Genomic DNA, 57,671 nt, shown 5'->3' on the forward strand with positions numbered 1-57,671 from the left:
GACGACATCAATGGATGGCTCTATCACAGAATCCGTATGTGTATATGGAAACAATGGAAGAAGCCCAAGACAAAGGTGCGAAATCTGATTAAGATGGGTGTGCCCGAGGACTTGGCGCATATTGCTGGCAACAGTCGGCGTGGATATTGGTTTACCACACATACAGTCGCAGTCAACATGGCGATGACAAAAGATAGACTGATAAACAGTGGCTTCTATGATTTAGCCACAGCCTATCAGTCTGTGCACGTCAACTATTGAAAGCGCCGTATACCGAACGGTACGTACGGTGCTGTGAGAGGACGGCGGTTAGTCACCGCCTCCTACTCGATTACAAATAACAGATTCAGATGACAGGAATGTGTGAAAAAATCCGTAAAACTCTATTGACTTGAAGTTAACTCCAAGGTGTATCATCACATCATAAAATCAAACGAAGAGAGGGTATATAGATGTACGATATTTTAAATTCAATCAATGCACCTGCTGACGTTAAGAGACTTTCCGCGGCGGAACTCAAACAGCTGGCGTCTGAGATGAGGGAGGCTCTTTTTAACAGACTTACGAAGATAGGAGGCCATTTCGGGCCGAATTTCGGCATGGTAGAAGCGACGATTGCGCTTCATTATGTGTTTGATTCTCCGGCAGACAAGTTTGTATTCGATGTCTCGCATCAGAGTTATCCCCACAAGCTTCTTACAGGCAGAAAAAACGGATACATTGTAGATGAATGTTTCGGTGAGGACTCCGGATATACGAATCCGGAGGAGAGCGGCCACGATTTCTTTAATGTTGGTCATACTTCAACTTCGATCGCGCTTGCCCTTGGACTTGCCAAGGCGAGAGATCTGAAAAACGACACAGAGAATGTTATTGCAGTGATCAGTGATGGTTCGCTCTCGGGCGGTGAAGCGATGGAAGCATTGAACGCTGCAGGAGAACTGAAAACCAACTTCATCATTATTGTAAATGACAATGAAATTGCCATTGCTGAGAATCATGGAGGCCTCTACAGAAATCTTTCGGAGCTCCGGGATACGAAGGGAGCCGCTTCCGCCAACATCTTTAAGTCATTTGGACTTGACTATATCTATGAGGAAAATGGAAATGATATTCAGTCCATGATTGCACTGTTCAAAAAAGTTAAGGACATTGATCATCCGGTGGTTCTTCATATCCATACAAAGAAGGGGCTCGGATATGAGTTGGCAGAGAAGAACAAGGAAGCATGGCACTGGACAATGCCTTTTGACAGGGAAACGGGCAAACCGAAATTCAGTTTTGGAGATGGTGAAAGCTACACGGGCCTTACAATCAACTATATTATGAAAAAGGCAAAAGAGGACGAGAGATTTGTGGTGGTTACTCCTGCTATGCCGGGAGCCATCGGTCTCATGCCCGAGCAGCGTGCCGAGCTCGGCGATCAGTATATGGATGTTGGTATTGCGGAAGAGGCTGCTGTTGCGATTGCCTCCGGCATTGCGAAGAATGGTGCAAAGCCGCTTGTTGTTACCAACATGACATTTATTCAGAGAGCCTACGATCAGATTTCACAGGATGTATGCATCAACAACAACCCTGTAACGATAGTGCTGAATTTTGCTTCCTGCTATGGACTTACGGATGTGACTCATCTCGGTATCTTTGGACTGGCAGCCTTCAGCAATATCCCCAATCTTGTTGTTCTCGCGCCGACTTCTAAAGAAGAGTATCTGAACATGCTGTCATGGTCGGTTGATCAGACAGAGCATCCTGTTATGATACTCATTCCGGGCAATGAGGTTACAAGCAGACCTGCGGATACAGATTTTTCCGAGATAAATAAGTACAAGGTTGAAAAAGCAGGAGAAAAGATTGCCATCCTGGCCCTCGGTGATTTTTATCCGAAGGGTGAGGCATTGGCTTGTGCTTTACAGGAAAAACTCAATATCACACCTACGCTCATCAATCCAAGATTTGCATCAGGTGTTGATGAGGAGCTTCTTACAAAGCTTAAAGCGGATCACAATATCGTGATCACTCTTGAGGACGGAATACTGGAGGGCGGCTTTGGTCAGAAGATCGCATCTTTCTATGGAAAAGACTGTATGAAGGTTCTGAATTATGGTCTCAATAAAGAATTTTACGATCGTTATGATCCGGAGGAGCTTCTCAGATCTTTGGGCATGACAGCGGAACAGATTGTGGAGGATGTAAAAAAACTGATCTGATTTATCTTGGATAATAGGAGAGAGACGGTGCTGCGCCGGATGTCAGGAGGACATCCGGCGGCATCCGAGAGTATCAGGAAGCTGTCACCTAACGGTGACCAGCGGCGGCTCGCAAAGTCCGCGGGGCTCCCCTCAGGACTGAGGGGATGGGGGAACCGAAGTCCGCTTGCGGACTTTGTTCACCGATGGAAAAGCAGAATAGAGGTCTCCATGCAGCAAAAAAACTGCCACCAGAAACGGATGGCAGTTTTTTTATTTGTGCGGGCAACGAGCCAAAGTCTGTGATAGCACGAGGCTTTGGGGACTGCCGCTAAATGTTCGAAACTCGTGAAGTGTGTTTCGTTTGTCTGCTTGACCGGGAGCGGTTCAAAGTGACGGCTCCATGATATTATTCTTCGTCTTCTTTGCCTTTTTTCTTTTTCTTCTTGCCGATCGAAAGCTTCGGCAATTTGATTTTGAGTTTGCCTTTTTTCTTTTTCTTCTTTTCGGATCCGTCGCTTTCTCCGGATTCGTCATCCTTCTTTTTGCCCTTTTTCTTATCCTTCTTGTCTTTCTTTCCGCCGGCGCCTTTACCGCCTCCGTCATCACCTTCCGAGGTCGGTTTTTTGCGGATCCGGACTTTCTTCGAGACGATGAGAAGGCCTGCAACGACAGCCTCCAGAAGAATGATGGTCAGAGAACCCAACGCGTAGGAGAGAATCGAGAATCCGCCGCCGCTCTTTTCCGACCCGGCCGCGGTGGCGCTGCTTCCGTCACTGTTGGTGATCTGTACGGTATCGTCGTTGGTTCCGTCATCGATCGGCTCTCCGTTTTCGTCGGTTTCTGCCTCAGCGCTTTCATCCTCCGCGCCGCTCTCACTGTCGGCCTGATCGGAAGTCTTGGAATTTGCAGCCCTGGTGTGGTTTGCGGCTTCAGCGGCATCCATCTCTTCCTGGGATACGTTGTTGAAGGTGATCGGTGTGCCGGCACCATCGACTTTTACAAACTGATTGCCCCAGTTTCCGTTCTGGCGGAGACGCTCGGCCTCCTCGCGTGCGGAACTGATGCTGACTTTCGCCGTTCCTGCCGAGAGATTGACATATCCGCCCTTCAGGTCTGCGTAGGAGGTATATCCCCAGACAGTGCCGTTGGGCTCTGTAATTTCACCGGTAATATGGAGCAGTGTTCCAGACGGAACCGCAATGCTGATGCTGAGAGGGCTGAGAGCAGATGCATTCTGATGAATCTGCAGGCCGTTCGGTGCGGCGACCTGAATATAGTAGTCGACCGGCGGTTCCTCAATCACTTCTTCTTCGGTTGCGGCTTCACTGCCTTCAGCTTCACCGCCTTCAGCTTCGTCCCCTTCGGACTCTTCTGCATTTTCCGCGGATTCAGCTTCCTGTTCTGTCGCGGCTTCTGTCTCATCTGCGCGAATCGCTGCGGGAGAGGAGAGACAGATCGCGGCGGCACTGAGCAGGATCAATGATCTTCTTGATCGCTTTTTCATAGTTCCGTAGCTGGCTCCTTCCAAATGATAAAATTCCTCTTTTCCTTATTCCTTTCGGCGCAAAACGGACAATCATAACCGTGAGAGGACACGTGAGAAATAATATTCATATGTTTTTTACATCCCGTCAAAAACATAGTACAATAGCTGTATTCACTTATCATTGAGTGCAGCGCGGTCGATATATTGTCGATGGGGTGGCAGAAGACTAAATTTTTTGCTGATTACCGGCCTCAAAATTGTACTTTTATGGTAGAATAGTTCGTTGTCGCAATTCATGGGTGAATGTAAGATGGCGGCAGGAAGATAAATGGTGAGAGTGCAGGGGTGCTTATGTATTATTGCGAAACGATGCCGATCGATCAGGTGACCCCCGGAATGATAATCGGAAAATCTGTGGAGGATCGCCTTGGAAGGCATCTTGTCGAGCGAGGAATGACGCTCAACGCTTATATTATCCAGCATTTAAAAGAATATGGTTTTGAGGAACTGACGATTCAGGTTCACGAGGAACCGGATAAAAAAGCGGAGACCATAGCACCTTCGATTCGGAATACGATCAAGCTCCTGAGAGAGCCGGATCAGGCGAAGGTCACGTTTCAGGAGAACTTTCGCGCCAGAGTATCGAAGGGGATTCAATATATTTATGCCGGACCAACCGAACATGAACTCGCGCATGCCGCAACCGTCATGTCGGAGGATCTTCTGCGTGCAATTGAGAAAAACAATGCGATCGCGATTAATATTTCCGAACTTCAGACCAGCGATGAATATACCTTTAAACACAGCGTTGATGTCGCGACCATTTCGATGGTTATTGCCAGAAGAAGAGGGTGGAAACGGCATCAGATCATAGAAGTCGGAGAAGCGGGGCTTCTTCACGACATCGGAAAAACCAAGATACCAAACGAGCTTCTGAACAAAGCGGAACGGCTTACGGATGATGAATTTAACATTTTGAAGGGACACAGCCTTCTGGGCTATGAGCTGGTGAAGGACAACCGGGAGATTTCTCCTGCGATTGCGCTCGGCATCCTTCAGCATCACGAAAAGATTGACGGATCCGGGTATCCGTTCGGCGCCACGGGAAGTCAGATCCATCCGTATGCGAAGGTAATTGCGGTGGCGGATATCTACGATGCTCTGGTGACCGAGCGACCGTACAAAAAGGGATACTCTAACAATGATGCGATTGCCATTCTGATGTCCATGACGGATAAGCTGGAAATGGATATTCTGCAGGCTTTCCTGTCCGCGATTATTCTTTATCCGGTGGATTCGCAGGTGATGCTTTCCAACGGAGAGGTCGCTCAGGTGGTGCGCAACAATCCGAATCTTTCACTCAGACCGGTGGTGGTCGGGCTTGCATCGGGAAATGTCTACGATCTCAGCAGCCGCGAGTGTTCGAACCTGGTAATCATGACGTAAAACAATATAGCATTTCATTCGAGGGGATTGGACGGAGATGAGAGACGTTAAATCATTGCGGAGAATGACCATGCGGAAGAAGTGGGCAGTGCTGGCTGCAGCATTGCCCCTTTCTTTCGTTTTTTTGACGCAGCAGCAGATAACGGTGTTCCCGTTCGGAGTGATTCGGTCCGAGGCGGCGCTTTACGGATCCGGCGCATATGATTATGACAGTTCGGGGCAGTATTACAGCGCATACAATTACTATAATTATACGTCGCCGAGCCTGCAGCCGAGGTACTACAAGCCTTATGCATATGAGTATGCCAATGAAGAAGAATACACGACGGAGGCCCGGCAGAAACTGGTGGAATATGCCCTCCAGTTTGTCGGAAAGCCCTATGTGTGGGGTGGAACGTCGCTGGACAATGGCGTCGACTGCTCCGGGTTTGTCCAGCAGATTTTCGGGCACTTCGGCATTGCAACGGGGCGGACGTCAAGGGATCAGTACCGGAACTGCATTTATCTGTACGCATCGGAGGTCATGCCGGGAGATCTGATTTTTTACGCAAAAGATGATTACATCAATCATGTGGCGATCTATATCGGAAACGGACTGATTTGCCACGCGGCAAGCGCAAAAAGCGGCGTGAAAGTGAGCCGGTATGATTACCGTCATCCGTATGCATACGGAAGATTTGTGATGAATTAGAACCGGACGCCGGGCAAAACATGGGGAAGTATCGGAAATGGCTTCGGAAAAAGACAAAATGATGCTAATAAAATCATGTGTTATGCCGATATTATGTCTGAATCATTGATGAAAAAACAACTTGGCCATGTTTTTTCTGGCCGGAAAAGGAAGTAGAGAGTATGAATTTCAGAGATCTAAAACTCAGAGCAAAGTTTAATACAACTCTCGCGGCGATGGCAGTTATGCTTATCATTGCGGTGGGAATTGCATTTTTCTCATTTATCCGTATGGGATCCATGATGGTCGAGTTCTCCGATCGCGACTATGTTGCGATGGAGACGCAGCTGACGGTGCGCAGGGACATTCAGACCATCAATAAGAGACTTCTGCTCACCATTCTGGATTCCAAGGCGAATCCGGCTGCGGATCAGAAAGCTGATTTTGATAAGCGTTTCCCGGAGATGGAGGCAAATGTCAAAAAACTCGGCGAACTTCTGAAAAATGAAAGTGATGCAAATGCAGCGCTCACAAGTCTGACTGCGATGAAGACAGACGCCATGAAGATTATTGAGATGGTATCGTCCGGTAACACTGACGAGGCGGCACGTTTCTATCAGGATGGATTTAACAATAAAACATCCGAGAATTTTGCCAATACCCTGGATGCGCTGGGAAAGCAGGCTGACGCGTCTGCACAGGCGACTCTTCGAAGTGCTGCGACGCTCCGCGTAGGTTCCCTGATTCTGATGGCGATATGCTTCATCCTTGCCATGGGATTCAGCATTACCGTGTTTATTCTTTTAGAGAAGAGCATCACGGAAAATATCCTTGAGGCAAATGATGCCATGAAGCAGATGTCCGAGGGTCATTACGACATTGTCATCGATGACTCTAAGGCTTCCAAGGATGAGCTCGGTCAGATGAAGCGCAGTGTGAAGCGCATGATTGATTTCAACCGCGGTATTGTCGCGGAGACAAGCCGTATGCTTACCGAGATGAGTGAAGGAAACTTTGCTGCGCAGCTTGAGAACCCGGACATTTTCGTCGGAGATTCCGCACCGATCCGTCAGGGCTTTGAACAGATTTCAGACAACCTTCGCGAAGTATTTGCCAGCATGAATGAAGTTGCGGCACAGGTTGAGAGCGGATCCGAGCAGATTGCGAACGGCTCCGTTGCCCTCTCTCAGGGCGCAACCGAGCAGGCTTCCACACTGGAGGAACTCACTGCAACGGTTACCAACCTGAATGACAAAGTGAAAGAGAGCGCGGTTGCTGCCCGCAACGTAGAGGAATTCTCCGCAAGTGTTGCCGAGAACATCAATGAAGAGAATGAGCAGATGGATCGCGTACAGGATGCGATGCACGAGATTGAGATCAAGTCCAATCAGATCGAGAATATCATCAAGGCGATTGATGACATCGCATTCCAGACCAATATTCTTGCTCTGAATGCAGCAGTTGAGGCTGCAAGAGCCGGTGAGGCCGGCAAGGGATTCGCGGTTGTTGCGGATGAAGTCCGCAACCTCGCAGGAAAGTCTGCGGATGCCGCTTCTGAGACATCAACCCTGATTGCGGCTGCGATCGAAGCAATTCGCAACGGATCTTCCATGGTTACTGCTGCGGCAGAGTCTCTCACACAGGTCAAGGATAATTCGATCAAGAGCAAGGAACTTGTGGCGAAGATTGCGGAAGATATGCAGAAAGAAGCTTCCACCATTGCCGAGATCACAACCGGACTGGAGCAGATTTCCCAGGTTGTTCAGCAGAACAGTGCTACAGCGGAAGAGAGTTCCGCTTCCAGCCAGGAACTGAATGATCACGCAGGAGTTCTGAAGAACATGGTGGCAAAGATCTCCTATTAATTTGTAATGACAATTCCGGTGGAGAGAACTCCGACGGATACCTGCAATTTACCCCCAGAGCGGCAGCATTGCTGTCGTCCGGGGTATTTTGCGTGAAGAGAACGTACTGACTTTTCCGGTTTAGGGAACGGAAAGCCGATAATCAGGGATAAATAACACATTTTATCATAAAACTAATGAATGAAGCGTGTCTTTCTGTTATTATAAGATTGTATAAGATGGGGACAGGTTTTTTATTCAGGAGGTGACGGGGATGAATGTAGAATCGACACAGTTTATTACATCAATGAAGAGCATCAGCAAGATGCTCGAGCAGCCTGAAGCAAAAAAAGAAACCGAGGGAGCACAGCTCTTTGGGGACATCCTGCGGAGTACCGCGGAAAATGTCAAACAGACGCAGGCTGATGTCGAGAATAAGCAGTATCTGCTTGCGACAGGTCAGCTGGATGATGCACATTCGCTGCCGATTGCGGAGGCAAAGGCGGCGGTAAGCCTGGATCTCATGATCACATTGCGTAATAAGGTTATAGAGGGATACAACGAACTCGTTAAGATCAATCTGTAACGAACTCATGATTAGGGGTATTTCTGGGGAGAAGCAACTTGATGAATAAGTTTAAAGAGGCATGGGAAGCCATGTCGAAAAAGAAAAAGATCACCCTTGCGTCGATCGTCGCAGCGACAGTTCTGATCGCGGCCGGGCTGATCATTTATCTGAACGTTTTGAATAAAAATGCCGGCTACAGCAAGCTGTTTACCGGTCTCAGCAGAGACGAGGCACAGCAGGTGGCGGCCCTTCTGCAGGAAGAAGGAACGGAGTATACCTATGAGGCGGGAACCGGAACCATCGAGGTTCCGGCCGAAGTGGCCGAGCAGACCAGAGTCAAGCTGCTCAGCAAGGGATATCCGAAGAGCGGATTTTCCTATGATATGTACATTGGCCACGCCGGTCTCATGACCACCGAGTCGGATAAGAAACAGTATACACTGTATGATCTTCAGGATCGACTGGGATCGACGATCCGCCTGTTTGACGGTGTTCAGGATGCAAAGGTTACCATTGCTCAGGGAAGCAACAGTGATTTTGCGCTGGATAAAGGTGATTCGATCGATGCGTCCGCATCGGTTGTGGTCACCATGCTTCCGGACAAAAAGATGGATCAGAACAACGCCGATGCGATTCGCAACCTGATCTCAAGATCGGTAAAAGGAATTAACTTCACGAACGTTTCCGTGTTTGACGCGGCAACCATGACGGAGGTCGGATCTTCCTCCGATGCGGAAGGAAAGGGAGGCGTGAGCATTTCCCAGCTGGAAGCCGAAGTGGAGAACAATATTGCGGCCAACGTCCGCAGAGTACTGAGCAAGCTTTACGGTCCGGAGAATCTTGCCGTTTCGGTTAAGGGAAAACTGGACATGACCAAGCTGGTTCAGGAAACCACGCAGTATACGGTTCCGGAAAAGATCGACCAGAATGACAAGACCGGTCTTCTTCATCATGAGGAGACGGCTGGCGAGAACTCCGGAACGAGTGATCAGGGCGCCGGCGGTGTGGCCGGGACGGATTCGAATGCGGATACGCCGCGGTATGTCAACCAGAACGGTACGAATACCACAACCGATATGTACAGCAATTCCAGTGCGACAAGAGATTGGCTCTTTAATGTTCTGAAGGAACAGAAAGAGATCTCGCCTGGCGTGCTGACCGATACATCGGTGGCGGTGGTTATCAATACCAATGATACGACTGTTCCGGAAGCAAACCTGATCAATCTTGTCGCAGATGCGGCCGGCATTACCCGTGACGTGGCGGCAGAAAAGATCACCATCGTCCGCGCGGCGAATGCCCTGGATGAAGACCAGCAGCAGGAAGAGGCCGAAAATGTGGCTGAAAGGGAGGTTCCGACCATTGCTATCATCATCATGATTGCAGCCGGCGTACTTCTTCTCCTTCTGATTATTCTGATGATTATCTTCCGCAGACGCGCGAAGAAGAGGAAAGCTCTTGAAGCGGCGGCAGCAGCGGAAGCGGAAGCACAGGCAGCAGCAGAAGCCGCTGCGGCAGCGGAAGCGGAGAAGAACAATCTTGAACTCGAAGGAGAACAGGATACCAACCAGACGATGCAGCACGGCATGAAGCTGAAAGAAAGCATCGGCGCATTTGTTGACGACAACCCGCAGGTAGTAGCGAAACTTATTCAGAGCTGGATTAGAGAAGAGGATGATTTAGGTGGCAGAGGCAAACGCGGCAGAAGATAAAAACACGCAGGGAAACGGAGTACCGCAGTCTTCCGTTCCGGATGATACAACTTCGTTCAGAAAACTGTCTCCGAAGCAGAAAGCGGCTCTTGTCGTGGTGGCGATGGGAGCGGACAGAGCTTCGCAGCTGTATAAGTATCTGAGCGAACCCGAGATCGAGGACCTCACTTACGAGGTCGCCCGGATCGGAAAAACAACCAACAGTCAGGTGGAAAGTACGCTTGACGAGTTCTATAAACTCTGTCTTGCGCATAAAATGATGACGGACGGCGGCATGGATTATGCGAAAGTCGTCCTGGAAAAAGCATTCGGTGAGTCCACGGCGAAGAACCTTTTGGATAAGGTATCGAAGACGCTTGCTTCGAAACCGTTCAATTTCTTCTCCAAGGGAGATCCGAAAGCGCTTCTGAGCCTTCTGGCTCCGGAGCGTCCGCAGGTCATTGCACTGATCATGTCCTATATGGAGGTGGCACAGTCCGCGTCGGTTCTGGAAAATCTTCCGGAAGAGAAGAGGATTCCGACCGTTATTGCGATGGCAAACATGGACCGCGTTTCCCCGGAGGCGATTGCGATTGTTGAGGCAGAGATGAAGCGCAAGTTCTCAACCATCATCACCAGCGAGGACAACATGAGCCTTGGCGGTATTGATTATGTGGCAGATGTCATGAACCACATCGACCGCAGTTCCGAGAAGAAGATCTTCGACGAACTCGATGTTTCGAATCCGGATCTGTCCAGCGAAATCAAGGACAAGATGTTCGTATTCGAAGATATCCTTACTCTCGACGATCGTTCGGTACAGAGATTCATCCGCGACTGCGACGAGAAGGATGTGGTATTTGCTCTGAAGACTGCTTCCGAGGAGATGAAGGAAATCTTCTTCAACAACATGTCGAAGCGTATGGCCGAGTCTGTGCGTGACGATATGGAAACGAAGACCAATGTCCGCCTGAAGGATGTTGAGGAGGCACAGCAGAGAATCGTGAACCTTATTCGTAAACTGGAGGCCCAGGGTGAGGTAATCATCAATAAGGGAGGTGACGAGGATACAATCATCGTTTAAAAACAGGAGAATCATCAAGGCGGGAACCGCGATTGATATTCAGCGGTTCGTTCCGCCGGATGAGTACAAAGAAACACATGAGGAGATTCCGAGTCCGGCGATTTCCGGCGCGCTGAGCGTCAAAAAGTTTTCGTCGGATGATGCTTCCGGTTTCACCGGAGGCGAAGAAAAAATGATTCCCCGTCCGATGATGACCGGCACCCAGGGACAGAATAGCAGCGATCTTGAAGTGATCCGTGCAAAGATGATCCGTGAAGCCATGGAGAAATGCGATAAGCTTCTCCAGCAGGCAGACCGGGAGGCGAAAGATATCCGCAAGGAGGCATTCAACCGAGGATACAACGAAGGATACCGGCAGGGAATGCAGGACGGAGAGGAGTCGGCGGTTCAGCTTGCAGAGAGTCAGTTTGCACAGAAACTGCAGTCTCTTCAGGAGGATGTGGCGAATGCGGTTGAAGAGATTCAGAAGAACCGCAGGAAGGCCTTTCACCGGTATCTGGACGAACTCCGTGATATCGCGCTCACGGTAGCAGAGAAAGTTGTCCACATCAGTCTGGAATCGAGTGGAGAAGTTATCAAGAAAATGATTCTGTCGGAGGCGGAAGAACTCAAACACTCTGAATGGATCAAGATCTATATCGACCGTCACGACTACAATCGCCTTTTGGAGGTGGATCATGACGTGGCGGATGATCTTCAGCGTATTTCGGACAACATTAAATTTGTCGTGCTGAACAAGGAAGACACCGGATACTGTGTCATCGAGACACCGAATGAGATGATCGATATCGGTGTAAAGACGCAGCTGGAGAATATCCGGGATGAGCTTGCCGGCGTTCCGTACGATGATGACAGCGATAACGATGAAAACGACTTTTCCAGTTCACATTTTGAATAATGATGACAAAAATCCCCATGATTCCTTCAGGAATTGTGGGAATTAAAATTTAATTAAAAATACAGTGACTTTAATTGAAATAAAACATAATTAGTTGACAAACAAAAAAATACATAATTAACAGAAAATAAGCGTAATGAACAAAAAGATAATAAACAAATTTAAATAAACCCGTTAAGAAAATATCAACCAAAAATGAACAAATAGCAAGATATTAGTAATTAATGTTTAAGACAGGGACATCAAAATAACAATTATCGAAATGAAAAGGCGAAAAATGGATGTTTAGTAAAGAAATCATAAAATATGCACGAATAAACTTATGATGATGATGATTTGCGCCGAAAGATATATTGAGGATGAGGCGGACTTGTTTTAAAAGAAAAAATAATTAAAAAAAGGCATTTTAACACAGTGTCTTAATTCAAAACAATCATAAAGTAATCAAAGTTCAGCAAAATAACGGTTGATAGGTTATGATTATTATGATAGTATATGATTGAAAAAAGTAAAAGACGTCGTTGATGAGACATCACGATTCGGTCACGACGGAAGAGGATCAGTTTTGCTGATCGGAACCGGTGAAATAGTAGGGAATTTCGCCGGCGTTCCGTTTATGGCAGGTAACTTTTACTTTGCTGACCTGAGTGGAATCGGAAAGCCGGATGGCATAGGGCGGTTCCGCCTGGGTTCTGGGAGCAGGGACATGGCCGATGATAGAGGAGGGGATGTACATGTTTCAAAATCTCAGAGATGTCGTTGAGAAAACAGAGACAGTCGGACATATCGGTAAGATCGAGAATATCGTCGGAATGGCGATGGAAGCGTCCGGATGCAAAGCGAGTATCGGCGATATCTGTCTGGTCCACAATGAAGAGATGGACCATGACGTTCCTCTGGAAGTTGTCGGATTCAAAGGTGACCGCATTCAGCTGATGACGTATGAGGCCACTTCAGGTATTACGTCCGGCAGCTTCGTCAGGAACACCAGACATCGCCTTCGGATTCCCGTAGGCAATTTTCTTAAGGGCCGCATCATCAACGCATTGGGAGAACCCATGGATGAAGGCCCGGCCTTTCCTGAATACGCGGAGAAGTATACCGTTAACAGCGGATATACAAACCCGCTCGACCGTCCGCCGATCCGCTCCAGACTGAATTTTGGAATTAAAGCCATCGATGGTTTGAATACCGTCGGTAAAGGCCAGAGAATCGGTATCTTTGCCGGTTCGGGTGTCGGAAAGAGTACTCTGATGGGCATGATCGCCAAGAACATCACTGCCGACATCAACGTGATCGCTCTTGTGGGAGAGCGAGGCCGAGAGGTATTGGAATTCGCCGAGAGGGATCTCGGACCGGAAGGAATGAAGCGGTCGGTACTGATTATTGCGACATCGGATCAGCCTGCCATGCTCAGACTGAAATGCCCGCTGGTTGCCACAACGATAGCAGAGTATTTCCGGGATCAGGGTCTTGATGTGCTTCTGATGATGGATTCCCTGACCCGATATGCCATGGCTCAGCGAGAAATCGGTCTTGCAACCGGAGAACCGCCGATCGCAAGGGGATATACCCCGTCGATTTATGCGGAGTTCCCGAGACTTCTGGAGAGAGCGGGACAATTTAACAAAGGTTCGATTACGGGGGTTTATACCGTACTCGTCGAAGGTGATGATACAAACGAACCGATCGCCGATACCGTTCGAGGAATTTTGGACGGACATATCGTGCTATCGAGAGCGTTGGCAGCAGAAAATCATTATCCGGCGATCAATATCGGCGCCAGTGTATCGCGTCTTATGGTGGAAATCGTTGAAACGGAACACCGGAAACTCGCGTCAAGGATGCGAAACATCATTGGTCTCTATCAGAAAAATGCCGATCTGATTGCAATCGGAGCATATAAAAAAGGCACAAATGCCGCTTTGGATGAAGCGGTGGAAAAGTATCCTGCCATCAATGAATTCCTGATGCAGGGAACAAAGGAGTCATTCACATATGATGAAACTGTAAAACGTATGAAGGCGGTTTTAGGATGAAAAGAGGAAAAGTCTGAAAGAGATTTTCAGACTTTGATTGACGGTTCAAACAGACATGGAACGGTGTCTGCCTGAGCCTGGAGGAAAAAAGTATGAAACAATTTCATTATAGTCTTCAGTCAGTTCTGGAATATGAAAATGGCGTGCTGGATAAGCTGAAAGGAGAGTATGCAGAGCGTATGAAGCTTGTCAATGACAAGAAGAACTTCATTGCACAGCTGCAGAAAAAATCCTCCGATCTTCTGAATGAATTTGACGCGGTGAAACATGAGGGCGCTTCCATCGAACGGTTCCTTCTTTACAGCAGCATGATCGGCAGAATTGAAGAACAGATACGGAAGGAACAGGAGAGACTGGCCAGACTGGAAGATTTTGCGGCAAAAAAGAAAGAAGAAGTTGTTGCAGCTAACATTGACGTCTCCAAGTTCGAGAAACTCAAAGAGAAAAGAAGAGAAGAGTACCACATTCAGGTACAAAAAGACCAGGAAAATTTCATTGATGAATTTGTCAGTTACCAGTCAAAAACCCGTGACAATGCATCCTGATTGCGGAATGCGGAAAAAGGAAGGAAATGGAAAATGGCAATGGTGACCAGAGGGATTGAAAGGTCAGATACAACAGTAAGAACAGCGGCAAAAGCAGACGGCGGCCCGGGCCCGGCATCTGCTTCTGCTGCGTTCAGTGAGATCCTTCAGAGTGAGACGAAAACTGCCGAAAACGGCACGAAGACGTCCATGGATAACCGCAGTGCAAAAGCCGACAGAAAAGACAGCGGTACAGACCGTGATGCTTCGGGCATCGGGAAGAATTCTGCGAAGGCCGCGGCTGCGGATACGAAGGAGGATGAGAAGGAATTCCGCACAAAGGCAGAGACGGAACTCAGCATTTTGTCCTCGATGATGAATGCACAGGTGGTTCCGGAGAAACCGGCGGAATTGACCGGAACCGGTAAGCCAGAAGCGGAGCTTGCCATCGCTTCCGCAATTCCGGAGGAAGGCCCCGGGGACGGAAGTCTTTCGGAGATCGCAGAGACGGTTCTGGAGGAAGGAACTTTGTCAAAACTTTCGGAGGAGACGGAAAAACCGATGAAAACGACAGGAAATGCTGTCGCTTCCGGTAAAAAAGAACCGACCGGACCGGCCTCGGATCCGGAACTGCTTGCGAAGGCACAGAACGCGGGAGAAAAGGAAATTGTCAGCCTGCGACCGGCCGAAGGACCGGCAAGGGAAGGCGGAACGCCAAACGGACCGGCTTTGGAAGCAACCGGCGCCGGCGGAATGAAAAAACCGGAGCCCGGCGGTTTATCTGCAAAAGAGAAGGAAGCCATCCGAAACGGTTATTCGCCGGAGGATGCGGCTGCGGCAAATGCGTCGGCAGGTCTGAAGACACAGACAACCGCGCAACCCCAGGAAGCTCCGAAGACGGCTTCGGTGCGTCAGGTGCCGACTTATGAATTTGAAACAACCGAAGACAGCCTTGTGGATGATGTGAGCGGTTTCATGGAAAAACATATGCCGCCGAATGACGGACGTATGGTTCTGGAACTGAATCCGAGAAATCTCGGGAAGATCACCATCGAGGTTGAATATAAAGGGCAGGAAGCACACATCACCATGACGGCGAGCAGCACGAAAACGGCAGATCTTCTCAGCCGCGGTGCGGAGTCCATGGGAAGCATCCTGACCAGAAGAACAGGTAATGATACTCAGGTCTATGTGCCGCATACGGGCACATCAGATTCCGGCAGGGATGCAGCTGAGAAACGCGAGGGAAGCGGAGAAGGCAGACAGCAGCAGGAGGCGCGGCGCCAGGAGCAGGCGCAGAAAAATGACGCGAGGGAAGCGGACAGTTTCCTCTCGAGGATGCGCCTCGGATTGATGTAAGGAGGATCAATGGCAGATATTTCGGGTGTCAGCAGTACATCGAAGGATGCGTATTCGAAGAATACCTACACGGTTGAAAAGAATGACAAGAATACGCTGAACATTCAGAGCTACTTTAAACTGCTGGCAGCGCAGCTGGCGAATCAGGATATGTCCAGCCCGATGTCCAACAGTGAGCTGATGGCACAGATGTCACAGATGGCGATGGTGCAGTCGCTGACCGCCATGACCGATTCGGTCAACAGCCAGATTGCGTTCAGCAAGCAGACTTACGGGCTCAGCATGATTGGCAAGCAGGTAACGGTGACAATTCCGGCCGATGAACTGACCGGAACACAGGCGGTATCCAAGACCGGTATCGTTGAATCGATCAGTCTCACCGCGGATGAACCGACCATTAAATTAAAGGGAGATATCTCGGATTATAAGCTTTCCGATGTATCCATTATTTCTGACAGCTCATCAAATAATTAAACTTATTTTTTTGCCTATTGCATAACGTTTTTTATTTCGAAAAAAAACAGTTGATGTATAATAAGAAAAAGTGATATGTTTATGGGCGTCGCATTTTTTGACGATTAATATCTGAGGACCCAAAAGGCTCAGACACAGGCTTCCGGAGTATCGGACCGGACAGATAAAAAGGAGATTAATATGTTAAGAGCGATGGACAGTGCAGTTGCAGGATTACGTTCTCACCAGAACAAGCTGGATGTAGTCGGAAACAACATTTCAAACGTTAACACATTCGGCTTTAAGTCTCAGAACTACACTTTCAAGGATGCGATGTATCAGACAGCCAACGGATCCAGCGGCGGAAAAGCACCGACCGGTTCCGATGCGTCCGTAACCGGCGGCGTCGGCGGTACCAATGCAGCCCAGTTCGGTTACGGATCCATGCAGGGAACCATCACAACCGATATGACGAGCTCCACTCCGAGCTATGTCGGCGGATTTAACGCAGCGATCAACGGTTCCGGTTTCTTTATCACAAAGTCCACCGCGGACAAGATTGACCAGTCCGGTGCCACCACACAGGAGAACAGCGACAAGCTGAAAGCAGCGGCGATCTCCTACACCCGTGTGGGTCAGCTCTCTGTTGATGCAAACGGATATGTGGTTGATGCAAACGGAAACTATGTATTCGGTTTCCAGCCGGAGACACCGAACGCATCCGTTCCGAACTATGATGCGAACAAGAATAACCTCGTTGCACTCCGTGCTCCGCACGTAGAGGCAGAGGGCGGCGGTGATCCGACATACTCCTGGGATGAGCCGTCCCAGCTGAAATCCGTTTCCATCGATAATGACGGAACCATCAAGGGAGTTATGGATGCAAACGGACAGGCGGCAACCGTTATCATCGGTAAAGTCGCAATCGCTTCCTTCCAGAACCAGGACGGCCTTCTGAAGGCAGGAAACAATACCTTCACTGCAGCAGTCGGCGATAACACCGGTGTTGCGACAGCGACCATGCCGGGCGGATCCACTCCGACACTTCTTGCCGGATACCTTGAGGCTTCCAATGTCGATCTGGCAAAGGAATTTTCTGACATGATCACCACACAGAGAGGCTTCCAGGCCAACGCCAAGATGATTACCGTCAGCGATCAGATTCTCGAAGAGCTGGTAAACATGAAGCGATAAAAAAGATTTATAATATTTCTGTTGACGTCGATTTTTTTAGAAGGAACGTATAGTATGATTAGGCTGACAAGACTGAATGGCGAACCGATCATCCTGAATTATCTTCAGATTCTTTATTTTGAGGAGATTCCGGAGACAAAGGTAAAACTCGCCAACGGAGACTATTATCTGGTAAAAGACAGTGTAGAATCGATCAAACAGCAGGTGCTTGCGTTTCTGCACGATGTCATTTCATTTGACAGCAAAGAAAAAGTTACTCTTTGAATCTGACTGAATCTGGGGATGGAACATGGATTTAACGACACTAATTGGATGGATCCTCGCTGCGGTACTGATTGTCAACGGTATCGGTGTTGACAAGCTTGGAAACTTCTTCGATATGCCGAGCCTTCTGATCGTAGTCGGAGGTACGATTGCAGGTCTTGTTGCCTGCTATCCCTTCCGAATACTGAAGGATATTCCGAAGCATATCGGTATCTGCTTTCGAGGAAAGAAATACAATATTCCGAAGACGGTCGATCAGATTATTGACCTGGCGATGATTGCAAGACAGAATGGTCTTCTCGCTCTGGAAGAAAAAGCGGAGGAGATTAAGGAACCGTTTTTTAAGTCAGCGGTTCTTTTGATCGTTGACGCGAACGATCCGGATAAGGTCCGGGCCGTATTGGAACGTCAGGTTGAGGATATGATGAGCCGTCACGAGATTGCCAAGGGACTTTACGTCAAGGGTTCCGCTCTTGCACCGGCCTTCGGTATGATCGGTACTCTGGTAGGTCTGATCAACATGCTGAAGGGCATGGACCTGTCCGGAAGCGGCGGCGCCAGCACTCTTGGTCAGGATATGGGTGTCGCGCTGATCACAACATTCTACGGTTCCGCCTTTTCCAATATCATTTTCCACCCGATCGCTCAGAAGCTTGGCGTTCGTGAAGATGAAGAAATCCTTTATGACACGACGGTCATTGAAGGCGTTCTGGCGATTCAGGCAGGAGAAAATCCGAAGTCTATTCGCGAACATCTTCTTGCTTCGCTGCCGCAGTCGGTTCAGAAGAAGCTGATGAAGAATGCCGGCGACGGAGGAGGAGAAGGCTGATGAAGAAAAAAGGAGGAGGCGAAGACGGCGGCGGTAACTGGATGGACACGTATGGTGACCTGGTTACCCTGCTTCTGACATTCTTCGTTTTGCTTTATTCGATGTCCAGTGTGGACAGCAAAAAATGGGATATCTTCGTACGAAGCATTTACCCGGACGGAAAAACACCGAGTGAAAAAGCCGCATCACAGACTCCGCTGATTGTTGACAGTGAGGCGGAGAAGGCGGATGAGACAACCGAGACACAGGCGGATCCTGCCGGTGACCCGGTAGCTCCGGAGAATGAGATTCCGGACAGCGAAGATCTCTATATTCAGATCGCCGCTGCGCTTCAGCAGGCCGGAGTTTCCGATGTTACGGTAACCGGCGGCGAAGATTATACCTTTGTTGTATTTAAAGATAAGGCTTTCTTCGGCGGAGACAGCTCCGTGCTGACCGACCAGGGAAAGCATATTTTGGATATTTTCTGCGACACTATCAAAGATTCAAATGACGCGATCTCGCAGATGAACATTATGGGGCACACGGCAAAAGCGAATCCGAATCAGGATAACAGCGTCCGCGGTGACCGGATGCTTTCGGGTATGAGAGCGTCGGAAGTTTGTATCTATATTCAGGAGAAGGGAATTGTCGATCCGGACAAGCTGGTCAGCATTGGCTTTGGTCAGTACCGTCCGCTCGAACCCAACGACACACCGGAAGGTAGGGCTTCCAACCGTCGCGTAGAAATCCTGATTATTGATAAAGATGCGAAGGAACGCAGCATCGAAGATTACTACAAAGAGATTCAGGACAACATCAACGGCGATACTACCGTTATCCTGCGGGAGGATGGATCGTATGCAAATCAGGCGGCTCAGGGCGCTGATGCAGGTGTGGTTGATGGCGCCGCTCCCGCGGTGGAACCTGTACCCGGTAACTGATCGATGCAGAACAGCTTTCAAGTGGGGTGTTTAGCAAATGGCAGATGTACTGTCGCAGAGCCAGATTGACGAACTGCTGAAATCGATGGCCGGCGCAGCGCCGGAGGAAAAAAGCGCTCCTGAAGAGGCAAAACCAGCCGAGAAAAAGGAAGAGCTGAATAAATACGATTTCTACAGTCCTCGTAAATTCACAAAAGAGAAGATTAAGCTTCTGCGGAGTATCTTTGAGAACTATGCGCGAATCCTGACCTCTCAGGTAAACGGATTGTTCCGCGTGATGACCGATATTACGGTTATTGAGCTCAGAGAGACCCGATATTATGAATATGTCAACAGCTTCCATGAGAATGACTGTATGACAATTGTAGACACATATGTCCCGGAGATGGGAAAAAACAACATTCCAATGATGTTCTATATAACTCCGGGACTGATCATCATTCTGATCAATCACATGTTGGGCGGCGGAGATCAGATCATTCAGGTTGATGACGATTACCGCTATACCGATGTTGAGATGGCGCTCTATAAGAGAGCGCTGGAATACATCATCCACGCGATGAATGACGGATTTTCGAATTACATCAATGTCGATTTCCGGATGCAGCGTGTGGAAGAGAACCCGTCCATGCAGCAGGAAGTCGGACTCGACGAGACGGTCGTTATGATTGTTCTGAACGTCGATGTTTCCGGTCTCGCAGCAGAAAAGATCCGGATCTGTATTCCGGGTACGCTGCTCGAGCATATCTTCCGCGTGATTGATAACCGCAAACATCTTGCACGAGGTTTTGCGTACGAGAACAACACCGATACCATTATGGAACACCTGAAGGGAAGCACCTTCCCGATGACGGCGCAACTTGGTGTTGTGAAACTCGACATATCCGATCTCTATCACCTTCAGGTTGGTGATGTGATCGATATGAATAAACCGAAAGACAGTACGGTTCGTCTGTTTGTCGGAAGACAGCCATGGTTCCACGGAACGATGGGTGTCTATAAAAAGAACATTTCCGTCTCCATCACGGACCTGATCACCGATCAGAAGCTTGATGATGAGGAAACCGAGGAGGAAGAGGGAACCATCGCTGAAGTGATCAAGGCTGTCGAAGAGTCACCGGAGATCGCGGAAAGCACAGCAGACACAGAAGGATGATTTCTGACGTAACCCGTCAGAGAAAATAACTATCAAACAATTGAGGAGATTATTATGGCTAAGATTATGCTTGTTGACGACGCTGCATTCATGCGCATGATGGTGAAGAACTCTCTCACCAAAGGTGGTTTCGCGGACTGTGAATATGTAGAGGCACAGGACGGAGCGGAAGCTGTACGTAAGTATGACGAGGAGAATCCGGATCTGGTAATCATGGACATCACCATGCCGAACATGGACGGACTTCAGGCACTGAAGAAGATCCGTGAGGCTCATCCGGACGCAAAGGTTGTTATGTGTACCGCGATGGGACAGGAGTCCATGGTTGTCGATGCAATCAAATCCGGTGCAAAAGATTTCGTTGTAAAGCCGTTCAATGCGGAGAGAATTACTCAGACCGTAAAAACAATTCTGGGAATGTAATCATTAATTAGGACTCAAAAAGGAGAATGGGGATGTCTTTTTTAGGTTCGTTTGATATTAGTGCATCGGGTATGAGTGCCCAGCGTCTTCGTATGGATATCGCTGCGGAGAATATCGCCAATGTCGATACCACTCGTACCGAGGCCGGCGGTGCATACCGCCGCAAAGATGTAGTATTCCAGAGTTATGGAGACAACAGTTTCAAAGATGCCCTGAAAAATGCTGCAAAAGGCAATGGATATGTAGCCAAGCGTACGCCGGGGGTTCGTGTTTCGAATATCATCGAAGACGACCGCGAGCTGAAGCGAGTATACAATCCGTCCCATCCGGATGCAGATGCAGACGGATATGTGGAAATGCCAAACGTCGATGTCCTGAAAGAGACGGTGGACAGTATGTCCGCCACCAGATCTTATGAGGCTAATGTCACTGCTCTCAATGCTATGAAAGCGATGGCTCAGAAGGCGCTGGAAATCGGGAAATAATCACGTATAAGGGGAGTAACAGATGGCATCAGCGAATTTTAATCCAATGGAAATCGACGCGATCGGCGAGATCATGAATATCAGCCTGGGCGCGTCGGCGACCGCCTTGTCCACCATGCTTGGGGCAAAGGTTAATATTACGACACCGATTGTCAAGATTCAGAACGCCCAGCAGTTTGAGTTCAGAGAACTTGAACCGGCTGTCGGCGTTGAGATCTCGTATACCGTAGGTCTGGACGGAAACAACGTCATGATGTTCAGCCGGAATGATGTCCGCATTATTGTAGGGATGATGATGGGCATGGAGATTCCGGAAGATGAGTTCGAGATGGATGAGATGAACGAGTCTGCCATCCGCGAAGTCATGAACCAGATGATGGGTTCCTCCGCGACAGCGATGTCCGAGTTCCTTGGAAAAACGGTTGATATCTCTACACCGAGATCCTTCGAAGTTCCGAATGAGAAGGAATTCAAGGAGAGATATTTTCCGGGAGAAGAGGAACAGGTCGTTGTACGCTTTGACCTTGAAATTGAAGAAAAACTGCAGAGCCAGTTCATCAACCTGATGTCCACATCGCTCGTGAAGAAGCTGTTAAAGCCGTTCGCCGAGCAGTATGGACTGGATCTCGGAGAAACCGCGGAATCCGAAGAGGCTGCTCCGGAAAGCGCGGCCCCGGCTCCGGAGCCCGCGGCACCGGCGGCAGAAGCACCGGCAGCGGAAGCAGCACCGGCACCGAGTCCGGCACCGGCAGCGGAGCCTGCTCCGGCAGGAGTTTCCGAAGGCTCCGGAAAGCTTGATCAGGCAGCGGCAGATGAACTTTTAAAGAGTCTTCTCGCCGGTACAGCTGCCGATCCGGGTGTGGCAGCGGAACCTGCTCCGGCACCGAGTCCGGCACCGGCAGCGGAAGCAGCACCGGCACCAAGCCCGGCTCCGGTTCCGACGGTAGCGGAAACAGCACCGCCGCCAAGTCCGGCACCGGCTCCGATCCCGCAGGCTCCGGCGGCGGCAGTAATGCCGCAGCAACCGGTTTATGCGGCAGGACCGGATCCGATGACACTGCAGATTCTGAATCAGATGCAGCAGTCTCAGACGCAGATGATCGAGCTGATGAAACAGATGCAGGAAGACCGCCGCAGAGATGCGGAAAGACCGGCGCCGCAGCGTGACAGTATGCTCGTCACTCCGATGAATCCGCAGCAGTACAATGATATTCCGGCGAATTCCGGAGAGATAGAGGCAAACCGCCAGATGCTGATGAAAGTTCCGCTGGAGATTTCGGTTGAAATCGGCAGAACACGCAAGCTGGTAAGCGATATCCTCGAGTATACGCAGGGTTCGCTGGTTGTCCTTGACAAGATGGCCGGTGAGCAGGCGGATCTCTATGTAAACGGCGAGTGCATCGCCCACGGAGACATCGTAGTTGTGGAAGATAACTTCGGTATCCGTATCACGGAGATCCTCCGGAAAGATATCAATGCAGAGATTCTCGGATGAATGATTTAATATCGATCGTTTCCGGAATTCTGGTGTTGATCCTGATTCTGCTGATGGCATATTTTGCCAGCAGATTCCTCGGGAAAAACTACATGAGGAGTATCGGAAACGGCCATATGAGAATTATTGATCAGTTTGCGATCGGTCAGGACCGGTCGCTGCTGATCATTAAGATTAAAGAAAAATACTATCTGATCGGTTCGGCACCGGGCGGCATCCAGATGCTGACGGAGCTTGAGGGCGAGTTTGAAGAGCAGGACAGAGTAGGGACTTCCGGCTCGGAGAGCTTTGCGCAGTATATCAAACGATATCGCGATCAGCTCGAAAAGGGAAAGGACCACAGTAAATAATGGGGAGTTTACTGACAGAGTTAAACGGCGGTAATGTACCGTCCCTTGAACTTGTCTATACGATTACACTGGTAGCGTTACTGCCATCGATCGTCATTATGATGACGTCTTATACCAGAACGATCATCATCCTTTCATTTACAAGAAACGCGATGGGAGTGCAGCAGACACCTCCGAATATGGTGCTTGCAGGAATTGCACTCTTTTTGACGTTGTTTATAATGTCCCCCACTATCAAGGAAATCAACGAAACTGCCTACCAGCCCTACAAGGCCAGGGAGATCACGCAGGATGAGGCTATCAGCCGAATGGCTGTTCCGATGAAAGAATTCATGCTCAGGAACACGGAGCGCGCAACACTGGAGCGTTTCGTTGATATGGCCGGAATCGATCATCAGGAGAACGTTACGGATTATCCTCTGACGGTGGTAACACCTGCCTTTATGACTTCCGAACTGAAACGGGGGTTTATGGCAGGTTTCTTGCTTTATCTCCCATTTCTTCTGATTGACATCGTCGTGTCCACAACGCTGATGGCGATGGGTATGGTAATGCTGCCGCCGACGATGGTATCGATGCCGTTCAAACTTCTGCTGTTTATTACGATGAACGGATGGGAACTTCTGTTTACCAACATCGTCCAAAGTTTCCGATAGGAGGACAAAGCTATGAGTAGTGGGGATGCATTGGATATCATGTACCAGACCTTTCGTCTGGCGGCGGAGATCGCGCTTCCGCTTCTTCTGGTCAGTCTGATCGTGGGAATCATCATCGCACTTTTTTCCGCAGCGACGCAGATTAACGAGCAGACACTGACCTTTGTGCCGAAACTGATCGCGATCGGTCTGATCCTTGCTGTTCTGGGCAGTACGATTCTTGCCAAAATGCAGGATTTTGCCACCATGGTATTCTCAATGATCGCGACGGGGTGATACGATGCTTCTGCTCTTTTTGCTGATTGTCATGAGAATGAGCGGAGCGCTGGCATTCAATTCTCTGTGGGCCAGAAGCGAGATGCCGTCGTTGATGAAGGGGATGTTCATTCTGATGCTGAGCATCATGATGTATACCTGGATCGGCGGACCGACAGAGTATGAGGTCACCAGTCTTGTGGATGCCGGAATCCTGATGATCCGCGAGATGATTGTCGGATTTGCCCTTGGATTCGGGATGGAACTTTCGTTTATGATCGTGCGTTTTGCCACATCGATCATGGATTTTTCCATGGGTCTGAATATGGCGCAGATCTACGATCCGCAGACGAATTCTCAGTCTTCGCTGACCGCCTCTCTGTATGTTGCATTTATGATGTTGCTCTTTTTTACATCTGATGCGCATCTGAAGTTTTTTGAGATTCTGTTTCGCACCGCGGAGACGATTCCGTTTGGAACGCCGGAAATCTCCGGAAAACTGATCAACTTTCTCCTGAAGACGTTCAGCGATTGTATTATCATGGGGCTTCAGTTCGCATTTCCCATCATTGCGATTGAGCTTCTGACGGAGGTGGCACTCGGAATCCTGATGAGAGTCATTCCGCAGATCAATATGTTCAGCATCAACTTTCAGATGAAGATCATTGTTGGATTAGCCATGCTGGTTTTTCTGTACAACCCGATGTCCGACATGCTGGTTCAGATCATGAAGCAGATGATCGATAATCTGGAAAAAATTGCAGCGATGCTTTGATCGCCCGCCCCGGGAAAGGATAGGTTATGGGAGGAGACGGAGAAGAAAAAACGGAACAACCTACCCAAAAGAAGATCCAGGATGCCCGGAAAGAGGGTAATGTTCTTCAGAGTAGGGATGCGGCGACGCTGCTTGTTCTTCTCGGAGTGTTCACCGTGATAAGGGTGTCAGCTCCGTATATCTGGAGCAACTGCACCGTGTTTCTCCGGTACATTCTCGATCAGATCGGGAACGCCGGAACGGATGCGGTCAGCGGTCCTTTGTTTTATCAGTTTATCGTCATTGCGGTGAGCTGTTCCGCACCGGGGCTTCTCGCAGCGATGGTGCTCGGCATCATTGCCCACGGTGCTCAGACACGATTCAATGTCGCGTTTAAGGCCGTTAAGCCGAATTTCGGAAAGATGAATCCGATCAGCGGCGTGAAGAGGATGTTTTCTCTCCGCAGTTTTGTGGAATTCCTGAAGAACCTGATCAAGATCATGTTCCTCATCGTATTCCTGTATACCATCATCAAAGACGATATTCTTCCGATTTCGCGGATGCTTCATATGAGCATCATGAGTTCGGTTGTGACGCTGATGGGAATGCTTTGGGATCTGGTGATCCGGGTAGCCATGGCGTTTGCGGCAATCGCGTTTTTCGACTTCATGTATCAGCGATGGCAGTACAACAAAGATCTCATGATGACGAAGCAGGAAGTGAAGGATGAATACAAGATGACCGAAGGTAATCCGGAGGTCAAGAACAAAATGAAACAGGCGCACCGCCAGATGTCGAACCAGCGTATGATGCAGGATGTTCCGACGGCGGACGTCGTTGTCAGAAACCCGACCCACGTCGCTGTGGCGCTGAAATACGATCCGAAGCAGCATGCAGCACCGTTTGTTGTGGCGAAGGGACTGGATCATATCGCCCTCCGGATCATTGAGGTTGCGGAGGAGAATCACGTCCCGTGGGTTGAGAATAAACCGCTTGCCAGAAGTATTTACAGCGCATGCGAGGTAGGTCAGATGATTCCGTCTGAATATTACGGCGTTGTCGCAGAGCTTCTCGTTTACATCTACAGACAGGAGCACAAAGAGGAGCTTCTCCGGTAAGTATGACAGAAAGGAAATCAGGAACGTAGTATGAAAAAATGGACCAAGATCATCGCAGAGAATTCCATCGTCGTTATGGCGCTGGTCATCATTCTCCTGCTGATCATCCCGCTCCCGCCGGCTCTGGCGGACGCAGCGATCATCCTGAATATGGCGGTATCCATGATGATTCTGGTCATCACCATGACGATTCATGATCCGCTGGAATTTTCCATCTATCCGTCACTGCTCCTGATCACTACACTGTACCGACTCGGAATCAACGTTTCGACAACCAGAAACATTCTTTCAAGGGGCGGTTCCTCCGGTCAGGTCATCGCTTCATTCGGTGATTTCGTACTGCAGGGAAATGTTGTCGTAGGTCTGGTAATTTACCTTGTTATCGTTCTCATGAACTTCACCGTTATCACGAAGGGTGCGGAACGAGTTGCCGAGGTATCCGCAAGATTCAGCCTCGACGCGATGCCGGGCAAACAGATGGCGATCGACTCCGACCTGAACGCCGGACTGATCGACGAGAGAGAGGCGGCCAAACGCCGAAGCAAAGTACAGAGAGAATCCGATTTCTACGGATCCATGGATGGTGCGACGAAGATCGTTAAAGGTGACGGTATCATGTCGCTCATCACCACCGCCATCAACCTGATCGGCGGATCCATCATCGGTATGGTACAGGGCGGACAAGATATTTCCACTGTCCTCAACACTTATACCATCGCAACCGTCGGTGACGGTCTGGTCGGACAGATTCCGTCCCTTCTGATCTCCACGGCGACCGGTATGATCGTTACCCGTGCGGTAGCGGAGGGATCCCTGAACGAGGATATCTCGAAGGAGTTCCTGGATCAGCCGAAGGCATTTACCATCGCCGGTCTGATCATCTGTACACTGGTGGTTATTCCGGGAATGCCGGTGATCCAGATTCTGATCGTCGGCGGAGGTTTTGCCGCTGCTGGATGGTACATGGCGAAGCGGATCGAGAGGGAACCGGAAGTGGTCCGCGCCGCGGCGTATGCGGCGGCGACCCAGGGGGCCATCGGGGGAGCGGAAGCCGATGCCGGGGCGGCCGGAGGTGCCGGTACCGGACAGGCAGAGGCACCGCAGGAGGCAAGAGCCCCCGAACCGGTGTCCGAGACGGACTTCTTCAAAGATATCAACAATGTCTACGGCCTGTTGCAGGTTGAACCGGTTGAAATGGATTTCGGATACAGTCTGATCCCGTTGGCGGATGAATCCTCCGGCGGACGGCTGATCAGCCGAATCATCATTTTCCGAAGAAAATATGCTCAGGAGATGGGACTGGTCATTCCGTCCATCCGGCTTCGCGACAGCGCAACGCTGGGGACGAATGAATATGTGATTAAAGTCAAGGGCGAGGAGGTCGCCAGAGGTGAGATTCTCACCGATTACTTCCTGGCTCTGCAGCCGGAAAATCCGGATAAAGAAATTGACGGTATCGATACGATTGAGCCGGCCTACGGAATCCCGAGCAAATGGATCCGCCCGGAGCAGAGAGAGAGAGCCGAGCTTTACGGTTACACAGTTATCGATCCGCTTTCGGTTATGGTCAGCCACCTCACCGAGGTGATCAAGCAGCATGCGTTTGAGCTGATCAGCCGACAGGAGGTATTCCGACTGGTGGAGAACCTCAAAAAGACCGCACCGGAGCTGGTGGAGGAGGCGTTCCCGTCTCTGATCAGCTACAACCTGATGCAGAAGGTACTGACCATGCTGCTGAAGGAAGGCGTGTCGATCAAAGATCTTGAAACCATTACCGAGACCATGGCCGATTACATTATGGACACCGGTCTTCCGGTAAAGGATATAGACCAGCTCGTTGAGCAGGTCAGAGTCAGCCTCAAGAGAACCATCACGCGAATGTATTGTGAGGATGGCAATATGCGTGTGGTTACGCTGGACGCCGAACTGGAACGCAGTATGGTAAGTTCGCTTTCGAAGGGGGAAAACGGATATTATCTTGCGCTTAGTCCGGATGTTCTGCAAAGTCTTGTCCGGCAGGTATCCGAGCAGGTCAGAAAGTTTACCGATCTGTCTCAGACGCCGGTCATTCTGACTTCAGAAGTAATGAGAGCACATTTCTATCATCTGATCGAACAGTTCTATCCGAACGTTCGAGTGCTTTCATTCAATGAGGTGGCAAGCAATGTGCAGATTCAGGCCATAGGGAGTCTGAAACTGGAACAGGGGTAACTGATTAGGGGGTGTTTTATGAACATTGAAGAGATGACAAACGAAGAGCTTTTCAAGGCATATCATGAAACCGGAGACCAGGCGATCCGGCAGGCACTGACACTGCGATATGTGTACATTGTGAGAACCGTTGCGTACAGAACAAGGGATATGTACAGCGGTTCCATGCAGGCGGAAGACATCATCAACGAGGGCGTAATCGAGATCATGAAGGCGATTGACCGCTATGATCCCGACAAGGATAACAAATTCGAGACCTTTATCTCGAGACGTATCCGCGGCATGGTCATCGATATGATCCGCCGCAGCGACTGGATGCCGCGCAACTTCCACAAGGAACGCCGCAGCATTGAGGACGCGAGAGAGGAAATGATGCGTGATCTCGGAAGAGTTCCGTCCGATGAAGAGCTGGCAGAACGGCTGAACATGGATGTTAAGCGGATCCAGCTGATCCAGAGAGTGCAGAACTGTACCAATGTGCTCTCCCTGGACATGACATTTGACGAGGACGACGAGTCCGTATTCCAGGTACCGACCAAAGACCGCGATACCATGCCGGAGGAGTCCTTCTTCCACGGCGAGACAGTCAGTGAACTCACCGCTGCGATCGAGTCCCTGAAGGACAAAGAGAAGATGGTGGTTTCTCTGTACTACGTGGAGGAACTGAACATGAATCAGATTGCCGAAGTGATGGAGATCAGTCAGCCGAGAGTATCGCAGCTCCACTCATCCGCGATCAAAAAACTCAAGAACTATATGCAGAAACTTGCATGAAAGGTGAAAATCGTTATAAATACTGATTTTGCGCCGAATAAGTAACGAACAGGTTAATCAGGGATGCCTTGGAGGATTTAGAATGTATCAGGGTTTTTACAATCTGACGAGCGGCATGCTCACACAGCAGAGAAATCTGAATGTGGTCAGCAACAATATGTCCAACACGCAGACGGCCGGATATAAGAGCGATACAATGGTGACCAGCACATTCCAGGAGGAGATGCTTCTCCGTACCGGAAGAGTCAGCAAGGGAAATCCTCAGGACATGGGCATCACCAGTAAGATCCGTACCCAGACCGAGACCATTACGGACTACGAACAGGGTTCCATGGAAGATACCGGAAGCAATCTGGATTTTGCGATCATGGGAGAGGGATTCTTCTCCGTTCAGACGCCGGGCGGTGTTCAGTACACCAGAAACGGTTCGTTTATGATCGACGATGAAGGGTATCTCAGTATTTCCGGGACAAGCGGAGAAGGACGTGTTCTCGGAACGGACGGGCAGCCGATTCTCATCAAGGATGAGCGGTTCTCCGTGGATTCTGCCGGAAACATCTTCGCTCCGAAGCCGGATCCGGTGAAGAAATCCGAGGATGGCGAGGAAGAAGAGACAGAATACGAGACCGATGAGAATGGCAATATCATTCTTCCGCCGCCGGAGAGGTACGGACAGATTGCATTGACCCGCTTTGAGGATGTGAGCACGCTTCACCGTGAGGACAACGGGCTCTATACTTCGCCGAATCAGGGAACCATCGTCAACGGGCAGGATGATTCCACGCTTATCTGGAAACATCTGGAGAAATCCAATGTCGATATGGTTCAGGAGATGACCACGCTGATGAGTTCGCAGAGAGCGCTTCAGAGTGCGGCCCAGATGCTGAGAATGTATGATCAGGTGATGGGCAAGTCATCCACGGATGTCGGAAGACTGTAAGATAATGAAGAATGAATCTCCGTTTCCGGCAGGAGGCGGAGATTCCGGATGATAAGGAGCAGGATTTATGAATACTTCCTTCTGGACCGGAGCTGTCGGTGCAAATGCTGCAAACAAAAAGCTTTCCGTTGCTTCCAACAACCTTGCGAATGTGAATACCAACGGCTTTAAAGCCCAGGAAGCTTCTTTTATGGAGCTCATCAACTACAATCTGAATGACTCCCGGGAGGCGACGACGAATCTTCAGGCCGGAGCCGGTGCGCGGGTTGCGAGAACACCCGTGAATTTCAGCACCTCCGGATTTGCGGCGACCGGCAGCCAGACGGATTTTGCCATCGGGCAGGACAACGCCTTCTTTATGCTGCAGGATCCGGCAACCGGCGACATCACCTATACCCGTGACGGTCATTTCCATATTTCGACCGAAAACCGGGCACCGGAGGGCGACGATGAGACCGGCGCGAAATGTTTTCTTGTGACACAGGAAGGCAAATACGTTCTGGATCAGTTCGGCAAACCGGTGGAAGCGGAAAATGTTCCGGATATGGAAAAACTGATCCGGGATTCCTTGAAGACCATGGGATCGGAAGATGTGGAGGAGGAAGAGGAAGAAACCACCGATGAGGACGAAGACTCCAACGAGGAGAAAGCTCATTTAGCCGTTTATACTTTGCCGCATCCGAGCCGATTATTATTAGAGGGCGCGAATGAGTACCGTATCGCGGACGGCGATACGCTGAATACGCCGGTTGTTCTGAATGAGCCCATTCTTCAGCAGGGTTATCTGGAGACTTCCGGAACCGATATGGCGCAGGAGATGACGAGAGTGATCGAAGGTCAGAGGGCGTTCGCATATGCACTTCGAATGGTTACGACCTCTGATGAGATTGAGGGAACCATCAATCAGCTTCGCAACTGATGAAAAAACAGGTTTTGTGCATGGAGCAGGTTTTTGATCTGGCACTATACACAGGAAGAGAGTACACAGAAGATGCGTATTAAAGACTACGGAGATATGAATCTCCAGGAACTCGACGTAATGAAGGAGATCGGAAGCATCGGCACCAGCCATGCAGCCACATCCCTTTCACAGATGCTCATGAAAGAGGTTCGTATCGCCATTCCGCAGGTCAGCATTCTGGATTACAATGAAGCGCTGAGCCGAATCGGAGATGCGGAAGAGATCGTCGGCGCAACGCTGGTTCAGATGAGCGGTGACCTGAACGGTCTGATGCTGTTCCTGTACAACAAGGATTTTGCGAACACCATTCTGGGCAAGCTTCTCGGAAAGACCTACGATAATTTCCTGGAATTTGATGATATGGACCGCTCTGCGATGGTGGAGATCGGCAATATTATCATCTGTTCCTACGTCAATGCTTTCTCCGAACTCATTGACATGAACATCAAGATGTCTGTTCCGAGTTCCACGATTAATATGCTGGGCGGTATTCTTACCGTTCCGATCGCTGCATATGGCTATGAGACTGATAAGCTGATGTACTGCAACGCAGATTTCGTTGTGGAGGGACAAAAGCTGAGTGACTGGCTGCTGATGCTTCCGGATATCGAGTCTCTGAACCATATACTTGAGAAACTGGGAGTGTAACGGATGGAGAAACAACTCAAGGTTGGAATCGGAGACATGAAACTGACCAGAGGATCGGGTACAATCATCACATATGCGCTTGGATCCTGTATCGGAATCTCATTCTATGATCCGACGATTAAGCTTGGTGCGCTGCTGCATATCATGCTTCCGGTGCGCCAGAACCCAAATGATGCCAATATTTTTAAATATGCAGACACCGGGATTCCGGAAACCGTCCGCAAGCTTCAGGCCTTCGGACTGGTACGTTCCAGAGCGATCATCAAGATTGCCGGCGGAGCGAAGATGTTTGAAATCAGCGGAAACAGCAGTTTCGGCGAGATCGGAGCAAGAAACATCGCCGCAGTGCAGCAGATCCTTCAGAGCGGAGGATTCCGCATCGTAGCAAGAGATGTCGGATTGAACTATGCGAGAACCATGAGTCTGGATGTTGAGACCGGAGATGTCAAGATCCATACATTCGGACATCCGGAAAAGCACTTATAATAATCACGGGAGGAACCATACATGAGCACAGAGAAAAAAGACGGAATTCTGCTTGAATCCGGAACCAATGAGATTGAAATTATGAAATTCCAGCTCAACGGAGAATTCTACGGAATCAACGTTGCGAAGGTAAAAGAGATCCTTATGGCGCAGAAAGTTAAGTCCATGCCGCATTCCCATCCGGCAGTAGAGGGCTTCTTCAAACCGAGAGGTTCTCTGATCACGGTTATCAATCTTTCACAGTATCTCTACGGTGAGACACACGAGCACAGAGAGAGAGACCTGTTCATTGTCACCGCTTTCAATCACATGCAGATTGCGTTCCGCGTGGATACCATCGAAGGTATCAGCAGAATTTCCTGGAAGGCGATTCAGAAGCCGGATCGCACGCTCGGTTCCGCCGATGCTTCGGTTGCTACCGGTATCGCGCAGTGTGAAGGTCAGCTCGTAACGATCCTTGACTTCGAGAAGATCGTAGCCGAGATCGCTCCGGAGACCACGATCCAGATGTCGGAGATCGAGGAGATGGGAGATCGCCCGCTGAGCGCTTCTCCGGTTGTTCTGGCAGAGGATTCCATTCTTCTTCAGAATATGATCACCGAGGCGCTTCAGAGAGCCGGATATACCGACCTCACCAAGTTCAACAACGGTCAGGAAGCGTGGGATTATCTGAGCGGTATCGCCAACGACAAAGATCTCTACGATAAGGTCAGCATCATCATCACCGATATTGAGATGCCGATGATGGACGGTCACCGTCTCACAAAGCTGATCAAGACCAACAAGAATCTGAAAAATATTCCGGTTGTCATCTTCTCGTCTCTGATTGATGAGCAGATGCGTGCAAAAGGTAAGGAGCTTGGAGCGGATGAACAGCTTTCCAAGCCGGAGATCGGGCATCTGGTAAATATCATGGATTCCCTGATTTCAAAGTATGAAGAGGATAAGAAGTATGACTTCAAGAAACACTGATCGCAACCCGAACGTTCAGGTTGTAAATGAAGACTCCGAGAATAATGTTTTGGCAGAAAAGATCCGTGGCAGTCTGGAGACTGAACTCTCCCAGAATAAGCCGGAAGATGACGCTTTTCATACCATCAACGTCATGCAGAATATTCTCGACAGTGAGGATCTTCTGAAATATATGGAACAGACGGACTGCTGCACCTGTGAACGCTGCCAGGCCGATGTAAGGGCACTCTCCCTGACAAAGCTTCCGTCCAAATACGTGGTTATCCGCAAGAATGATACCAGCCCGACGATCAGTTTTTACCGTGAAAAATATCGTATGGACATCATTTCCACAATTATGCGGGCGGCGGAGGAAGTAAAAGCACATCCGCATCACGGACAGGAAAGAAATTAACAAATATAAATTAAGACCGAAAGCTCTTTTCACATGAGAGGGGCTTTTGGTTTTTTTGAATTTTCAGAACAAAAGTTATGAAATTATAAATCCGGTCGATATTTCACAAAAGAGTTTTTTTTGTTATGATAGGCATGTTTGTGAAAACATGAAATTAAAGGAGGAGTTGTCATTATGGCAGTATCTTCAACCAGTTCAACCTCGAGCGGGATTGGCAATACTTCGCTCCGAGGCTTCGGCGGAATGGCCTCCGGTCTTGACCGGGATTCGCTGATTGAGGCGATGACACAGCGGACCAATACCAAAATTACCGAACAGCGTCAGGAGATCACAAGGACAACCTGGAAGCAGGAGGCTTACCGTGAGATCACGGACCAGGTACTTGACCTTGAGGACAATTTCCTGACATTTACGGGAAACTCCAATATCAAGGACGCTGATCTTTACGAGAAGAGTGTTGTCACGACTGAAGGATCTTCTGACAGCACGAAATATATTTCCGCATCCGGAATTTCGGATATGACAGCCCACGTTGCCATTGCCGGAGTAAAACAGCTCGCGACATCGGCTACTCTGGTTTCGGCGACAAAAGGTGAGGCAAAACCGATTCAGACCAGAATCTCCGCAGATGCGGCGATTGCTACATCGAATCTGTCCGGAAAGTCTCTTGATCTGAAGCACAGCAGCGGCAGAGTAATCCAGATCGCTTTTCCGGTAAACTACATCGAGACTGCAGCAGATCCGGAAAACGAGGGATCTACCATGACGATCGACTACAACGCGGATCTCTCCACGCAGGAAGCAAAGGAAGAGTTCATCCGTGAGATCAATCTTGGTCTGAAGCAGAGAAAAGTAACGACCGGAACGGACGGCGACTACATTCAGCTGAAGCTCGACGGCGATAATATCAAACTGACATCGGAGCTGGGAACCGATCTCAGCGATTATACGGTTTCCGCTTCCAGTACCGCAGCGTCGGCGCTGGGATATGCGGTTGACTTCCGGGCGGACAATTTCACCATCAGCACCAACGACGGGGATACCAATGCGTATCGTTCGACACAGTCCACCAGCATGGCGGATTTCCTGAAGAACAATTCGATGACGGTTACTTACGGAAGCACCACGGCAGAGCTGAATCTGGTCAATGACAAGGCGCTGGAGAAGGCCGGTCTGACCATGGCGGATATTACAACCGGCAATCTGGACGGAATGGACAAGGAGTCTGACGAGTACAAGGAAGCGCTTGCACAGAAGACAGAGAATCTCCGCAAGGTGGTTCAGCAGACCATGGACAGCCAGTTCGGTTCCAGAAAGGTCAAGGTTGAGGTGAAGGACGGAGCGCTCGCGTTCAATTCCTATGACGAAACTACCGTTACTCTTCATTCCGATGATTCGACGATCCGCGACAACTTCGGTATCGATAAGAATGCTTCCAACCGTGTCAACACCAGTCTGTCTCTCTTTGCAAACAGAGAGAAACTCGGTCTCGGTGATTACGAGACGGAGGAAGAACTGAACGAGGCCCTGAAGGACCTGAACATCAACGGAACCAAGATTGAGGGAATTACGGCCTCTACTTCCGTCAATGTTCTCTTAAAGAAGATCAACAACTCCGACGCCGGCGTGAAGGCTTCGTACCTCAGCAACAGCGGACGTTTTGTTTTGATGGCAACAGAAACCGGTTCCGGCCGTGAGATTGATCTCGGCGCGGAGAATTCCATCGCGCAGAAGATCTTTGGAACAAAGAATTCGTTCGGATACGAGGACGGTTCGTCTCAGGACGGTCAGGACGCACAGCTTACTTATATTTACGGCGGAAGCGTCAAGGAGACCATCACCAGCAGTACCAACACCTTCAATATCGACGGACTGGAGGTTAAGGTCAGCGGCACCTTCGGATATGAGAAGGATGCGGACGGCAATCTGACGGACAAACTGGACACCTCACAGCAGGTATCCTTCTCGGCGAAAGCGGATGTGGAAGGCGTAACCGAGCGAGTTAAGAAATTTATCGAGTCCTACAACAAGATTGCGGAGAACGTTTACAAGCAGATCACCACGAGACCGGATAAGTCCTATATGCCGTTAACCGACGAACAGAAGGCTGAGATGAAGGACAAGGAGATCGAAAACTGGGAGAACAAGGCGAAAGAGGGGCTTCTTTACGGAGAGTCCTCCGTCCGTTCCCTTTCGGATTCCCTGCAGTCGGTTATCTCGAGACTGATTTCGGGCGGCGTCAGCTACGACGATATGAAGGAAATCGGCATCACCATGTCGGATGACACTTTCGACGGCGGACAGATCAAGTTCGACGAGGATAAGTTTAAGGCGGCGATGGAAAAGAATCCGGATAAGGTTTCCAAGGTCATTGCCGGTGACGGCGACAATGTAAAGGGATTGGCAAAACTTGTCGAGGACACGCTTACCCCATATGCGACGCGGTATGCGACAAGAAACGGCAATTCCTACGGAAGACTGGTTGAAGAGGCAGGTTCCGAGAAACTTCCGTTGACCATCCGCAACAATCAGTCCTTTACCACACTGAAGACCCAGAATTCCCTTCTGGAAACGCTGAAGACACAGCTTTCGACAGAACAGCAGAGACTAATCAATAAGTACACGGCACTGGAGACTGCCATCAGCAAGATGAACAGTCAGTCCTCTTATCTTTCCGGTATTTTCGGATAAGAAAAACGGATCACCGTACAGAGGAAAGGTGCCCTTGAACAACGAAGAAAGGATCGCAACGAATCATGGCTAATCCGTATCAGAAGTATAAAGATGAAAGCATTCTCTCCATGAGTCAGTCAGAGCTTCTTCTGCTCTGCTATGACGAGGCAATCACCAGTCTGAAGAAGGCGGAGATTGCGCTGGAGGATAAGGATTATGACCTTTTTGATGCAGCCATCGGTAAAGCTGGAAAGATTGTGCGCTATCTGACGATGACGCTCAATATGGAGCAGCCTTTGTCGCATGAACTGAAGAAGCTTTACAATTATGTAAACTTTGATTTGGGAAGACTCTATGCGGGCCGCGAGAGAAGAAAAGATGAGCTTCCGGCTCTGATTCAGATTCTTTCCGATCTGCGTGACGGATTCCGCGAGGCGAGCCTTATTGCGGGGAATATGGGCACTCCGCATGAATCGAAAATTGTCGGTTAATAGATTCGTTTCGGGGAGGTTATAAATGGCAGTTGTAGAAAACGATAACCTGATTGAACAGGTAGCGATCCTCCTGCAGCGAAGATATAACATTTTCACGGAAATATTGAATCTGACAAATGACCTCCTGGAGGCAGCGGGAAGAAGAGATGATGTTTCCGTCTCTCTTCTTCTGGATATGCGGCAGGAAAGTCTGGAAAAATGCGAAGAAAACTGGCAGGAACTCAGGCAGTTGGGGGAAAATCCATCCGGGGAGGCCAGGTATCTGAAAAAACTTGTTTTTCAGGATCCCGACGGAATTGAACCGACGAACCGGATGGAACATAAAATTCTGGATCTTCGCGTCCGGCTTCTGGACAGAATCCGGGAGGTAAAAGAAAAAGACCGGATGCTGAGTCTGAACATGGCTCAGGAGAAATCGTACTATTCGGGCAGAAATCGTTGACAGATGGTGAGGCACAACCCATGAATCAGAACATTTTTGAAGGAAAGCTGATCGTTACGATGGTCGGAAATACCCTGAGACAGGGAGATTTTCATCCGATCACGCAGGGGCAGGACTGGGAAAGACTCTTCCGCATCGCGGATTATCACAGAGTGGCGGGACTTATTTACCTGTTTCTTCTGGGATCCCCGATCGAGCTTCCGGATTCGTGGAGATCGAAGTTTTTTGACCGCTATCAGGATGCACTCCGGCATACCTCATCGTATGAAAATGAAGAAAGCGAGATTCTGAATCTGCTGAACCGGCGCGGCGTCAAGGCCACGATTCTTGGAAGCAGTTACATTAAGAAACTCTACGCAATTCCGGAGACCGCCGGGATCACGGCGCTCCGTCTGCTTTTGGACGATAACAGTTACGCGGTTGCCAAAGGCTTTCTGATTGATATGGGATACTCTCTGGAGAAATCGTTTCGGGGAGCGGGAGACCGGCTGATTTCGGAAAACGGTTTCGCGGTGGAACTGTATTACAAGATTCCGTTTTTTACAAAGAATTATCAGAGAGCAATGACAAAGGTTCTGAATGACGCCTATGTGATCGAGGAGATGCCGAACATCAAACGGCTGATCCGGGAAGGCGTGTATGCGTTTATGGCAGCCGAAATGGTCTGGAAATACTGCACAGATGAATTGAATTTCCGCTGCATGATGGATGTATGGCTGTTCGAACAGACATACCGAAGAGAGATGAACCAGAGAATTGTGGCGCAGTATCTGCATCAGTTCCGGATTGAAGATGTAGTGAACCGGCTGCTGACCATTTCTTCCATGTGGTTTGGAAGAAACCGGGAGAGCGAGATGTCGGAAAGCGATCTGATCATTTATGACGCGATGGAAAAGAAGATTTTTACCAGTGGCGTGGACGGTCAGGAAAAGATCGCGGAAGCGGCTGAGATCCGGTTGGAGATTCAGCGCTACCTGAATATGGAGGAAGAAGTGGAGCGGTCCAGTGCGATCCGGCACTGGTTCCATGATATGGCAGTCGCCGTGATGGACATGATCTATTGGGTCGTGCCGCCGTATCAGGAAATGTGTCTGATTTATCCGAAACTGGAACAGATGCCTTACCTGCTTCCGGGAGCCTGGGTGCTTCGCGGTCTGCAGATGCTCTTCCCTTCCCTGAAGAAGTCAAAAAAGAAAAATGGAGAAAATCCTGCCGAAGGCAGTGTAAAACCGGAGACGAAATCCGCTCCGGAGAATACGGAAAAACCGCAGTAATATTGATTGATCGAAGATCATTCCGGGCGCTCCCTGAAAAGGGAGCGCCTTTGTATTATGTCATGGCAAATTCTCCGATTTTCCGATGACATAACAGCGGGCCTCAAGGATGTGCGCGCCGCTGCAATCATATCGGACAAACCGTGACGGCCGTAAAAAAAGATTTGAGGGCGGGATACGGTCGCGGAAGGATGATGATATCACACATAACCGGAATCTATAAATAGAATGAATTGCGGTAATATAAAACAAAAACAACAAGAAAAATCCAAAAAGAAGAGGATAAAATGATATAATGCATAATAATGTGAAAAACGTGCAAAATTATCAAACAATAATATTGACATCCAATTGTCGTGGATATATCATACACATAAATGAGATGAATATATGGTATAGGTAAATCCTTATAACATCGATTTATGGGAATCGAAATGGTACCGATTTCATCTCGTGGGAAAAAGGGTAGTTGTAAATCGAAAGGGTAAAAAGGAGGTAGTGTCTATGACATCTGCTATGCTGACTGACCTGCTGAAGAGTCTCGGACTTCTTGGCGCTGCGTTGCTTTTGGGAACATTTCTCCGGGCAAAGATCGGAGTTTTCCAGAAAACGTTCATTCCTGCATCCGTAATCGGAGGATTTTTTCTTCTTCTGATCGGACCGCAGGCACTCAATCTCACCGGTGTTCTCGGAGTTCCGGCTGAATGGTATAATTATTATTCCATGATTCCGGGCATCCTGATTGTTCCGGTTGTAGCCGGCGTTCCGCTGGGACTTCGCCTCGGAAAGGGCGGTGACAGCGAACCGGGATTCATGAAGAACTGCTTTCCGCTGTACTTCATTGCGCTTGGCGTATCCATGGCACAGTTTGCAGTAGGTTATCTGGTACATACCTTTTTCCAGGGCTCCTTTGATCTGTACGATCAGTTCGGCATTGAGCTCGGTGTCGGCTATGTCGGCGGCCACGGAACGGCAGGAACACTCGGCAACACGCTGAAGGAAATGAACCTTCCGTACTGGGAGATCTCTCAGGGTGTATCCACCACAACCGCAACCTTCGGTATCGTCGGCGGTATCCTGATCGGTATTGTCCTGATCAACTGGGCGGCGAGAACCGGTCAGACCCAGATGCTTTCCAAGCCGGCGGACATTCCGGTTGAGTTCCGTCAGGGTTATCATTCCAACCCGGCAAAGCAGAATTCCTGTGGACGTGAGACAACACAGTCTTCTTCCATCGATGCGCTGGCATTCCACGCATCTCTGATCTTCCTTGCCTGCGGCGCGGCTTATCTCTGTGTTCAGGCGACCAAGGCAGCAAAAATTCCGGTGCTCAGCTCCATCTCCGTATGGGCTTACGGAATGATCTGTATGTTTATTATCTGGGGTATCATCTGCAAGCTGAAATGTGATTTCCTGGTAGACGGCGCGGTGAAGAGCCACATCACCGGATCCTTTACCGAGTTTGCGGTAACCGGCGCGGTTGCATCTCTTCCGATCAAGGCTGTTGCCGCATACATTGTTCCGATCATCGTTATGTGTGTCATCGGCTATGTGGTAACCACCGGATTCCTTGTATTCTTCTGCAAGAAGTACCTCAAGGGTTACTGGTTCGAGCAGATGGTAGGAACACTCGGAATGGCGACCGGCGTATTCATCACCGGAGTTCTTCTCCTTCGTATCTGTGATCCGGATCTGAAGAGCCCGGCACTGGCAAGCTATTCGCTGTCTTACACGGTAATGAGTGTAACGTATTTCGCACTGCTGAATATGTTCATTACTCTTCCGACAACACACGGCGTCATGACCGCAGTGATAGTGGCATGCGGCATCACACTGGCATGCGTCATCGGAGCCATTGCATCGAGCAGGATCTGCTTTGGCAAAGTTGAGAACAAAGAAGGAACAAAGGCAGCGGTTTAATGTTGAGATGAATCGGGAGGCACTGCAGGGATGCGGTGTCTCCTGATCATTTTAGATTATCGGAAGAAATCGGAAAAGTCTCCTTGATTCGGGTCCGGTAAATCCGGCTTAATGAAATGTTAAAACTAATTAATGTGACAGGGTGTCATTTTGCTGTATGATACATATATCGATGCTCAGGTCTTAGAAATGGAATTATGCAGGAGGTATCAAACATGAAGGAAAGGCTGTTAGAGGAGGCAAAGCATATCGAGCCGGAGCTGATCCGTATTCGCAGAGCGTTTCACGAGGAGCCGGAGATCAGTCGTCACGAAGTGAAAACGGCGGAAAAGATCCGGAAAGAACTGGAGGCGATTGGTGGTTTCAAGATCCGGACCGGAGTAGCCGGGAACGGTATTCTGGCAGATCTGGACGGAGGAAAACCGGGAAAGAAGATTGCGCTTCGAGCAGATATGGACGCACTTTCGATTCAGGAGGAGACCGGTCTTCCCTTTGCTTCGAAGAACGACGGCGTGATGCATGCCTGCGGCCATGACAATCACATGACCTGCCTTCTCGGTGCAGCGATGATCCTGAAAAAATACCAGTCAGAACTGCCGGGAAGTGTACGGCTGATCTTCCAGCCGGCGGAGGAGCTTTCCCCGACCGGCGGTTCCCGTGCCATGATTTCCGAAGGTGCGCTGGAAGATGTGGATGCGGTCTTCGGTCTCCATGTATTTCCGGACTGTACGGCAGGAAAGATCGCCGTCAAGGTGGGACCGCAGATGGCAGCCAGCGATCATTTTTCTATTCAGATCACCGGGGCAAGTTCACATGGGGCAATGCCGCATCAGGGCAAAGATGCGCTCCTGGCAGGCGCCCAGTTTGTGACCGCGGTACAGAACATCGTCAGCCGCAACACCGATCCGCTGGAGCCGTGTGTTGTCACCATCGGCATTATGAAGGCCGGAACCCGCTACAACATCGTTCCGGGAGAGTGCTATCTGGAGGGAACGGTTCGCACTTATTCGCCGGAAGTCCGGGCGACGGCAAAGAGGCGTCTTCGGGAAGTGCTGGACGGAATCTGCCTCGCCATGGGCTGCAGGGGAGAACTCAATTATGAGGATGGATACTGCGCACTGCGCAATGACCCGGTGAAGACGGAGTATATGCACGGCGTGATCCGGGATCTGTTCGGCGCGGAGAATGATCTGACACCGGAGAAACCGGCGATGACTGCGGAAGATTTTGCGTTCTATCTGGAAGAGAAGCCGGGGGCATTTGCATGGCTCGGAACCCAGGCGGAGGACGATCCGGAAGTATGGCCGCTGCACAGCAGCCGATATAAGGCCAATGAAGCTGTTCTCTGGAGAGGAGCCGCATTCCTTGCGGGACTTGTGATGGAGAGCGGTTCCATGAAATGACGCCGTCACGGTTTGATGACAGGCAATGCATGAAGTTCCTGTAAGTCTCTTCTGCAAGGTGAGGGGCGGAACCGAAGTCCTTTTGCAGATGTTAACCGAAACATTCATACCAAAAAGAAAAGAATCGGACACACCCCGAGCCCGGCGGCAGTTTTCCAAAGAAATGCAGTCGGAATCGGGGTGTTTTAGTTTCATAGGTAATTTCTCCGAAATTCCCTATGAAACTAAAACGGACTGCATCGGGATCGCATGTCATGCCGAAAAGACGGACTGCATCGGGAATGGAAGAAACGCGGGAAATCCGGGGATGTCCGGCGGGGGGGATGAATGTGCAGCAGAGAATGAAAAAATGGAAGAGAAATGAATGAAATTGATGAATTGATGCGGAATCTGTCTTTTGCTTGATTTTTTTTTGTGATTTGTTACAATGCAAATTGACAATTTCATAATGAGAGACTATTACGAAACGAGAGGTAATTCAACCATGAAAAAGTCACTTCTTTCGGGAGTCGCAGTCGCAGCTCTGTCTGCAGCACTCTGTGCATGCGGAGGCGGCAAGACAGCAGAGACAGGCGCGCAGGAGACGGTAACGTCCGGCGCAGCCGCGGAGTCCATTGGAGAAGGATCTTCTGCAGCAAGTAATTCTCTTTCAGAAAAACCAGCACCAGGCGGTAAGGTTGTATTCGGTATGACCCAGGACCTGGCTAGTCTTGACCCCCATGTAGATACGGACGCAGGAACTAGAGATGTGGTATTTAATTTGTACGAGGGGCTTGTCAAGCCATCCTCGACCGGTGAAATGATTCCGGCCGTTGCGAGTGATTATGAGATTTCCGATGACGCGAAGACGTACACATTTACGCTGCGCGACGGAATCAAATTCTCCGATGGTACGCCGGTAACGACAGATGATGTAAAATACAGTCTCGAACGATATGCGGAGAATCAGGGCGATTCGTCCGCATTTTCTAATATTGCGGACATTTCTGCGAAGGACGGCAAGATCGTGCTGACACTGAAAGAGGCCAATGCAGAACTTCTTCCGCTTATGGATGTTGCGATCATCCCGCAGAAAAACCAGGATCCGGCAAAGAGCCCCATCGGAACCGGCCCGTTCAAGTTTGAATCCTACACACCGGGTGAGGGAATCCGCCTGACCAGAAATGAGAATTATTGGCAGGAAGGCCTTCCGTACCTCGATGAGGTGGATTTCAAGTTTGTGCCGGACGTGGAGACCGAGTTTATGGATCTTCAGGCCGGAACCATCGACATCATGAAGTACATGACCAGCGATCAGATCGAGACGCTGGGAGCAGACAGCAATTATAACATTGTGGAGGGAAGCATGAATCTGGTACAGGGTCTGTACCTCAGCTCCTCCTATGAGCCGCTTTCCAAGCCGGAAGTCCGTCAGGCGCTCAGCTATGCCATCGACCGCGACGCCATCAACCAGTTCATGTTCAACGGCAAGAGCAAGGTGATCGGCACACACATGATTCCGGCGATGTCTTCGCTCTACAACAAAGATTGTGACGGCGTTTATACGCACGATGTCGAGAAGGCAAAAGAACTTTTAAAGGCAGCAGGATATGAGAACGGATTTGACCTGACCATCACGGTTCCGAACTCTTATCAGCAGCACATTGATACGGCAACCATCATCAAGGAACAGTTCGCGGAGATCGGCGTCAATGTCACACTGAATCCGGTGGAGTGGTCCGATTGGCTGCAGAACACCTACCGCGGCGGAAACTTCCAGGCCACCGTTGTTGGTTTTGACGGAACACTTGCTCCGGAAAGCTGGCTGAAGAAGTACACCACAAATGCTTCCAATAATTTTGTTCATTACTCCAACAGCGAGTATGACGAGACTTATGCGAAGGCGGCTGCTTCCGTGGATCAGGCGGAGAAGACGGAACTTTACAAGAAGTGCCAGAAGATTCTGACCGACGATGCCGCTTCGGTGTATATTCAGGACCCGGCAAATCTGGTTGCAGTGAACAAGAAATTTGCCGGCTACACATTCTATCCGACATCTGCTGAGGATATGAGTGTGCTTTATCAGGTTTCCAAGTAATCGGAGAATGATAAAGCCGGGGCGGATCAGCCCCGCAAAAAGCAGAAAACTGATGTTAGACGCAAAGTCTTTGTGTGAGACTTTGTGATGAATAGAAAGTCGAAATGCATCGGGACCTGTCACCCCGACGAATCAGGAGAAACGAGGACATGAAAAAAATTATCCGTAAAATTATCACTCTCATTATCACATTGTTATGTATCTCGTTTCTCACTTTTTCGGCTTTTTCCATCATTCCGGGAGATGCTGCGGCCAATAAGCTGGGCAAGGAAGCGACTGCCGAGAGAATCGAGCAGCTCCGGGAAGAGATGGGGCTGAATGATCCGCTCCCGGTCCGCTATGGAAGATGGCTGTCCGGTGCAGTACAGGGGGATTTCGGCGAGTCGTACCGTTATGACGGAAGAACGGTTCAGTCCTTGATTGCAAGGAGACTTCCGATCACGGTGCTTCTCGCGGGCATCTCGCTCGTCATTATCATTATCGTATCCGTACCGCTGGGCATTCTCAGCGCCCGGTTTTCCGGCCGGTTTGTGGACATTTTCAGTTCGCAGCTGACGCAGGTGATCATGGCGGTACCGTCTTTCTTTCTGGGAATTCTGATGACGTATGTGTTCGGTCTGGTTCTTCACTGGTATCAGCCCGGAAAATTTGTCTCCCCGGATGAAAATCTGTGGGCTTCCCTGCAATATCTGTTTTTCCCGGCACTTGCCATCGCGCTTCCGAAGATTGCGATGACCATGCGCTTTCTGCGGAATTCCGTGCTGACGGAGATGCGCAAGGACTATGTCCGCACGGCCACCAGCAAGGGAATGGATGAAAACCGCATTCTTTATCACCACGTGCTGAAAAATGCGCTGATCCCGGTTGTCACTTTTGTGGCAATGGTTGTGGCGGAGATTCTGGCCGGATCGCTGGTTGTGGAGCAGGTGTTCTCGGTTCCGGGCATCGGCATTCTGCTGATCAGTTCTATTTCGAGCCGGGATTATCCGGTTGTTCAGGCCCTTGTTCTCTACATCACCAGTGTCGTCGTAATTCTGAATTTTCTGGTGGATGTAATCTATGAAGCGCTGGATCCGAGAGTCCGCGTATGACGCTGCGGGCGGTCGGCCCGCGCGGAAACTGAGGGCAAGTTTTAACCGAAAACCGGTATTGGGAGAAAAAAATGAAACGCAATTATAATCTGATCATCGGACTCGCCATCACGGCCCTTTTTCTGGTGATGGCGGTGGTAGGTCAGTTCTGGACACCCTATAATGTCACATCCATGAATTCTGCCGCAGCGAAGCTTGCGCCCAGCGCGGCCCATCTGATGGGCACGGATAAATTCGGAAGAGATGTCTTCAGCCGGATTATGAACGGAAGCGGGACGACCTTTTTCGTCGCCGTCTGTGTTGTCATGATCGGTGTGTTTTTTGGAACCGTCATCGGCGCTCTGACCGGATATTTCGGCGGACTGTTCGATAACATTGTGATGAGAATCAACGACATCCTGTTATCCTTTCCCAGCATTCTTCTGGCGCTGATCTTTATCAGCCTGTTCGGATCGGGGCGTTACCGTGTGATCCTCGCCCTCGGCGTCCTGTTTGTGCCGAGTTTTGCCCGGATTGTGCGCAGTGAGGTTATCCGCGCCAAAGAACTGGATTATGTCAAGAGTGCGAAGATCATCGGCGTCTCCACGCCGAGGATCATTTTTGCCCATATCCTGCCCAACGGCTGGGTCAGCATGCTGACCACCAGCGCCATCGGTTTCAACAATGCGGTTCTGGCCGAGGCATCCATGAGTTATCTCGGTCTCGGCGTTCAGCCGCCGGAGCCGAGCCTTGGACTGATGCTCTCGGAGTCTCAGGCGTCCCTGTTCAATATGCCGTGGTGCGCGGTTTTTCCGGGACTGACGATTATTATGATTATTCTCGGCTTCAGCCTGATCGCTGAGGGGCTGAGAAAGATGCAGGAGTAAGCTATGGATGAGTTATTGTTGCAGGTGAAGGATCTGACAGTCAGTTTTCCGGGGAGAAAAAAAGACGACCCGCGTGAGACTGCGGTAAACCACCTGAGTTTTGATATTCACAGAGGAGAGATTGTCGGCGTTGTGGGTGAGTCCGGCTCCGGCAAATCCCTCAGCGCGCTTTCCATCATGGATCTCCTGCCGAAAGATGCGAGAATCGACGGGGGGGAGATTCTGTTTGAAGGGGAGGATCTCCTGAAAATGCCGCCGGAAACACGCCGGAAACTCAAGGGATTCAAGATGGGCATGGTGTTCCAGGAACCGATGACGAGTCTCAATCCGGTAATGAAAATTGAAGAACAGGTGGGAGAAAACCTGGTGCTTCACACGAACTGCAGGCCGGATGAGATCCACACCCGGGTGGTGGAGGCTCTCTGTTCCGTCGGACTGGAGGACGCGGAAGTGATCTGCCGGAAGTATCCCCATGAGCTCTCCGGGGGAATGCGGCAGAGAGTCATGCTGGCGCTGGCAGCCATCTGTTCTCCGGAACTGATCATCGCCGATGAGCCGACGACTGCTCTGGACGTCGTGGTTCAGGAGCAGATCCTGAATCTTCTGCGCAAATACAACCGGGAGAAACATGTGGCGATCCTGTTCATTTCCCATGATCTGAATGTCATCCGCCGCCTCTGTGAGCGGACCATCGTCGTGTATCACGGAAATATTGTGGAGCAGGGAAACACCGCGGAAGTGATGGAACACCCGCAGCATGAGTACACGAAAACACTGGTGGCGCGGATTCCGGAACGGCATGAGGACGGAGAGAATACGGAAAATGTGCTGAGTCTGGAGCATCTGGACGTGTACTATGAGATGGGCGGCAGTTTCTTCCGGCGCAAGAGCCGAAAGCACGTGATTCATGACATGAGTTTTAACGTCCATGACGGTGAGATCCTCGGCATCGTGGGCGAGAGCGGATGCGGAAAGAGTACACTCTCCAAAGTGATTTTGGGACTTCACAAGGATTACACCGGAACCGTCAGGATGCGGGAAGGGCTCCGGCCGCAGATGGTATTTCAGGACCCGTTCGGCTCCCTGAATCCGGCCCGGAAGATCGGCTGGATCATGGAGGAGCCGCTGAAGGTCCGGGGAATCCGGGATGCGGATGAGCGGAAGCGGATGGTCCGGGAAATGCTGGAGGACTGCGGTCTCGATCCGTCGTTTGCGGACCGTTATCCGCGGGAACTCTCCGGCGGACAGCGGCAGCGGATCAGCATCGGCACAGCTCTTCTGATGGACACCGGTTTTATCATTGCCGATGAACCGGTCTCCGCGCTGGATGTCACGGTTCAGTCGCAGATTATCAAGCTGATCATGGATCTTCACGAGAAGAAGCATACTACGATCATGTTCATTTCCCACGATCTGGATCTGGTGCGCCGGATCTGCCGTCGGGTTCTGGTGATCTATCGCGGAGAGATCGTGGAGGCAGGGCGTTCGTCGGAGGTTTATGAGAATCCGGCGCATCCGTACACAAAAATGCTGCTGGCGGCCACGAGGGATGACGACAGGATGCGTCTGACATCCTCTCTGATGGAGAAGACTCAGGATGCGGATGTCAAGGTTCCGGAGAATTTCCCCGGCTGTCCGTTCATTCTCCGCTGTGCGAAGCACAGGGAGGATTGTGCGCATCGCAAGCCGGATATCGTCTCTCTCAGCAGCCGCCATTCCGCACGATGCACCTATGCCGGCGGGAAAAAGGATGGAGAGGACGCTTCACTTTAAAACTTTAAAGAAATATCATAAAAGGTATTGACAAATGTTTCCGCTGAGTTTATGATGCACACATAACCGATGAGAAAGAGGAGTAAGTTTCACAGGAACTTTTCAGAGAGCGGTGCGTATGGTGTGAGCACGGCAGGGGATGTGATTCCGAATGGACTTTCGAGGGCGCTCAGGAAAGCCGAAGGGCTGTATGGAGCGACGGAGACCGCAACCGTTATCTTAGCGGCATGTATGTTGGTACATGAGATGAGAGGACCGGAAGGTCAATTTGGGTGGTACCGCGGATTTTATCAATTCGTCCCAGACGCAGGATACTGTGTCTGGGGCTTTTTTTATTTCATAGAAAATTTCTCCGAAATTCCCTATGAAACAAAAACGCTCCGCGAGCAGATTTATCCGATTGATCGGACACGCAGACCGGCGCGCAGCAGAAGATCCTGCAGACACGATTCATTATCATCATCAGGAGGAGAAAAACTATGAAGAGACGTAATCTGACAGCAGCACTTGTAATGGGAACAATGGCAGCAGGAATTCTTGCCGGATGCGGCGGCGCTCAGAAGACTGCCGGGACCGGGGCTTCTTCCGCCGCAGCGGAAACCGCGGCTTCTTCCGGGGCGGAGACTGCCGGGGAGACCACACAGGACGCTGCCGGAAAGAAAGAATTCAAGGTCGGCATCGTTCAGTTCATGGATCATCCGTCCTTAAATCAGATTGAAGAGAATCTGGAAAAAGAACTGGATAAGATTGCTCAGGAGAAGGGCGTAACCTTCAACTACAAAGATTATACACACAACGGTCAGGGCGATGCGACGATTCTGAATCAGATCGGTTCCCAGCTCATTGCGGATGAGGTGGACGTGATCGTTCCGATCGCCACACCGGCGGCGCAGGTGATGCAGTCTGCGGCGGAAGATTCCGCTATCCCGATTGTGTTCAGCGCCGTTTCCGATCCGGTGGGGGCAAAACTGGTGGCAGATATGAAGAAGCCGGGTGCCAATATCACCGGAACTTCCGATGCGCTGAATACCAACGCGATTATGGATCTGATCCTGGCACTCAACCCGGATGCCAAGAAGATCGGCCTCCTCTACTCGAAGAGTGAGGACAGTTCCGCACAGCCGATTGCCGATGCGAAAAAGTATCTGGAAGGAAAGGGCATCAGCTGTGTGGAGAAGACCGGAACAACCTCCGATGAGGTTTCCGCAGCGGTGGATGCGCTGATCGCCGAGGGTGTGGATGCGGTATTCACTCCGACGGACAACACTGTACAGAGCGCGGAACTCGGTTTCTATGAGAAGCTTGCCGAGGCAAAGATTCCGCACTATGCCGGTGCGGATTCCTTCGCACTCAACGGCGCGTTCTGCGGATACGGCGTGGATTACGCAAATCTCGGCGTTGCAACCGCGGATATGGTGGCGGAGATCCTCGTGGACGGCAGGAAGCCGGCAGAGACAGCCGTACAGACCTTTGACAACGGCATCGCAACGGTGAACACCGATACCGCCGCAGCCATCGGCATTGATCTGGCACAGGTCAGAACCGCATTTACCCCGTTCTGCACACAGATTGCCGAGATCAAGACACAGAAGGAATTCAAAAACTAAGAGTCGAAACACCATAAATATGATATGATCACTGTCGGGAACATTTGTGAAACAATGTTCCCGACAGGTGTGTTTACGCATCACAGGGATTCGAGGGCGTCAACACACGGAGAGTTGGCAAATATTGGATACAGGGAGGTCACAACATGACTGGATTTCTCACTGCGGGGATCGTCACGACGGCATTTGAAGTCGGCCTGATCTACGCACTGGTAGCATTGTCCTTATTCATCAGTTTCACGATTCTGAATATCTGCGATCTGTCCACCGACGGATGTTACACATTCGGATGCGCGGTGGGGGCGGTGGTCACCATCGCCGGACACCCGATTCTCGCGATCTTTGCGGCAATGCTTGCCGGTATTCTATCCGGCGCGGTCACAGCGGTACTTCAGACCAAGTTTGGCGTCCAGTCCATTCTGGCCGGCATCATCGTCAACACCGCGCTTTATACCGTGAATCTGGCGGTGATGGGATTCTCCTCCAACTTATCCATTTTCGGAACCGACACGGTCTTTTCTCTGGTGAAGGGGATTTCCGCGGGTCCTGTCTGGAGACAGTGGAGTTCTCTGATCTTTCTGGCGGTTCTGGTGCTTGGAATCTGCTTTCTGTTAAAGGAGTTCCTGCGGACCAGACTCGGTCTTTCCCTTCGCGCCACCGGCGACAGCCCGGCGATGGTGCGGGCATCCTCCATCAATCCGGCATTTACCGTCACGGTGGGACTCTGTGTGTCGAATTCACTGACCGGACTTGCAGGATGTCTGATCGGACAGTACAATAAGACCTGCGACATCAATCTCGGAACGGGCATGGTTACCATCGCGTTGGCGTCCCTGATCATCGGAGAGAGCATGACGGGCCGCTGCCGCAGAATGCTGCCGAAGATCCTGGGTGTGGTGCTCGGATCCTGCCTTTACCGCTTTATCATTGCCGTTGCGCTCCGTCTCAATGTTCCGACGGAGGCGTTCAAACTGGTTTCCGCTGTCATTGTCGCGGCGGCCATCGTAGTGCCGAAGGCAAAAGTGATGCTTCGGAAGAAAGGCACAAGAAGACGCCTGGCGGCGGGGGACGCAGTGCAGACAGAGGACGGAGGTATCGGGGAATGAGTATGCTTAAGATCACGAACATCAGCAAGACGTTCAATGCCGGCTCCGTCAATGAGAAGCTTGCGCTGGACCGCCTCAGCCTGACGATGAATCAGGGGGATTTTGCCACCATCGTCGGATCGAACGGTGCCGGAAAATCGACGCTGTTCAATGCGATCGCCGGTGTGTTTGAGACTGATGACGGTATCATTGAGCTGGACGGACGGGATATCACTTTTGAGAAAGAGCATAAGCGAAGCCGTTACATCGGCCGCCTTTTTCAGGACCCCATGATGGGAACGGCGCCGCACATGACCATCGAAGAGAACCTTGCGGTCGCGTACCTCCGCGCGTCGGAGGGGACGCATTTTCTAAGCCGTGTGTCCAAAAAGGAGAGGGAGCGGTTCCGTGAGAAACTTGCGCTTTTGAAGATGGGACTGGAGGACCGGATGGAGAATCCGGTGGGGCTGTTGTCCGGCGGACAGCGGCAGGCACTGACACTTCTCATGGCGACGCTGGTTACGCCGAAGCTTCTGCTTCTGGATGAGCATACGGCAGCGCTGGATCCGGCGACGGCGGAAAAAGTCCTGGATCTCACGAAAACGATTGTAAAAGAAAAGAACATTACCTGCCTGATGGTCACGCACAATATGAACCAGGCTTTGGAACTCGGCAACCGCACGCTGATGATGAATGCCGGCCGCATTGTCTTCGACGTATCCGGAGAGGAACGAAGGGGCATGACGGTGGACGACCTGCTTCAGAAATTTGCGGCCGGGGCAGGAGAGGATTTCAACAATGACCGTATCCTGCTATCCACAAAGCAGAATACCTGATCTGCAGGCATTGAACCCGGTCTCATGCCTGCGGAACGCCTTGGGGATGCCGCGGTCCCGGACAAAACGCGCGAAGCGTGAGGGAACCGGACCGGCAGCGGGATATGCGTGTTGAGGCATGAAGACGGAAAAATAGTTCATGCGCGGGAAATGGAGCAGACATGAGAGAGAGCAGAAAGAGAGAACAGAAAACGGTTCGGGCGTCACACTTGGGAAGCGTGGTACTCGGCGCGATCGCCGGGATGACGGTGATTGTGGTGGCGGCCAGTGCGGCAGCCACCATTTTTCCGGAGGTGTTTCAGCTCCGGGATGTCCGGGTGGAGACCGAAGCACCGGAGGTGGCGACCCTTCCGCCGGAGAAAGAGGAAGAAGATTTCGTGATCTCTCATGAGACGGAAGCGGCGGAGACCGCGGCGGCAGAAACCACGGCGGCGGAGAGTTCGGAGGCGGATCTGGCGGCTGAGGCGCAGAAGGCGGCGGAAGAGGCTGCCAGGGAAGCGGCCACAAGGGCCGGTGTGACAGAAGCCGAGGGACCGGCGTCGGAGACGACGAGGGCTCACGAAGCGACGAAAGAGACAAAGCCGGAAGGACCGGCCGGCCCGGGGGCTGAGACCGATTCTCCGGGGGCAAGAGAAAAGAAGGAAGCTTCCAAAGAAGAAAAGAAAGAAAACGGAAGAGAAAATGAAAATGTGACGCCGGGCAGCGGGAAGCCGGAGGGCAGCCTGCCCGCAGAAAGCGGTCCGGGAGCGGAATAAAAGGAGAGAGTTATGGAACTAACGTGGATGCAGTTTGCGGTTATTCTGCCGCTGGTCGGCCTGGCCGGTTTTGTCGATGCGATCGCCGGGGGCGGCGGTCTGATCTCTCTTCCGGCATATATGATCGGAGGACTTCCGGCACATGCCGCGATTGCGACGAATAAGCTCAGCTCCTTTATGGGGACCTCGGTGGCGACCGGAAACTATGTAAAAAAAGGATTTGTCAACTGGAAATACGCCGGCATCGGCGCGTTCTGTGCCCTGATCGGATCGTCCGTCGGCGCCAATATCGCTCTTATGATCAGCGATCATATTCTGAAGATTGCCATGCTGTTTCTTTTACCGGCCATTGCGGTTTATCTGGCAAAGCGGAAGGATTTTGCTCCGATCGGAAAAGAACCGGCCGAGCATGGGAAAATGTTCGTCACCGCAGCAGCCGGCCTGATCATCGGACTCTATGACGGCCTGTACGGACCGGGAACGGGGACATTTTTGCTGCTGATTCTGACCGGTTTTGCACACATGAAGCTGACGGAGGCAAACGGGGCGACGAAGGTGATCAATCTGACCACCAATATTGCATCTCTGGTCGTGTATCTGATGAACGGACAGCCGGTCATCATTCTCGGCCTGTGCGCCGGCGTGTGCAACATGATCGGCAATTATCTCGGATCCAACTTCTTCAGCAGCAAAGGCGCAGGGGCGGTGCGGCCGATTATGTTCGTCGTACTGGGAATTTTCTTTGTGAAAGTTCTGTATGATCTGCACCTGTTCGGCTGATCCGGCAGGACGGAAAACGGAAGGATAAAAGAAGAACTCTTTCAGTGACAGGCAGGAAAGACGGCTGCGGAAAGCCGCCTTTCCTGCCTGTTTGTTTGCGGGCGTTGTTCTGCACCGATTCTTTCAAAACTTTCCGGGCTTTGTGCATTAAATACAATTTGTAATGGGAAAAATCCGGATAAAAATGTGCAATACGGGTAAAAACTGAAACTATTTTCAAAATAGCAAAGCACTGTTGAAAATAATTTCAAACAAACCTATACTGAACTTACCAAGCCAAAGGAGGAGAACATGAACGAGAAAGTGAAACAGATGCAGGACAGTCTGATCGTTTCCTGTCAGGCACTGGAACATGAACCGCTCCATTCTTCTTTCATCATGGGCCGCATGGCAAAAGCCGCCAAAGAGGGCGGCGCCAGGGGGATCCGGGCAAACACGGTTGAGGATATCCTTGAGATCCGCAAGAATGTGGACCTGCCGATCATCGGCATTATCAAGCGGGATTATCCGGACTGTGATGTCTACATCACGCCGACGATGAAGGAAGTGGATGAGCTGATGGCGGTAAAGCCGGAGATCATCGCACTGGATGCGACCAAACGGCCGAGACCGGACGGAAAAACACTGGATGAGTTTTTCCGGGAGGTACGTCGAAAATATCCGGATCAGCTTTTTATGGCGGACTGTTCCTCGATTGAGGAGGCGATCCACGCCGACGAGATCGGATTTGATTTTCTGGGAACGACGATGGTAGGTTACACGCCATACACGAAGGATGAGCACATTGAGAGCCATACCTTTGAGATCATTCGTCAGATCCTGAAAAAGGCCAAACATCCGGTCATCGCGGAGGGTAATATCGACACTCCGGCGAAGGCGCGGGAGGTTCTGGATCTGGGCTGCTACGCGGTTGTGGTAGGCGGTGCGATTACAAGACCGCAGAATATCACTCGGAGATTTGTGGAAGCTGTCAATGACAGACCAAGGTACTGATGGAAAAATACGAACATAGTCTTTTGCCGAAGATTGAGGCGAATTACAGCGAGTTTACCAATATCGAAAAGAATATAGCCGCGTTCTTTCTGAGAGATGATTATCTTCCCGGAAATGATTATACGGCGGATTCGGTGTGCAGGAAGCTCTATGTTTCACCGGCATCGCTGACGCGCTTCTCAAAAAAACTCGGATTTACCGGTTACCGGGAATTCATCTACGAGTTTCAGAATGAGCGCAGAAACCGGAGACCGGACAGCAGGGATACGGAGATCGTTTTGGATACCTATCAGGAAATGCTGACGAAGGCGTACAGCCTGATCGACCAGGATCAGATCGACCGGATCATCCGGAGCATTCGATCACACCGCAGAATCTTTATCTACGGACTCGGAAGCTCGGGACTTGCAGCGCAGGAGTTCAAAAGCCGCTTCGTGCGGCTGGGCGTTGATGCGGATGCGGTGGTGGATTCCCACTCCCTTCTGATGAATGCCGCAAGGCTTGGGGAAGAGGCGCTGGTCATCGGAATCAGTTACAGCGGAGCGACGGAAGAGGTCATCGACGCCATGTATAAGGCTGTCAAGCGCGGCGCGGAGACAATTCTGATCACCTCGAGAAATGACAACACATTTCACGAGCTGTTCAACGAGGTTGTTCTCTGTGCAGTCAAAAAGAATCTGGAGTACGGAGATCTGATCTCCCCGCAGTTCCCGGTTCTCGTGCTGATTGACCGGATCTACGCGGGTTATGTCCGTGAAAACAATCAGAACAAGCAGATTTATGATGAAACGGTGGAACAGTTTGTCGACCGTTACATCAAATTCGATCAGCGGATCGATTTCGAAAACAAAGACAGGTAAAAGGGGAATTGGAGGTAATCAAATGCAAACGTTACAGGTTATTCTGATTTTGGCAATATTTGTTGCCGGCGTTGTCCTGATGATGACAAAGAAACTTCCGGCAATTCTGGCACTGCCGGTGATGGGAATTCTCATCGCGGCGGCAGCCGGTGTACCTTTTGTTTCTTCCGATAAGGAGACACAGACCATCACGAATTTTGTTATCACACAGGGCGCGGCGAAACTCGGCGGCACCATCGTTGTCACAATCTTCGGCGCTATTTTTGCCAGAGTGATTCAGAAAGAGGGAATCTCGGATGCCATCATCCGCAAGGCGGCAGAGCTGGCCGGCGATAAGGCCATTGCCATCGCTCTCGCGCTGACCGCGGCTACCGCCATCATCTTCACATCCATGAGCGGAGCAGGTCCGGTGATCATGGTTTCCCAGATTGCCATTCCGCTGATGCTGTCCGCGGGCATTGCCCCGGTTGCGGCGGCAAGCCTTGTACTGTTCGGCCTGAACATCGGCCTTCTCTTTAACGTTTCCCAGTATCAGCTCTATGTGGACACCATCGGCATGGAGATGAGCGTGATCAAGAGCACTTCTCTCGTGATGGGCGTTGTCTGCATTCTGGTAACCGTTGCGTACATTTTTGTGAACGTTAAGAAGACAGAGGGCGCACACTGGGCAATGCAGGCTCCTAGCGCGAAGGTATCCCCGATCGCCATGGTGATGCCGCTTCTTCCGGTGCTTCTGGTATTCCTGTTTAAGATGGATGCCAATGTTGCACTGCTGATTTCGATTCTTGTCACATCTCTCATCACAAAGCCGTCCGAGACCGTTCAGGTTATCTCCGGATCCGTTGTGGAGGGAATCAAGGATGTTGCCGGTGTTATCGCGCTGATGATGGGAATCGGCATTCTCTTAAACGGTGTGGCGGCAAAGGCTACTTCTGCTCTCATGCAGCCGGTGATCGGAGCCATCCTTCCGTCGGATAAGATCGTCTATGTCATCCTCTTCACCGTACTGTCTCCGCTGGCTTTGTACAGAGGTCCGCTCAACATGTACGGTCTCGGAAGCGGTCTTGCCAACATTTTCCTGCAGGCAGGCTCTCTTTCCGCATCGGCAGTCGGAATGGCACTGCGCAGCACCAGCGTGGTTCAGTGCGTATCCGATCCCACCAACACGCAGAACGTTATCGTGGCAGATTATGCGAAGGTTGATGTCAATGACATCCTGAAGTCCACACTGCCGTATACCATGGTGATGGCACTTGCGATCCTGGTTTACACCGCAGCAGTACATTTCTGATAAAACAATAAGGTGAAAGGTGCTCCGGCAGACGGCATATCGGCTGCCGGAGTCCCTTATACCGGAAGAGTAAGGCGGGATTCACCCGCAGATTCGATTGTAAAGAAAGGTTATTTCTCATGAACGATGCAATGAAGAAAGAAATCCAGAACAGAAAGGTCAGAATCGGAATCGACGTCGGCGGCACATTTACCGATGCTGTGGTTGTCGATAATTCGACCTATGAAATTATCGCAAAGGAAAAGGTTCCGACCACGCATCATGCGGAACATGGTGTGGCGGAAGGTATTGTTCAGGCCATCGATCAGGTGCTGACGAAAAACAATATTTCTCCGGATGATGTCATCTTCATTGCGCACGGAACGACTCAGGCGACCAACGCGCTTTTGGAGGGCGACGTCGCGCGGGTCGGCATTATCGGAATGGGAACTGGCCTGGAAGCCGAGCGCTCCAAAGGGGAGACGCGGGTCGGCAATATCGAGCTTGCGCCGGGCAAATATCTCTGCACAGAACATTGTTTCCTGGATTCCAGAGAACTCACGGATGAGCGCATCCGCGAGGCGGTGACCGAACTGAAAGACAAGGGATGTGAAGTGATCGTCGCTTCCGAGAGCTATTCGGTCGACAATCCGGAAAACGAAATGCGTGTGATCCGCATCGCCGGAGAGTGCGGAATGCTTGCAACCGGCGGATATGAGATCTCCCAGCTCTACGGCCTGAAGGCGAGAACCAGAACCGCGGTGGTCAATGCGGCGCTGATTCCGAAGATGATGGAGACGGCCGACATGACCGAAGAGGCGGTCAAGAATTCCGGCATCCGCAAACCGCTGATGATCATGCGCTGCGACGGCGGCGTTATGAGCATCGATGAGGTGCGGAAACGCCCGATTCTGACCATGCTGTCGGGACTTGCGGCCGGTGTCGCGGGTGCTCTCATGTACGAGAAGATCACGGACGGTGTCTTTCTCGAGGCGGGCGGTACGTCAACGGATATCTCCGCCATCCGCGACGGAAAAGTCATGATCAAGAATGCCACTGTCGGCGGCCATAAACTCTACCTGACATCTCTGGATGTCCGCACTGTCGGCATCGCGGGCGGAAGTATGATCGTGGTGGAAAACGGCACTTTGACCGATGTCGGTCCGCGCTCGGCCCACATTGCCGATCTGGAGTATGAAGTGTTCGCCGATCCGGAGGAGATGAAGGATCCGAAGATCGTTCTCATCGCTCCGAGACCGGATGATGAGGCAAAATACGCGGCGGTGGAGTGTTCGGACGGAAAACGGTACTCGCTGACCCTTGCCGGCGCGGCGAACATCCTCGGACTGGTTCCGGAACAGGATTACGCGAAGGGAAATGCCCGGGCGGCCGAGACGGCATGGCAGGCACTGGCGGATCTCACCGGAATGACCGTGGAGGATCTCTGCACGAAAGCACTGGACATTGGCGTCTCTAAGGTGAATGAGATTGTACAGGCGCTGGTGAAGGACTATGATCTGAATCCGAATCTGATCTATCTGGTCGGCGGCGGCGGCTCCGCTTCGGTTATCACGCCGTATCTGAGCCGGAAGTCGGGAATCCGCTTCCGCATTGCGGAAAATGCGCCCTACATCTCCACCATCGGCGTGTCTCTGGCGATGGTGCGCGAGCAGATCGAGCGAAATGTGGCAAATCCCACCGAGGACGATATCCGGAAGATCCGCCACGATGTGCTGGAAGTCATCACCAGAGCGGGAGCCGACCCGGCAACCGTGGAGATTTCCATCGATGTGGACAGCCAGAAGAATATTCTCCGGGCGACGGCAACCGGAGCGACGGAACTCCGCACAAAGGATCGCGGGACGAAGACGATCAGCGAGGAGGAGCGCGTAAAGATCCTCGCGGAAGGACTTCAGACGGATACCGCGAA

Annotated in this window: 54 protein-coding genes, 1 pseudogene and 1 other annotated feature (1 of these 56 running past the window's edge); of the genes and pseudogenes, 54 read left to right on the forward strand and 1 reads right to left on the reverse strand. The window is 50.7% G+C overall.

Going from position 1 to position 57,671, the window contains the following annotated elements; genetic code table 11:
- Window positions 1-261: pseudogene (locus BMW41_RS14725) on the forward strand (group II intron reverse transcriptase/maturase); the annotation flags it as partial.
- A gap of 191 nt (window positions 262-452) precedes the next feature.
- Window positions 453-2,210 carry a 1-deoxy-D-xylulose-5-phosphate synthase gene (locus BMW41_RS02380; RefSeq protein ID WP_074648538.1) on the forward strand — a complete coding sequence of 586 codons (1,758 nt, stop codon included), beginning with the start codon at window positions 453-455 and terminating at the stop codon, window positions 2,208-2,210.
- Between the two features lie 388 nt (window positions 2,211-2,598).
- On the opposite strand, the gene BMW41_RS02385 is transcribed toward BMW41_RS02380, so the two are convergent.
- The gene (locus tag BMW41_RS02385) at window positions 2,599-3,672 is read right to left on the reverse strand and encodes a hypothetical protein (protein ID WP_207646862.1); all 1,074 of its coding nucleotides are present in this window, start codon (window positions 3,670-3,672) and stop codon (window positions 2,599-2,601) included.
- Window positions 3,673-4,029: 357 nt separating this feature from the next.
- Here BMW41_RS02385 and BMW41_RS02390 point away from each other — a divergent pair, with 357 nt between their 5' ends.
- The 52 genes from BMW41_RS02390 to BMW41_RS02645 form a co-directional block, all read left to right on the forward strand.
- Window positions 4,030-5,124 (forward strand): HD-GYP domain-containing protein, encoded by a 1,095-nt coding sequence (locus BMW41_RS02390; protein WP_083378746.1) that lies wholly within the window; start codon window positions 4,030-4,032, stop codon window positions 5,122-5,124.
- Between the two features lie 70 nt (window positions 5,125-5,194).
- Window positions 5,195-5,815, forward strand: coding sequence for a C40 family peptidase (locus BMW41_RS02395; protein WP_074648542.1), 621 nt, complete (start codon window positions 5,195-5,197; stop codon window positions 5,813-5,815).
- A gap of 161 nt (window positions 5,816-5,976) precedes the next feature.
- Window positions 5,977-7,659: a methyl-accepting chemotaxis protein gene (locus tag BMW41_RS02400; protein ID WP_074648544.1), complete on the forward strand. Its 1,683-nt coding sequence runs from the start codon at window positions 5,977-5,979 to the stop codon at window positions 7,657-7,659.
- A 235-nt stretch (window positions 7,660-7,894) separates the two neighbouring features.
- A complete protein-coding gene (locus BMW41_RS02405; RefSeq protein WP_278280322.1) occupies window positions 7,895-8,224 on the forward strand; it encodes a flagellar hook-basal body complex protein FliE in 330 nt (109 codons plus the stop codon).
- A gap of 41 nt (window positions 8,225-8,265) precedes the next feature.
- A complete protein-coding gene (fliF, locus tag BMW41_RS02410; protein ID WP_074648547.1) occupies window positions 8,266-9,918 on the forward strand; it encodes a flagellar basal-body MS-ring/collar protein FliF in 1,653 nt (550 codons plus the stop codon).
- A gap of 64 nt (window positions 9,919-9,982) precedes the next feature.
- Window positions 9,983-10,981 (forward strand): flagellar motor switch protein FliG, encoded by a 999-nt coding sequence (gene fliG, locus BMW41_RS02415; protein ID WP_242870279.1) that lies wholly within the window; start codon window positions 9,983-9,985, stop codon window positions 10,979-10,981.
- Window positions 10,956-11,879, forward strand: coding sequence for a FliH/SctL family protein (locus tag BMW41_RS02420; protein ID WP_074648551.1), 924 nt, complete (start codon window positions 10,956-10,958; stop codon window positions 11,877-11,879). The genes fliG and BMW41_RS02420 overlap by 26 nt, the downstream gene beginning before the upstream one ends.
- Before the next feature lie 734 nt (window positions 11,880-12,613).
- Window positions 12,614-13,918, forward strand: coding sequence for a FliI/YscN family ATPase (locus BMW41_RS02425; protein ID WP_074648693.1), 1,305 nt, complete (start codon window positions 12,614-12,616; stop codon window positions 13,916-13,918).
- Window positions 13,919-14,010: 92 nt separating this feature from the next.
- The gene (locus BMW41_RS02430) at window positions 14,011-14,463 is read left to right on the forward strand and encodes a flagellar export protein FliJ (protein ID WP_074648554.1); all 453 of its coding nucleotides are present in this window, start codon (window positions 14,011-14,013) and stop codon (window positions 14,461-14,463) included.
- A 33-nt stretch (window positions 14,464-14,496) separates the two neighbouring features.
- Complete coding sequence (locus BMW41_RS02435; protein WP_074648556.1) at window positions 14,497-15,801, forward strand: flagellar hook-length control protein FliK; 1,305 nt, start codon at window positions 14,497-14,499, stop codon at window positions 15,799-15,801.
- A gap of 9 nt (window positions 15,802-15,810) precedes the next feature.
- Entirely contained in the window at window positions 15,811-16,275 is a 465-nt protein-coding gene (locus tag BMW41_RS02440; RefSeq protein ID WP_074648558.1) for a flagellar hook assembly protein FlgD, read from the forward strand.
- Window positions 16,276-16,455: 180 nt separating this feature from the next.
- Window positions 16,456-17,448 (forward strand): flagellar hook-basal body complex protein, encoded by a 993-nt coding sequence (locus BMW41_RS02445; RefSeq protein ID WP_074648560.1) that lies wholly within the window; start codon window positions 16,456-16,458, stop codon window positions 17,446-17,448.
- Between the two features lie 54 nt (window positions 17,449-17,502).
- Complete coding sequence (locus BMW41_RS02450; protein ID WP_031471649.1) at window positions 17,503-17,712, forward strand: flagellar FlbD family protein; 210 nt, start codon at window positions 17,503-17,505, stop codon at window positions 17,710-17,712.
- 25 nt (window positions 17,713-17,737) lie between these two features.
- Window positions 17,738-18,541, forward strand: coding sequence for a motility protein A (locus BMW41_RS02455; RefSeq protein WP_074648562.1), 804 nt, complete (start codon window positions 17,738-17,740; stop codon window positions 18,539-18,541).
- On the forward strand, window positions 18,541-19,464 hold the full coding sequence (locus tag BMW41_RS02460) for an OmpA/MotB family protein (protein ID WP_074648564.1): 924 nt from the start codon (window positions 18,541-18,543) through the stop codon (window positions 19,462-19,464). Before BMW41_RS02455 ends, BMW41_RS02460 begins: the two co-directional genes overlap by 1 nt.
- Before the next feature lie 37 nt (window positions 19,465-19,501).
- Window positions 19,502-20,620: a flagellar motor switch protein FliM gene (locus BMW41_RS02465; RefSeq protein WP_074648566.1), complete on the forward strand. Its 1,119-nt coding sequence runs from the start codon at window positions 19,502-19,504 to the stop codon at window positions 20,618-20,620.
- Window positions 20,621-20,674: 54 nt separating this feature from the next.
- Window positions 20,675-21,043, forward strand: a complete 369-nt coding sequence (locus tag BMW41_RS02470) for a response regulator (protein WP_074648568.1) — start codon at window positions 20,675-20,677, stop codon at window positions 21,041-21,043.
- A 32-nt stretch (window positions 21,044-21,075) separates the two neighbouring features.
- The gene (flgC, locus tag BMW41_RS02475; protein WP_074648570.1) at window positions 21,076-21,528 is read left to right on the forward strand and encodes a flagellar basal body rod protein FlgC; all 453 of its coding nucleotides are present in this window, start codon (window positions 21,076-21,078) and stop codon (window positions 21,526-21,528) included.
- Between the two features lie 22 nt (window positions 21,529-21,550).
- A complete protein-coding gene (gene fliN / locus BMW41_RS02480) occupies window positions 21,551-23,023 on the forward strand; it encodes a flagellar motor switch protein FliN (protein WP_074648572.1) in 1,473 nt (490 codons plus the stop codon).
- Window positions 23,020-23,373: a flagellar biosynthetic protein FliO gene (fliO, locus tag BMW41_RS02485; protein ID WP_074648574.1), complete on the forward strand. Its 354-nt coding sequence runs from the start codon at window positions 23,020-23,022 to the stop codon at window positions 23,371-23,373. Before fliN ends, fliO begins: the two co-directional genes overlap by 4 nt.
- Window positions 23,373-24,029, forward strand: a complete 657-nt coding sequence (gene fliP / locus BMW41_RS02490; RefSeq protein WP_074648575.1) for a flagellar type III secretion system pore protein FliP — start codon at window positions 23,373-23,375, stop codon at window positions 24,027-24,029. The genes fliO and fliP overlap by 1 nt, the downstream gene beginning before the upstream one ends.
- 12 nt (window positions 24,030-24,041) lie before the next feature.
- Window positions 24,042-24,305, forward strand: a complete 264-nt coding sequence (locus tag BMW41_RS02495; RefSeq protein WP_074648577.1) for a flagellar biosynthetic protein FliQ — start codon at window positions 24,042-24,044, stop codon at window positions 24,303-24,305.
- A 4-nt stretch (window positions 24,306-24,309) separates the two neighbouring features.
- Complete coding sequence (locus BMW41_RS02500; protein ID WP_074648579.1) at window positions 24,310-25,059, forward strand: flagellar biosynthetic protein FliR; 750 nt, start codon at window positions 24,310-24,312, stop codon at window positions 25,057-25,059.
- Between the two features lie 26 nt (window positions 25,060-25,085).
- Complete coding sequence (flhB, locus tag BMW41_RS02505) at window positions 25,086-26,156, forward strand: flagellar biosynthesis protein FlhB (protein ID WP_074648581.1); 1,071 nt, start codon at window positions 25,086-25,088, stop codon at window positions 26,154-26,156.
- Window positions 26,157-26,186: 30 nt separating this feature from the next.
- Window positions 26,187-28,367 (forward strand): flagellar biosynthesis protein FlhA, encoded by a 2,181-nt coding sequence (gene flhA, locus BMW41_RS02510; RefSeq protein ID WP_074648583.1) that lies wholly within the window; start codon window positions 26,187-26,189, stop codon window positions 28,365-28,367.
- An 18-nt stretch (window positions 28,368-28,385) separates the two neighbouring features.
- The gene (locus tag BMW41_RS02515) at window positions 28,386-29,141 is read left to right on the forward strand and encodes a sigma-70 family RNA polymerase sigma factor (protein ID WP_074648585.1); all 756 of its coding nucleotides are present in this window, start codon (window positions 28,386-28,388) and stop codon (window positions 29,139-29,141) included.
- A gap of 82 nt (window positions 29,142-29,223) precedes the next feature.
- Window positions 29,224-30,081 carry a flagellar hook-basal body protein gene (locus BMW41_RS02520; protein WP_074648587.1) on the forward strand — a complete coding sequence of 286 codons (858 nt, stop codon included), beginning with the start codon at window positions 29,224-29,226 and terminating at the stop codon, window positions 30,079-30,081.
- Window positions 30,082-30,148: 67 nt separating this feature from the next.
- Window positions 30,149-31,000, forward strand: coding sequence for a flagellar hook-basal body protein (locus BMW41_RS02525; protein WP_074648589.1), 852 nt, complete (start codon window positions 30,149-30,151; stop codon window positions 30,998-31,000).
- 72 nt (window positions 31,001-31,072) lie between these two features.
- The gene (locus BMW41_RS02530; protein WP_031471665.1) at window positions 31,073-31,690 is read left to right on the forward strand and encodes a chemotaxis protein CheC; all 618 of its coding nucleotides are present in this window, start codon (window positions 31,073-31,075) and stop codon (window positions 31,688-31,690) included.
- A gap of 3 nt (window positions 31,691-31,693) precedes the next feature.
- A complete protein-coding gene (locus tag BMW41_RS02535; protein ID WP_031471666.1) occupies window positions 31,694-32,176 on the forward strand; it encodes a chemotaxis protein CheD in 483 nt (160 codons plus the stop codon).
- A gap of 21 nt (window positions 32,177-32,197) precedes the next feature.
- Entirely contained in the window at window positions 32,198-33,148 is a 951-nt protein-coding gene (locus tag BMW41_RS02540; RefSeq protein ID WP_074648591.1) for a chemotaxis protein, read from the forward strand.
- The gene (locus BMW41_RS02545) at window positions 33,129-33,542 is read left to right on the forward strand and encodes a late competence development ComFB family protein (protein WP_074648593.1); all 414 of its coding nucleotides are present in this window, start codon (window positions 33,129-33,131) and stop codon (window positions 33,540-33,542) included. The genes BMW41_RS02540 and BMW41_RS02545 overlap by 20 nt, the downstream gene beginning before the upstream one ends.
- Window positions 33,543-33,716: 174 nt before the next feature.
- A complete protein-coding gene (fliD, locus tag BMW41_RS02550; protein ID WP_074648595.1) occupies window positions 33,717-36,233 on the forward strand; it encodes a flagellar filament capping protein FliD in 2,517 nt (838 codons plus the stop codon).
- 65 nt (window positions 36,234-36,298) lie between these two features.
- Window positions 36,299-36,706 carry a flagellar export chaperone FliS gene (gene fliS / locus BMW41_RS02555; RefSeq protein WP_074648597.1) on the forward strand — a complete coding sequence of 136 codons (408 nt, stop codon included), beginning with the start codon at window positions 36,299-36,301 and terminating at the stop codon, window positions 36,704-36,706.
- 25 nt (window positions 36,707-36,731) lie between these two features.
- Window positions 36,732-37,151, forward strand: coding sequence for a hypothetical protein (locus tag BMW41_RS02560; protein WP_074648599.1), 420 nt, complete (start codon window positions 36,732-36,734; stop codon window positions 37,149-37,151).
- A 20-nt stretch (window positions 37,152-37,171) separates the two neighbouring features.
- A complete protein-coding gene (locus BMW41_RS02565; protein WP_074648601.1) occupies window positions 37,172-38,425 on the forward strand; it encodes a nucleotidyltransferase family protein in 1,254 nt (417 codons plus the stop codon).
- A 504-nt stretch (window positions 38,426-38,929) separates the two neighbouring features.
- Window positions 38,930-40,345 (forward strand): sodium/glutamate symporter family protein, encoded by a 1,416-nt coding sequence (locus BMW41_RS02570; RefSeq protein ID WP_074648603.1) that lies wholly within the window; start codon window positions 38,930-38,932, stop codon window positions 40,343-40,345.
- 215 nt (window positions 40,346-40,560) lie between these two features.
- Window positions 40,561-41,748, forward strand: a complete 1,188-nt coding sequence (locus BMW41_RS02575; RefSeq protein WP_074648605.1) for a M20 metallopeptidase family protein — start codon at window positions 40,561-40,563, stop codon at window positions 41,746-41,748.
- An 88-nt stretch (window positions 41,749-41,836) separates the two neighbouring features.
- Window positions 41,837-42,112 carry a hypothetical protein gene (locus BMW41_RS14730; protein ID WP_207646863.1) on the forward strand — a complete coding sequence of 92 codons (276 nt, stop codon included), beginning with the start codon at window positions 41,837-41,839 and terminating at the stop codon, window positions 42,110-42,112.
- Between the two features lie 120 nt (window positions 42,113-42,232).
- Entirely contained in the window at window positions 42,233-43,825 is a 1,593-nt protein-coding gene (locus BMW41_RS02585; RefSeq protein ID WP_074648609.1) for an ABC transporter substrate-binding protein, read from the forward strand.
- Window positions 43,826-43,974: 149 nt separating this feature from the next.
- Window positions 43,975-44,916 carry an ABC transporter permease gene (locus BMW41_RS02590; protein ID WP_074648611.1) on the forward strand — a complete coding sequence of 314 codons (942 nt, stop codon included), beginning with the start codon at window positions 43,975-43,977 and terminating at the stop codon, window positions 44,914-44,916.
- Window positions 44,917-44,987: 71 nt separating this feature from the next.
- Window positions 44,988-45,782, forward strand: a complete 795-nt coding sequence (locus tag BMW41_RS02595; RefSeq protein ID WP_074648613.1) for an ABC transporter permease — start codon at window positions 44,988-44,990, stop codon at window positions 45,780-45,782.
- A 3-nt stretch (window positions 45,783-45,785) separates the two neighbouring features.
- On the forward strand, window positions 45,786-47,555 hold the full coding sequence (locus BMW41_RS02600; RefSeq protein WP_074648615.1) for a dipeptide ABC transporter ATP-binding protein: 1,770 nt from the start codon (window positions 45,786-45,788) through the stop codon (window positions 47,553-47,555).
- A gap of 60 nt (window positions 47,556-47,615) precedes the next feature.
- Window positions 47,616-47,861: a binding site (T-box leader), on the forward strand.
- A gap of 173 nt (window positions 47,862-48,034) precedes the next feature.
- The gene (locus BMW41_RS02605; RefSeq protein ID WP_074648617.1) at window positions 48,035-49,162 is read left to right on the forward strand and encodes an ABC transporter substrate-binding protein; all 1,128 of its coding nucleotides are present in this window, start codon (window positions 48,035-48,037) and stop codon (window positions 49,160-49,162) included.
- 146 nt (window positions 49,163-49,308) lie between these two features.
- Window positions 49,309-50,268 carry an ABC transporter permease gene (locus tag BMW41_RS02610; protein WP_074648619.1) on the forward strand — a complete coding sequence of 320 codons (960 nt, stop codon included), beginning with the start codon at window positions 49,309-49,311 and terminating at the stop codon, window positions 50,266-50,268.
- 2 nt (window positions 50,269-50,270) lie between these two features.
- Window positions 50,271-51,083, forward strand: coding sequence for an ABC transporter ATP-binding protein (locus BMW41_RS02615; RefSeq protein ID WP_074648695.1), 813 nt, complete (start codon window positions 50,271-50,273; stop codon window positions 51,081-51,083).
- A 161-nt stretch (window positions 51,084-51,244) separates the two neighbouring features.
- The gene (locus tag BMW41_RS02620; RefSeq protein ID WP_074648620.1) at window positions 51,245-51,838 is read left to right on the forward strand and encodes a hypothetical protein; all 594 of its coding nucleotides are present in this window, start codon (window positions 51,245-51,247) and stop codon (window positions 51,836-51,838) included.
- Between the two features lie 12 nt (window positions 51,839-51,850).
- Window positions 51,851-52,618, forward strand: a complete 768-nt coding sequence (locus BMW41_RS02625) for a sulfite exporter TauE/SafE family protein (RefSeq protein ID WP_074648622.1) — start codon at window positions 51,851-51,853, stop codon at window positions 52,616-52,618.
- Between the two features lie 291 nt (window positions 52,619-52,909).
- Window positions 52,910-53,611: an N-acetylmannosamine-6-phosphate 2-epimerase gene (locus tag BMW41_RS02630; RefSeq protein WP_074648624.1), complete on the forward strand. Its 702-nt coding sequence runs from the start codon at window positions 52,910-52,912 to the stop codon at window positions 53,609-53,611.
- Window positions 53,611-54,471 carry a MurR/RpiR family transcriptional regulator gene (locus BMW41_RS02635; RefSeq protein ID WP_074648626.1) on the forward strand — a complete coding sequence of 287 codons (861 nt, stop codon included), beginning with the start codon at window positions 53,611-53,613 and terminating at the stop codon, window positions 54,469-54,471. The genes BMW41_RS02630 and BMW41_RS02635 overlap by 1 nt, the downstream gene beginning before the upstream one ends.
- A gap of 22 nt (window positions 54,472-54,493) precedes the next feature.
- Window positions 54,494-55,762, forward strand: a complete 1,269-nt coding sequence (locus tag BMW41_RS02640) for a transporter (protein ID WP_074648628.1) — start codon at window positions 54,494-54,496, stop codon at window positions 55,760-55,762.
- 131 nt (window positions 55,763-55,893) lie between these two features.
- Window positions 55,894-57,671, forward strand: partial view of a hydantoinase/oxoprolinase family protein gene (locus tag BMW41_RS02645; RefSeq protein WP_242870276.1) — the 5' portion only. Its footprint extends 385 nt past the window's final position; the window shows 1,778 of its 2,163 coding nt (coding positions 1-1,778); it begins with the start codon at window positions 55,894-55,896; its stop codon lies off the right edge, out of view.

It is taken from the genome of [Clostridium] aminophilum (assembly GCF_900101295.1).
GTDB lineage: Bacteria > Bacillota > Clostridia > Lachnospirales > Lachnospiraceae > Clostridium_R > Clostridium_R aminophilum_A.

Coding starts and splice junctions, on each gene's coding strand:
- BMW41_RS02435 (WP_074648556.1), top strand. CDS start 14,497: ATGGCAATGGTGACCAGAGGGATTGAAAGGTCAGATACAACAGTAAGA.
- BMW41_RS02460 (WP_074648564.1), top strand. CDS start 18,541: ATGAAGAAAAAAGGAGGAGGCGAAGACGGCGGCGGTAACTGGATGGAC.
- BMW41_RS02470 (WP_074648568.1), top strand. CDS start 20,675: ATGGCTAAGATTATGCTTGTTGACGACGCTGCATTCATGCGCATGATG.
- BMW41_RS02635 (WP_074648626.1), top strand. CDS start 53,611: ATGGAAAAATACGAACATAGTCTTTTGCCGAAGATTGAGGCGAATTAC.
- BMW41_RS02610 (WP_074648619.1), top strand. CDS start 49,309: ATGACTGGATTTCTCACTGCGGGGATCGTCACGACGGCATTTGAAGTC.
- BMW41_RS02390 (WP_083378746.1), top strand. CDS start 4,030: ATGTATTATTGCGAAACGATGCCGATCGATCAGGTGACCCCCGGAATG.
- fliD (WP_074648595.1), top strand. CDS start 33,717: ATGGCAGTATCTTCAACCAGTTCAACCTCGAGCGGGATTGGCAATACT.
- BMW41_RS02595 (WP_074648613.1), top strand. CDS start 44,988: ATGAAACGCAATTATAATCTGATCATCGGACTCGCCATCACGGCCCTT.
- BMW41_RS02590 (WP_074648611.1), top strand. CDS start 43,975: ATGAAAAAAATTATCCGTAAAATTATCACTCTCATTATCACATTGTTA.
- BMW41_RS02575 (WP_074648605.1), top strand. CDS start 40,561: ATGAAGGAAAGGCTGTTAGAGGAGGCAAAGCATATCGAGCCGGAGCTG.
- BMW41_RS02615 (WP_074648695.1), top strand. CDS start 50,271: ATGCTTAAGATCACGAACATCAGCAAGACGTTCAATGCCGGCTCCGTC.
- fliO (WP_074648574.1), top strand. CDS start 23,020: ATGAATGATTTAATATCGATCGTTTCCGGAATTCTGGTGTTGATCCTG.
- BMW41_RS02495 (WP_074648577.1), top strand. CDS start 24,042: ATGAGTAGTGGGGATGCATTGGATATCATGTACCAGACCTTTCGTCTG.
- BMW41_RS02430 (WP_074648554.1), top strand. CDS start 14,011: ATGAAACAATTTCATTATAGTCTTCAGTCAGTTCTGGAATATGAAAAT.
- BMW41_RS02465 (WP_074648566.1), top strand. CDS start 19,502: ATGGCAGATGTACTGTCGCAGAGCCAGATTGACGAACTGCTGAAATCG.
- BMW41_RS02440 (WP_074648558.1), top strand. CDS start 15,811: ATGGCAGATATTTCGGGTGTCAGCAGTACATCGAAGGATGCGTATTCG.
- BMW41_RS02425 (WP_074648693.1), top strand. CDS start 12,614: ATGTTTCAAAATCTCAGAGATGTCGTTGAGAAAACAGAGACAGTCGGA.
- BMW41_RS02395 (WP_074648542.1), top strand. CDS start 5,195: ATGCGGAAGAAGTGGGCAGTGCTGGCTGCAGCATTGCCCCTTTCTTTC.
- BMW41_RS02450 (WP_031471649.1), top strand. CDS start 17,503: ATGATTAGGCTGACAAGACTGAATGGCGAACCGATCATCCTGAATTAT.
- BMW41_RS02380 (WP_074648538.1), top strand. CDS start 453: ATGTACGATATTTTAAATTCAATCAATGCACCTGCTGACGTTAAGAGA.
- BMW41_RS14730 (WP_207646863.1), top strand. CDS start 41,837: ATGTTAACCGAAACATTCATACCAAAAAGAAAAGAATCGGACACACCC.
- BMW41_RS02545 (WP_074648593.1), top strand. CDS start 33,129: ATGACTTCAAGAAACACTGATCGCAACCCGAACGTTCAGGTTGTAAAT.
- BMW41_RS02515 (WP_074648585.1), top strand. CDS start 28,386: ATGAACATTGAAGAGATGACAAACGAAGAGCTTTTCAAGGCATATCAT.
- BMW41_RS02620 (WP_074648620.1), top strand. CDS start 51,245: ATGAGAGAGAGCAGAAAGAGAGAACAGAAAACGGTTCGGGCGTCACAC.
- BMW41_RS02520 (WP_074648587.1), top strand. CDS start 29,224: ATGTATCAGGGTTTTTACAATCTGACGAGCGGCATGCTCACACAGCAG.
- BMW41_RS02625 (WP_074648622.1), top strand. CDS start 51,851: ATGGAACTAACGTGGATGCAGTTTGCGGTTATTCTGCCGCTGGTCGGC.
- BMW41_RS02600 (WP_074648615.1), top strand. CDS start 45,786: ATGGATGAGTTATTGTTGCAGGTGAAGGATCTGACAGTCAGTTTTCCG.
- BMW41_RS02585 (WP_074648609.1), top strand. CDS start 42,233: ATGAAAAAGTCACTTCTTTCGGGAGTCGCAGTCGCAGCTCTGTCTGCA.
- BMW41_RS02500 (WP_074648579.1), top strand. CDS start 24,310: ATGCTTCTGCTCTTTTTGCTGATTGTCATGAGAATGAGCGGAGCGCTG.
- flhA (WP_074648583.1), top strand. CDS start 26,187: ATGAAAAAATGGACCAAGATCATCGCAGAGAATTCCATCGTCGTTATG.
- BMW41_RS02605 (WP_074648617.1), top strand. CDS start 48,035: ATGAAGAGACGTAATCTGACAGCAGCACTTGTAATGGGAACAATGGCA.
- BMW41_RS02560 (WP_074648599.1), top strand. CDS start 36,732: ATGGCAGTTGTAGAAAACGATAACCTGATTGAACAGGTAGCGATCCTC.
- BMW41_RS02630 (WP_074648624.1), top strand. CDS start 52,910: ATGAACGAGAAAGTGAAACAGATGCAGGACAGTCTGATCGTTTCCTGT.
- BMW41_RS02525 (WP_074648589.1), top strand. CDS start 30,149: ATGAATACTTCCTTCTGGACCGGAGCTGTCGGTGCAAATGCTGCAAAC.
- BMW41_RS02640 (WP_074648628.1), top strand. CDS start 54,494: ATGCAAACGTTACAGGTTATTCTGATTTTGGCAATATTTGTTGCCGGC.
- BMW41_RS02445 (WP_074648560.1), top strand. CDS start 16,456: ATGTTAAGAGCGATGGACAGTGCAGTTGCAGGATTACGTTCTCACCAG.
- BMW41_RS02400 (WP_074648544.1), top strand. CDS start 5,977: ATGAATTTCAGAGATCTAAAACTCAGAGCAAAGTTTAATACAACTCTC.
- BMW41_RS02455 (WP_074648562.1), top strand. CDS start 17,738: ATGGATTTAACGACACTAATTGGATGGATCCTCGCTGCGGTACTGATT.
- flhB (WP_074648581.1), top strand. CDS start 25,086: ATGGGAGGAGACGGAGAAGAAAAAACGGAACAACCTACCCAAAAGAAG.
- BMW41_RS02570 (WP_074648603.1), top strand. CDS start 38,930: ATGACATCTGCTATGCTGACTGACCTGCTGAAGAGTCTCGGACTTCTT.
- BMW41_RS02535 (WP_031471666.1), top strand. CDS start 31,694: ATGGAGAAACAACTCAAGGTTGGAATCGGAGACATGAAACTGACCAGA.
- BMW41_RS02540 (WP_074648591.1), top strand. CDS start 32,198: ATGAGCACAGAGAAAAAAGACGGAATTCTGCTTGAATCCGGAACCAAT.
- fliF (WP_074648547.1), top strand. CDS start 8,266: ATGAATAAGTTTAAAGAGGCATGGGAAGCCATGTCGAAAAAGAAAAAG.
- fliP (WP_074648575.1), top strand. CDS start 23,373: ATGGGGAGTTTACTGACAGAGTTAAACGGCGGTAATGTACCGTCCCTT.
- BMW41_RS02530 (WP_031471665.1), top strand. CDS start 31,073: ATGCGTATTAAAGACTACGGAGATATGAATCTCCAGGAACTCGACGTA.
- fliS (WP_074648597.1), top strand. CDS start 36,299: ATGGCTAATCCGTATCAGAAGTATAAAGATGAAAGCATTCTCTCCATG.
- BMW41_RS02565 (WP_074648601.1), top strand. CDS start 37,172: ATGAATCAGAACATTTTTGAAGGAAAGCTGATCGTTACGATGGTCGGA.
- flgC (WP_074648570.1), top strand. CDS start 21,076: ATGTCTTTTTTAGGTTCGTTTGATATTAGTGCATCGGGTATGAGTGCC.
- fliN (WP_074648572.1), top strand. CDS start 21,551: ATGGCATCAGCGAATTTTAATCCAATGGAAATCGACGCGATCGGCGAG.